Genomic DNA, 57,187 nt, shown 5'->3' with positions numbered 1-57,187 from the left:
ATGTTCCGCAGCAAGTCGTCAACAACGCCGTCCAGACCATCATCCAGAACGTCCGCGACCAGGTTCAGCATCGCAGGGTCGTTGCTCCTCCTGGAATGCTGCGCTTCAGCGGCGAGGAATCGGATTTCGACCGTCGTGATCCGTTCGCCGCAAGGGGTGTCAGCAATCCGTTCGGTGCGCTGGCCTACGCCAAGGCTCCGGCACTTGCAGCGCCGTCCCCGGCGGCCTGGCTTTACGGCGTGAACCTCGTCGGCAGTGGCGACAGTGCGCAATCGACCGGGGTCCAGGTCAGCGTTGCGACGGTGACCGGCGCAGTCGATGTGACCAAGATCGGTATCTTCACTGCAACTGACGCGCTGACCTTCATCGGGACCGGCTCCCACTCGTGGGCGCACACCTTCACGAATGGCGGACTGACCACCGATGGTTCAATTCCATCGACTTCCGGCACCCTGTCGTACATCAACGGCGGTTTCTCGACTGACTTCACCGCGCTCGCAAGCTGGACTCGCAACACGTCCAATCTGCCCCTTGCCGCGACCGCGGACGGCAGCGGCATGGCCTATACCTGGAACGGCCAATACCGGTTCGACTTCCCCTACACGGTGTGGTTCGAGCCCACGGTCGGCGTAACCTATTCGGAGAGCTATACTGCCAATTTCGGCAGCAAGACGGGCGATCTCGACCGAGTTTCACGGTGGCATGCGCGTCGGATTCGAGGCGGACTGGCTGGGCTTTAAGATCCAGCCGTCGATCTCGGGTCAGTACTACAGGATCGTCGATGCGAGCGGTGGTGGCGCCATTGGAGGTGCGGTCCCCGTTGCGGCCGGCATGATTGGTACCAATGGCCTTCGCGGTTCCGCAAAGGTCAACGTGCTCTGGACGCCGCAGCTGGCGTCCTACCTCGAAGTTCATGGCAGCAGCATCAACGTGCCGAACCCGCTTCTGCCTGGAGTTGGCGGACTCGGAACCTCCATCGCGGGTACGCAGGTGGGCCTTCGCTACACCTGGTAGGGGCCTGAGCTCTCGAAGCACCTCAAAGACTTCCTCGTAAGTCTTTGAAAACCAAAGAGAAGGCCGCCCGAAGGGCGGCCTTTGTTCTCAGATCGGCCCTTTCGGTCGCCTACCGGATCGCCGACGCCCCCGCGCTGGTCACCACCACCGGCTTACCGGCCTTGATGACCTGGGTGGACTGGGCAGTCTGGTTGTAATCAGCATTGGTGCGGGCTGCGATCCCGAAGCCGGCCACCATGATGCCAGCCACCAGCGCCACCACCACGATCTTCAGGTGGGTCGCACGATCAGCAGAGTGAATTGAGTGGTTCATCTGAGCCTCCCGACGGGCTTTGCCGCCGTCTATGGCTCCTGTCTTAAGGACCATCTGTTTCCGGATGGTTTCGCGGGTTCCGCAAAATGGTTTCATCTCGCCGCCGGGCTGGTTTCGTCGCTCGGCAGCCGAAGGCGGGGGCCGGCTGGGCGCTCCGGCCCCGCTGGCGCCTGGTGAGCGTCCAGGCTTCCGCTAGCGGATATGTAGATCGGTTAATCCGAAGAGTGCGCCGGCAGCAATCTTTGGAGATGTTGGATCAGTTCTAAGAGTCCTTCTAAGAAGCTTTCAATTAGGGAATTTTCGCGCCCTCCCATAAGCGTGACGTCCGAGCGCATGCCGTCCGGGGACAGGCGGCATGTCGTCGCGAACATGCAGCTTTGGGGTGGCGCGTTGAACAGTCTTGGAATGCTGCGGTCGGCCGTGTTGGCGACCGCGTCCGCTTTGGTGTTGATGCCGCAGGCATCGCTTGCCCAATCGTCCGCGCAGAGTGGCGCGCAGAATCTGCCGGCGGTGACCGTCACCGCGCCCGAAGCCCGCCGCCGCGCAGCCACGACTCCCCAGCGCCGTTTGCCGCGGGGGGCAGAACAGGTCGCCACTCGAAACAGACCGCAGCAACCGCAGCGCAATGTCGGCTTCGTCGAGACGCCGCGCGGTCCGGTGAACGGCTACGTCGCCGGGCGAAGCTCGTCCGGCACCAAGACCAACACGCCGATTATCGAGACGCCGCAATCGGTGTCGGTGATCGGCGCCGAGCAGATCCGTGACCAGAAGCCGAACAAGCTCGACGAGGTGCTGCGCTACACCGCCGGCGTGCGGGCAGGCACTTTCGGTACCGACACCCGCAACGATTGGTGGCTGATCCGCGGCTTCAAGTCCGAGGATATTGGCCTGTTCCTCGACGGCACGCAGCTGTTCTACACGTCCTATGCCAGCTGGAAGCTGCAGACTCCCAACATGGAGCGGGTCGAGGTGCTGCGCGGTCCGTCGGCGGTGCTTTACGGCGGATCAAGCCCGAGCGGCATCGTCAACGTCATCAGCAAGATGCCGCCGGCCGAGCCGATCCGCTACGTCGAGACCGGTGTCAATAATTTCGGCAATGCCTATGTCAGCTTCGACATGGGCGGCCCGGTCGCGACCGGACCCGACAACGGCAAGCTGTTCGCGCGCGTGGTCGGCCAGGTCCAGAACGGCGGCACCCAGGTCAACTTCACGCCGGACAACAATTACTTCATCGCACCGTCGTTTACGTGGAAGCCGGATGCCGACACCACCTTCACGGTGCTGGCCTCGGCCTCGAAGCAGGATACCCGGGGCATAAACTTCCTGCCCTATCAGGGCACGGTGACGTCCGCGCCGTTCGGCAAGATACCCACCAGCTTCTTCGTCGGCGACCCCACCGTCGACAAGTTCACGCGCGAGCAGGAGATGCTGGGCTATCGGTTCGAGCGCAACCTCACCGACGACCTCACGTTCCGTCAGAACGCTCGCTTCGCGCATGTCGACATCAGCTATCGAGGCTACGTCGGCAACGATTGGGCCAACATCAATACGGCGACGCTCAATCGCTACAATTGGTATGCGAAGAACACAGCCAATCAGGCCAATCTCGACAACCAGCTCGAGTATCGCTTCAACACCGGTCCGGTCCGACACACGATGTTGTTCGGTGTTGACCTGAAAGGCTATCAGATCGACGACTACCAGGCCTTCGGGTTCGGTGTGCCCTCGATCAACGTCTTCAATCCGGCCTATGGGGCAGCCGAGGTTTCCTTGCCGAGCGCGCCATTCCGTAACTTCCTCATCACGCAGAAGCAGGCCGGCACATATCTCCAGGACCAGATGAAGCTCGGCAATTTCACCCTGGTGCTGAGCGGCCGCAACGATTGGGTCGAGACGACACAGGAAGCCCGCGACACCGGCGCCATGATCGGCAGCCGCGACGACAGCAAGTTCAGCGGCCGCGCCGGACTGATCTACAATTTCGACAACGGCATCGCGCCCTACGTCTCCTATTCGACGAGCTACAATCCGATCATCGGGCTCAACGCGTCGAACCAGCTGTTCCTGCCGGAGACCGGCAAGCAGGCCGAAATCGGCGTGAAGGTCGCGCCGGTGGGATTCGACGGCTATTTCACGGTCTCGGCTTTCGATCTGGTCCGTCAGAATGTGGCGACCACATTGCCGGGCAGCGTCCCGCTTCTGCAAAATCAGACCGGCGAGGTGACTTCGCGCGGCATCGAGCTGGAAGCGGTGGCCAATGCCACCAAGGAGCTGAAATTCATCGGCTCCTTCACGTCCTACAATCTCTTTGTGAGCAAGGATCTCGATCCGACGCTGATCGGCAAGACGCCGACCAACACGCCTGAACTTCTGGTCTCGGGCTGGGCCGACTACACATTCCGGGACGGACCGCTCGCAGGGTTCGGCTTCGGCGGTGGTGTGCGCTACATCGGCTCGTCCTGGGCGGACACAGCCAATACGCTCGAGGTCCCTGCAGTCGTGCTCGGCGATCTCGCGCTCCACTACGAATGGCAGAACTGGCGTACCGCGCTGAACGTGATCAACCTGACCGACAAGATCTACGTCGCGAGCTGCGCGTCGGCCGCGTCATGTTTCTACGGCGATCGCCGGCGCGTGACCGCCAGCGTTTCCTACAAGTGGTGAGGAGGGGCGAGGGGCGATATCGGTCGGACCGGCCTGATCGCGACGGTCCTTCCGTCCCTGGTTGGACTGTCGCCACTCTTCCCTCAGGAGATAGATGAGCTTCCGGGCTATGCCTTCGGCCCGAAGCTCATCCGAGCGCGGCACGCGCGACGGCCCTCCACGTCGCCGTCGCCGCGCTCGCGGCGGGGCCCCCGGCCGGCTCCGTCCCTACCGCAATGCATGGCTCGTCTGATGGCCTGCGCCTGTGGATAGGTGTCTCCAGCTTGACTTGGACTTGTCTTGGCTCGCGGCTGCGACAGCCCCGGGCCTTCGGGCGTTGCAGCCCGGATAAGGCCAGCCAAGACGTCACCGGCGGGGACAGGGCGAAGGTTCCTGAAGTGGGTCCTATCCCGGGTTGCCTGTGTTGCCGCAGCCGAAAAGCCGGTATTTTTCTCGGGCGATCGACGGCAAGACGCTGCCGTGGCCCGCGCGCCGCAATCGCCGCGCTGCTCCCCTGCAAAACCGGCGGCTGCCCTTGCTGGGCCCTGCGATCTGCTCCATACCAGCGCGGGGTGATTCGGGATTTTCACCGTTCTGGCAGCGGCAAAGGGCCTGAAAAGAGCGTGTCTTGCGCCCATTGGTGCACTGCGCTAAGGCTCAGAATAATTCCAAATCGGACGAATCCGTGGCTGTCCCGAGGCTGCGGGAAAAAGGGCTCGCCAATGAGCGGCATTCTGCAGAACTATCTTCCACTCGTCGTCTTTATAGGAGTAGCGGGCCTGATCGGCCTCGTGCTGCTGATCGCGCCGTTCATCGTGGCGTTCCAGCAGCCGGATCCGGAAAAGCTGTCGGCGTATGAGTGCGGCTTCAACGCCTTCGACGACGCGCGCATGAAGTTCGACGTCCGCTTCTACCTGGTCGCCATCCTCTTCATCATCTTCGACCTCGAGGTGGCGTTCCTGTTTCCCTGGGCGGTGGCGTTCGGCAAGCTTGGCGCGACCGGCTTCTGGTCCATGGTGGTGTTCCTCGCCGTGCTGACGGTCGGGTTCGCCTATGAATGGAAGAAGGGAGCACTGGAATGGGATTGACCCCTGCAGCGTCCACGGGTCCGGTCGTCGCGCCGGCCCCCAAGGGCATCCTGGACCCGTCGACCGGCAAGCCGGTCGGGGCCAATGATCCGTTCTTCCTCGAGGTCAATTCCGAGCTGTCCGACAAGGGCTTCTTCGTTGCCGCGACCGACGACCTCATCACCTGGGCGCGCACCGGCTCGCTGATGTGGATGACCTTCGGTCTCGCCTGCTGCGCGGTCGAGATGATGCAGGTGTCGATGCCGCGCTACGACGTCGAGCGCTTCGGCTTCGCGCCGCGCGCCTCGCCGCGCCAGTCCGACGTGATGATCGTCGCAGGCACGCTGACCAACAAGATGGCGCCCGCGCTGCGCAAGGTCTACGACCAGATGCCCGAGCCGCGCTACGTCATCTCGATGGGCTCCTGCGCCAATGGCGGCGGCTATTATCACTATTCCTACTCGGTCGTGCGCGGCTGCGACCGCATCGTGCCGATCGACATCTACGTGCCGGGCTGCCCGCCCACGGCGGAAGCGCTGCTCTACGGCGTGCTGCTGCTGCAGAAGAAGATCCGGCGTACCGGCACCATCGAACGCTAAGGTTTTACGTCATGGACGACGCCAAGCTCGACGCCCTGGGGCAGACGATCGTTAGCGCGCTTCCGGGCGCCGCCACCGGTCATTCGGTCGCCTTCAACCAGCTGACGGTCGATGTCGAGGCCAGCAGGATCGTCGAGGTGGTCAAGTACCTCCGCGACGACCCCAGCTGCCGCTTCGTCAACTTCACCGACATCACGGCCGCGGACTATCCGTCGCGCGAAAAGCGCTTCGACGTGATCTATCACTTCCTGTCCCCGACCCTGAACGCGCGGATCCGGCTCAAGGCCCAGGCCGACGAGACCACGCAGGTGCCGTCGCTGATCGACGTGTTCCCCGGCGCCGACTGGTTCGAGCGCGAAGCCTACGACCTCTACGGCGTGTTCTTCGTCGGCCATCCCGACATGCGCCGCATCCTCACCGATTACGGCTTCGAGGGGCATCCGCTGCGCAAGGATTTCCCAACCACCGGTTTCGTCGAGGTCCGCTACGACGACCAGGAGAAGCGGGTGGTGTACGAGCCGGTGCGGCTCAACCAGGAATTCCGCAAGTTCGACTTTTTGTCGCCGTGGGAGGGGGCGGATTATCCCGTGCTTCCGGGGGATGAAAAAGCGGGGCCGAAGGTCTGATCATGAACGAGCAACCCGAACAGCTTCGCAACTTCACCATCAATTTTGGACCGCAGCATCCGGCGGCGCACGGCGTTCTGCGTCTTGTGCTCGAACTGGATGGTGAGGTGGTCGCTCGCGTCGACCCGCATATCGGCCTGCTGCACCGCGGCACCGAAAAGCTGATCGAGCAGAAGACCTACCTGCAGGCGATCCCGTACTTCGACCGGCTCGACTACGTCGCGCCGATGAACCAGGAGCACGCCTTCTGCCTCGCCGCCGAGAAGCTGCTCGGCATCGAGGTGCCGCGCCGCGGCCAGCTGATCCGCGTGCTCTATTGCGAGATCGGCCGCATTCTCTCTCACCTTCTCAACGTCACCACGCAGGCGATGGACGTCGGCGCGCTGACCCCGCCGCTGTGGGGCTTCGAGGAGCGCGAGAAGCTGATGGTGTTCTACGAGCGCGCCTCGGGCAGCCGTATGCACGCAGCCTACTTCCGCGTCGGCGGCGTGCATCAGGATCTGCCGCAGAAGCTGGTCGACGACATCGAGGCCTGGTGCGATCCGTTCCTGAAGGTCGTCGACGATCTCGACCGCCTGCTCACCGCCAACCGCATCTTCAAGCAGCGCAACGTCGACATCGGCGTGGTGCCGCTGAAGGAAGCCTGGGAGTGGGGCTTCTCCGGCGTGATGGTGCGCGGCTCGGGCGCGGCCTGGGACCTGCGCAAGTCGCAGCCCTACGAATGCTACGCCGAGATGGATTTCGACATTCCGATCGGCAAGAACGGCGATTGCTACGACCGCTATCTGATCCGCATGGAAGAGATGCGTCAGTCCGTGCGCATCATGAAGCAGTGCATCCAGAAGCTGAACGCGCCTGACGGCAAGGGCCCCGTCGTCGTCGAGGACAACAAGGTGGCGCCGCCGCGGCGCGGCGAGATGAAGCGCTCGATGGAAGCGCTGATCCACCACTTCAAGCTCTACACCGAGGGCGTGCACGTGCCGGCCGGCGAAGTCTACGCCGCGGTCGAGGCGCCCAAGGGCGAGTTCGGCGTCTACCTGATCGCCGACGGCACCAACAAGCCCTACAAGTGCAAGATCCGCGCGCCGGGCTTTGCCCATCTGCAGGCCATGGACCACATCTGCCGCGGCCATCTGCTCGCCGACGTCTCGGCGATCCTCGGCTCGCTCGACATTGTGTTCGGAGAGGTCGATCGTTGATGGGGCAGCAGGCGCCAATCCAGTTCGACCGCGCCTCGGGGGCCCTGGAAGGGGCCAACCTGTGGGAGCGGACGGCTGCCTTGGCGCTGGTGACGGGATCGAAGATCTCCTCGCACTTCTCGCACATGGGCTACATCGCCTGCGCGAACCTGCTGCGCAAGACGCTGCCCGAGCGCAACATCGCGATCAGGCTCAATCCCGACGCCGTGTTCGAATTCCCCTATGGCGACGGCTATTGGAGCAAGTTGCTCAACCGCACCTACAATTACGAGGACGAGCTCGAGCTCTTGTTCGCCGACTCCATCGACGTCGACTACACCTTGCTCGATTGCGGCGCCAATTACGGCTATTGGTCGGTGCTGGTGTCGAGCAAGCCGTTCGGCGCGCACAAGGCGATCGCGATCGAGCCGTCGGGGCAGAACTATCCGAAGCTCGTCAACAACGCCCGCGTCAACGGCAATCGCTTCGAGACGATGAAATGCGCGATCGGCGCCGTCCGCGGCACCGCGCATCTGTCGGGCACCAAGCACGAGGCCTTCAGCATCGCCGGCGATCCCTCGGCGGGCGGTGAGGAGGTGCCGGTCATCTCGCTCGACGATCTGATCGAGGACGGCAAGGTCGCGGCATCAGGCAAATACCTGATCAAGCTCGACGTCGAGGGCGTTGAGATCGAGGCGATCAAGGGCGGCGCCCGGCTGCTCCAGGCCGACAGCGTCATCATGTGCGAGGAGCACGGCAGCGACCGCAATCACTCCGTGTCGCGCTACATCCTCGAACAGACCCCGCTGAAGCTGATCGTGTTCGATCCGCGCAGCAGACGGATGGAGACCGTGACCGAGCTGTCGATCCTCGACCGCATCAAGGTTTCGACCCACGTCGGCTACAACGTTTTCGGCACCGCAAGCGCATTCTGGCAGGACAGGATCGAAGCCCTGAATGCGAAGACCGCGCGCCGTATGCAGTGAGAGATTGAAGAGATGTCCGTTCGTCGATTAGCACCGAAGGAAGTCCAGCCCGCGAGCTTTGCGTTCACGGAGGAGAACCTTGCGTTCGCCAGGCAGCAGATCGCGAAATATCCGGCCGGACGGCAGGCCTCGGCCGTCATCGCCATCCTCTGGCGCGCGCAGGAGCAGAACGAGGGCTGGGTCTCGGAAGCCGCGATCCGCGTCATCGCCGACATGCTCGACATGCCCTATATCCGGGTGCTGGAGGTTGCGACCTTCTACACGATGTTCCAGCTCGCCCCCGTCGGCAAGAAGGCCCACGTCCAGGTCTGCGGCACCACGCCCTGCCGGTTGCGCGGCGCCGAGGATCTGATCCACGTCTGCGAGCACCGCATCCATCACGAGCCGTTCCATCTGTCCAAGGACGGCAATTTCAGCTGGGAAGAGGTGGAGTGCCTGGGCGCCTGCGTGAACGCGCCGATGGTGCTGATCGGCAAGGACACCTATGAGGACCTGACCAAGGAAAGCTTCGGCAAGGTGCTCGACGGCTTCGCCTCGGGCAATCCGCCCAAGCCCGGTCCGCAGAACGGCCGCCAGTTCTCGGCGCCGATCACCGGGCCGACCACATTGAAGGAGATCAGCTGATGCGTGATCTCGTCGCAATCGGAGGGACCGAGGTCGTGAAGAAATGGGGCTTCGTCGCCATGCACGCCGCGATCGCGGCCGCCTTCATGTTCCTGCTGCAGCGTTTCTTCCTGAACGCGTCGCAGGAGACCAGCCTGCTCTGGGCGCTGTTCTTCGCAGTCTGCGCCGCCGGACTTGCCTACAAGCAGTCCACTCGTTGATCGGAAAGCACTGACATGCTCGAGGACAAGGACCGCATCTTCAAGAACCTCTACGGCCTCCACGATTGGGGGCTCGAGGGCGCGCGGCGCCGGGGCGCCTGGGATGGCACCAAGGCCATCATCGACAAGGGTCGCGACTGGATCATCAACGAGATGAAGGCCTCAGGGCTGCGCGGCCGCGGCGGCGCCGGCTTCCCGACCGGCCTGAAATGGTCCTTCATGCCGAAGGAATCCACCGACGGTCGTCCCAGCTATCTCGTCGTCAACGCCGACGAGTCCGAGCCCGGCACCTGCAAGGATCGCGAGATCATGCGGCACGATCCGCATCTCCTGGTCGAGGGCTGCCTGATCGCCAGCTTCGCGATGAACGCGCATGCCTGCTACATCTACGTCCGCGGCGAGTTCATCCGCGAGCGCGAGCGCCTGCAGGCCGCGATCGACCAGGCCTATGAGGCCAAGCTGGTCGGCAAGGACAACGTCAACGGCTGGCCGTTCGACATCTACGTCGCGCACGGCGCCGGCGCCTATATCTGCGGCGAGGAGACCGCGCTGCTCGAAAGCCTCGAAGGCAAGAAGGGCCAGCCGCGCCTGAAGCCGCCGTTCCCGGCCAATGTCGGCCTGTTCGGCTGCCCGACCACCGTCAACAACGTCGAGTCCATCGCGGTTGCGCCGGACATCCTGCGCCGCGGCGCGGCCTGGTTCGCCGGCATCGGCCGTCCGAACAATGTCGGCACCAAGCTGTTCTGCATCTCCGGCCATGTCGAGCGGCCCTGCAACGTCGAAGAGGCCATGGGCATTCCGTTCCGTGAGCTGATCGAGAAGCATTGCGGCGGCATCCGCGGCGGCTGGGACAATCTCAAGGCGGTGATCCCCGGCGGCTCGTCGGTGCGCATGGTGCCGGCCGAGCAGATCATCGACACGCCGATGGATTTCGACTCCTTGAGCAAGCTGCGCTCGGGCCTCGGCACCGCGGCCGTGATCGTGATGGATAAGTCGACCGATCTGATCCGCGCCATCGCCCGCATCTCCTATTTCTACAAGCACGAGAGCTGCGGCCAGTGCACGCCGTGCCGCGAGGGCACGGGCTGGATGTGGCGCGTCTTGACCCGCATGGCCGAAGGCCGCGCCCACAAGCGCGAGATCGACATGCTGCTCGAGGTGACCAAGCAGGTCGAAGGCCACACCATCTGCGCGCTGGGCGATGCGGCGGCATGGCCGATCCAGGGCCTGATCGCGCATTTCCGTCACGAGATCGAAGCGCGCATCGACCAATATTCGCACAGGGCAGACATTGACGATATCGGCGTCCGCGATCCCGTGAACATGGTCGCGGCGGAGTAAGACAAATGACCAAGCTCATCATCGACGGCAAAGAGATCGATGTCCCGCCGGAGTACACGCTGCTTCAGGCGTGCGAGGCGGCCGGCGCCGAGATTCCGCGCTTCTGCTATCACGAGCGGCTGTCGATCGCCGGCAATTGCCGGATGTGCCTCGTCGAGGTGAAGGGCGGCCCGAAGCCGGTCGCGAGCTGCGCCTGGGGCGTGCGCGACTGCCGTCCGGGCCCCAAGGGCGAGCCGCCGGAAATCTCGACGCGTTCGCCGATGGTGAAGAAGGCGCGCGAAGGCGTGATGGAGTTCCTGCTGATCAACCATCCGCTGGACTGTCCGATCTGCGACCAGGGCGGCGAGTGCGACCTGCAGGACCAGGCGATGGGCTATGGTGTCGACACCAGCCGCTTTGCCGAGAACAAGCGCGCCGTCGAGGACAAATATCTCGGTGCGCTGGTCAAGACCTCGATGAACCGCTGCATTCAGTGCACGCGCTGCGTCCGCTTCTCGGCGGAGGTCGCCGGCGCCCCAGAGATGGGCGCCACCGGCCGCGGCGAGGACATGGAGATCACGACCTATCTCGAGCACGCCCTGACCTCGGAATTGCAGGGCAACCTCGTCGACATCTGCCCGGTCGGCGCCTTGACCTCGAAGCCCTATGCCTTCGCGGCGCGTCCGTGGGAGCTCGGCAAGACCCAGTCGATCGACGTCATGGACGGCGTGGGCTCTGCGATCCGCGTCGACACCCGCGGCCGCGAGGTGATGCGCATCCTGCCGCGCATCAACGAGGCCGTGAACGAGGAGTGGATCTCCGACAAGACCCGCCACGTCGTCGACGGCCTGCGCACCCAGCGGCTCGACCGCCCCTATGTCCGCGAAGCCGGCAAGCTGCGCGCTGCCACTTGGCAGGAGGCCTTTGCCGCGATCGCCGCCAAGGCGGCGCGCACCGACGGCAAGCGCATCGGCGCGATCGCCGGCGACCTCGCCGGTGTCGAAGAGATGTTCGCGCTGAAGGACCTGCTCGCGAAGTTCGGCTCCGGCAATCTGGCGGTGCAGGGCGGCGATGCCTTCGATCCCGCGCTCGGCCGTGGCTCCTACATCTTCAACCCGACGCTGGCGGGCGTCGAGCAGGCCGATGCGCTGCTCATCATCGGCGCCAATCCGCGCAAAGAGGCGGCCGTGTTCAACGCCCGCATCCGCAAGCGCTGGCGCGCCGGCGGCTTCAAGGTCGGCGTGATCGGCTCCAAAGCCGATCTCACTTACGACTACGATCATCTCGGCGCGGGCACCGAGACGCTCGGTGAGCTCGCGGCCGGCAAGCATTCCTTCATCGACGTGCTGAAGAGCGCCAAGAATCCGATAATCCTGGTCGGTGCAGGCGCCACCTCGCGTCACGACGGCGCCGCCATCCTCGCGGCCGCTGCCAAGCTCGCGCTCGACGTCGGCGCGCTCAAGGATGGCTGGAACGGCTTCGGCGTGCTGCATGAGACCGCCTCGCGCGTCGGCGCGCTCGACATCGGCTTCTCCGCGACCGGCGGCGGCCTCAACGCCGCGCAGATGACGACCTTCGGCACGCTCGACCTGCTGTTCCTGCTCGGCGCCGACGAGATCAGCGCGCCTGACGGCACCTTCGTCGTCTATATCGGCACCCATGGCGACCGCGGCGCGCACCGCGCCGACGTGATCTTGCCGGCGGCCGCTTACACCGAGAAGTCCGCGATCTATGTCAACACCGAGGGCCGCGTGCAGATGACGGGCCGCGCCGCGTTCCCGCCGGGCGAAGCCCGCGAGGACTGGGCGATCATCCGCGCGCTGTCGGAAGCGCTCGGCAAGAAGCTCGGCTATGACTCGCTTGCGCAGCTGCGCCAGGCGATCTTCAAGGCCGTGCCGCACCTGATCCGTCTCGACCAGATCGAGGCCGGCTCCGCCGACCAGATCAAGAAGCTGGCGGGGAAGGGCGGCTCGCCCGAGAAGGCGCCGTTCAAGCCGCTGGTCGAGGACTTCTATTTGACCAACCCAATCGCGCGTGCGTCCGCCGTGATGGCGGAATGCTCGCGCCTCGCCTCCGGGCACATGCTGACCGCAGCGGAGTGAGCGTGATCTGATGGAATTCTTCGAAAGCGCATTCTGGACCGGTTTCCTCTGGCCGCTGATCATCATGGTCGCGCAGAGCGTGTTGGTGCTCGTCGTCCTCTTGGTGGCGATCGCCTACATCCTGCTCGCCGACCGCAAGATCTGGGCGGCGGTGCAGATCCGGCGCGGCCCGAACGTGGTCGGCCCCTGGGGCCTGCTGCAATCCTTCGCCGACCTGCTCAAGTTCGTGCTCAAGGAGCCGATCATTCCGGCCGGCGCCAACAAGGGCGTGTTCCTGCTGGCGCCGCTGGTGTCATGCGTGCTCGCGCTCGCCGCCTGGGCCGTGATCCCGACCAATCTCGGCTGGGTGATCGCCGACATCAATGTCGGCGTCCTCTTCATCTTCGCGATCTCGTCGCTGTCGATCTACGGCATCATCATGGCCGGCTGGTCGTCGAACTCGAAGTATCCGTTCCTGGCCGCGCTGCGCTCGGCGGCGCAGATGGTCTCGTACGAAGTCTCGATCGGCTTCGTCATCATCACGGTGCTGCTCTGCGCCGGCACGCTGAATCTGTCGGCCGTGGTCGAGGCCCAGCATGCGCGCGGCCTCGCCAGCCTGATCGGGCTGCCGCAGCTCACCATCCTGAACTGGTACGTCTGGCCGCTGTTCCCGATGTTCGTGGTGTTCTACGTTTCGGCGCTGGCGGAAACCAACCGTCCGCCCTTCGACCTCGTCGAAGCCGAATCCGAGCTCGTCGCCGGCTTCATGGTCGAATACGGCTCGACGCCGTATCTGCTGTTCATGCTCGGCGAATATGTCGCGATCGTCACGATGTGCGCGCTGGCGACGATCCTGTTCCTCGGAGGCTGGCTGCCGCCGGTGGACCTGCCGCCCTTCAACTGGGTGCCGGGGATCATCTGGTTCTCGCTGAAACTGTTCTTCATGTTCTTCCTGTTCGCGATGGCGAAGGCGATCGTGCCCCGCTACCGCTACGATCAATTGATGCGCCTCGGCTGGAAGGTGTTCCTGCCGCTGTCGCTGGTGATGGTGATCGTGGTGGCCGGCGTGCTGCATTTCGCCGGCATCGCGCCGAAGTGAGGGCTGTCATGGGTATCAACGTCAACGCCACTGCACGCTCGCTTCTGCTGTCGGAATTCGTCTCGGCGTTCTTCCTCGCCATGCGCTATTTCTTCCAGCCGAAGCCGACGCTGAACTATCCGTTCGAGAAGGGCCCGATCTCGCCGCGCTTTCGCGGCGAGCACGCGCTGCGCCGTTATCCGAACGGCGAAGAGCGCTGCATCGCCTGCAAGCTGTGCGAAGCGGTCTGCCCGGCGCAGGCCATCACCATCGAAGCCGGCCCGCGCCGCAACGACGGCACCCGCCGCACCGTGCGCTACGACATCGACATGGTGAAGTGCATCTATTGCGGCCTCTGCCAGGAGGCCTGTCCTGTGGACGCCATCGTCGAAGGTCCGAACTTCGAGTTCGCGACCGAGACCCGCGAGGAACTGTTCTATGACAAGGCCAAGCTGCTCGCCAACGGCGACCGCTGGGAACGCGAGATCGCGAAAGCGATCGAGCTCGATGCGCCGTACCGGTGAGGTGAGGGCATGATCCATCTCGCCAACCTCTCGTCATTCCGGGGCGCGCGAAGCGCGAGCCCGGAATCTCGCGCCACAACCTCCAGATTCCGGGTTCGCGGGCTTTGCCCGCGCCCCGGAATGACGGGGAATGCCCGATGATCCTTCCCGCGCTGTTCTTCTATCTGTTCGCCGGCGTCTGCGTCGCCTCGGCGGTGATGGTGATTGTCTCGCGCAATCCCGTGCACTCCGTGCTGTACCTGATCCTGGCCTTCGTCAACGCCTCCGGCCTGTTCGTGCTGATGGGCGCCGAATTCCTCGGCATGATGCTGATCGTCGTCTATGTCGGCGCGGTCGCCGTGCTGTTCCTGTTCGTGATCATGATGCTCGACGTCGATTTTCTCGAGCTGCGCGAGGGCTTCATCGAGTACCTGCCGGTCGGCCTGGTGATCGGCGGCATCTTCCTGTTCGAGCTGCTGCTCACCGTCGGCTTCTGGGTCATCAATCCCGGCGTGTCCAAGACGATCACGGCGGCGATCCCGGCCAACGTCTCCAACACCGAGGCGCTCGGGCTCGTGCTCTATACGAAGTACATCCACTACTTCCAGCTCTCGGGCATGGTGCTGCTGGTCGCCATGATCGGCGCCATCGTGCTGACGCTGCGCCACAAGGCGAGCGTGAAGCGGCAGGACATCAACGTGCAGAACGCGCGCACGCCCGAGATGGCGATGGCGATGCGCAAGGTGGCGCCGGGGCAGGGGCTCTCGGATGCCGATGCGGCGGAGTGGGTGAAATGACGATCGGGCTCGGACATTACCTGGCGGTCGGCGCGATCCTGTTCACGCTCGGCATCCTCGGCATCTTCCTGAACCGCAAGAACATCATCGTCATCCTGATGTCGATCGAGCTGATCCTGCTCTCGGTCAATATCAACCTCGTGGCATTCTCGACCTTCCTCGGCGACATCGTCGGCCAGGTCTTCGCGCTGCTGGTGCTCACCGTCGCAGCGGCTGAAGCTGCGATCGGTCTTGCCATCCTGGTGGTCTATTTCCGCAACCGCGGCTCGATCGCGGTTGAGGACGTCAATCTGATGAAGGGCTGAGCTCTCAAATGGTTCAGGCAATCGTTTTCCTGCCTCTCTTGGGCGCCATTTTGGCCGGCCTGATCGCGCTTGTCGGCGCGCATGCCCGCAACCCCTCGGGCGACGAGGTCGAGCATCACGGCGACCACGGACATGGCCACGGCGACGCTCACGCCTCGACGGCCCATGACGCTCACGGCCATGACGCCCACGGCCATGACGACCATGGCCGCGACGATCACGCTCACGGCCCGGCCGAGCCGCCGGCCGCCGGCTCGCGCGCTGCGGAGCTGATCACGACGGGGCTGCTGTTCGTCTCGGCCGCGCTGTCCTGGATGACGCTGGTCGATGTCGGCTTCATGCACCATGACGCCCGCATTCAGCTGCTGCCCTGGATCTTCTCCGGCGATCTCCAGGTCTGGTGGACGCTGCGGGTCGACACGCTCACTGCCGTGATGCTGGTGGTGGTGACCACCGTGTCCTCGCTCGTGCACCTCTATTCCATCGGCTACATGGACGAGGACCCGAACCGGCCGCGCTTCTTCGGCTATCTCAGCCTGTTCACCTTCGCGATGCTGATGCTGGTGACGGCGGACAACCTCGTGCAGCTGTTCTTCGGCTGGGAAGGCGTCGGTCTCGCCAGCTACCTCTTGATCGGCTTCTGGTACCAGAAGCCGTCGGCGAACGCGGCCGCCATCAAGGCTTTCGTGGTCAACCGCGTCGGCGACTTCGGTTTCGCGCTCGGCATCTTCGCCGTCTTCATGTTGGTCGGCTCGACCGATTTCGAGACGATCTTCCATGCCGCCCCGGGCCTGACCGGGAAGGCCATCAACTTCCTCGGCTGGCACGCCGATGCGCTGACCCTGACCTGCCTGTTGCTGTTCATGGGCGCGATGGGCAAGTCGGCGCAATTCCTGCTGCACACCTGGTTGCCGGACGCGATGGAAGGCCCGACCCCCGTGTCGGCGCTGATCCATGCCGCGACCATGGTCACAGCCGGCGTGTTCATGGTGGCGCGCCTGTCGCCGCTGTTCGAGCTCGCCCCGACCGCGCAGGCCGTCGTGATGTTCTTTGGTGCCACCACGGCGTTCTTCGCGGCCACGATCGGCCTCGTCCAGAACGACATCAAGCGCATCGTCGCCTACTCGACCTGCTCGCAGCTCGGCTACATGTTCGTGGCGATGGGAGCGGGGGCCTATTCGGTCGGCATGTTCCATCTGTTCACGCACGCCTTCTTCAAGGCGCTGCTGTTCTTGGGCTCCGGCTCGGTGATCTACGCGATGCACCACGAGCAGGACATCCGCAACATGGGCGGGCTCTGGAAGAAGATCCCCTATACCTATGCGGTGATGGTGGTCGGCACCCTGGCGCTGACCGGCTTCCCGCTCACCGCCGGCTACTTCTCCAAGGACGCCATCATCGAAGCGGCCTACGCCTCGCACAATCCGTTCGGGATGTACGGCTTCCTGATGACGATCGTCGCCGCCGGCCTGACCTCGTTCTACTCCTGGCGCATGATCTTCAAGACCTTCCACGGCGAGCCGCATGACGAGCACCATTACGAGGCCGCGCATGAAGCTCCGCTCTGGATCCTGGTCCCGATCGGCGTGCTCGCGGTCGGCTCGTTCGTCGCAGGGTTCCCGTTCAAGGAGCTGTTCGCCGGTCACGGCGTCGAGGAATTCTTCCGCGAGTCCGTGAAGATGAACCCGCATATCATCGAGGAGATGCACCACATCCCGCAGACCATCGCGTTCCTGCCGACGGTCATGATGGTGCTGGGCTTCCTGGTCTCGTATCTGTTCTACATCCGCCGGCCCTATCTGCCGGTCGAGCTCGCGAACACGCAGCCGATGCTGTACCAGTTCCTGCTCAACAAATGGTACTTCGACGAGCTCTACGACATCATCTTCGTCCGTCCGGCGAAGTGGATCGGCTACCAGCTCTGGAAGAAGGGGGACGGCTTCGTCATCGATGGCTTCGGCCCCGACGGCGTCTCGGCCCGCGTGCTTGATGTCACCCGCAACGTCGTCAAGATCCAGACCGGCTATCTCTATCACTACGCGTTCGCCATGCTGATCGGTGCCGCCGGCCTGATCACCTGGTTCATGTTCGGCTTTGGAGGCCAGTAAATGACAACCTGGCCCATCCTTTCGGTCACGACGTTCCTGCCGCTGGTCGGCGCGCTGATCGTCTATCTCAGCCGCGGCGACGACGAGGCGGCCAAGCGCAACTCGCGCTGGATCGCGCTCTGGACCACGCTGATCACCTTCGCGGTGTCGGTGATCCTGGTCATGCGCTTCGATCCCGCCAATCCCGACTTCCAGTTCGTCGAGAAGGCGAACTGGCTCGCCACCGGCATCACCTACCACATGGGCGTCGACGGCATCTCGCTGCCGTTGGTGATCCTCACCACCGCCGTGATGCCGTTTTGCATCATCGCGAGCTGGAAGGCGATCACCAACCGCGTCCGCGAATACATGATGGCGTTCCTGATCCTGGAAACGCTGATGATCGGCACCTTCTCGGCGCTCGATCTCGTGCTGTTCTACCTGTTCTTCGAGGGCGGCCTGATCCCGATGTTCCTGATCATCGGCGTCTGGGGCGGCCCGCGTCGGGTCTACGCGTCGTTCAAGTTCTTCCTCTACACGCTGCTCGGCTCGGTCCTGATGCTGCTCGCCATCATGGCGCTGTACTGGAACGGCGGCACCACCGACATTCCGACGCTGATGCACACGGCCGTGCCACGGTCGTTGCAGACCTGGGCCTGGCTCGCCTTCTTCGCTTCCTTCGCGGTGAAGATGCCGATGTGGCCGGTGCACACCTGGCTTCCGGACGCGCACGTCGAGGCGCCGACCGCGGGCTCGGTGGTGCTCGCCGCGATCCTGCTGAAGATGGGCGGCTACGGCTTCCTGCGCTTCTCGCTGCCGATGTTCCCGCTTGCCTCGCACGACTTCGCACCGCTGATCTTCACGCTCTCGGCCATCGCCATCATCTACACCTCGCTGGTGGCCTTGATGCAGGAGGACATGAAGAAGCTGATCGCGTACTCGTCGGTGGCGCATATGGGCTTCGTCACCATGGGCATCTTCGCCGGCACCATGCAGGGCGTCGCCGGCGGCGTGTTCCAGATGATCTCGCACGGCATCGTTTCCGGCGCGCTCTTCCTCTGCGTCGGCGTCGTCTATGACCGTCTGCACACCCGCGAGATCGCGGCCTATGGCGGCCTCGTCAACCGGATGCCGCTCTACGCGATGACCTTCATGGTCTTCACCATGGCCAATGTCGGCTTGCCCGGCACCAGCGGCTTCGTCGGCGAGTTCATGACGCTGCTCGGCACCTTCAAGGTCTCGATCCCGACGGCGTTCTTTGCCAGCTTCGGCGTGATCCTGTCGGCGGCCTATGCGCTGTGGCTCTACCGCAAGGTCGTGTTCGGCGCGCTGGCCAAGCCGTCGCTGGCGAGCATGAAGGATCTCACCCTGCGCGAGTGCGTGATTCTGTTCCCGATGATCGCGCTGACCATCCTGTTCGGCGTCTATCCGAAGCCGGTGCTCGACATGTCGGCCGCCTCGGTCCAGCAACTCGTCAACAATTACAACAATGCCGTGACGGCCGTGAAGGCCGCCGCACTGCTCCATTGATCGGGCAGGTCAGGATATCGCCATGAGCTTTGAGACTGCAGGTTATCAACTGGCGCCGGTGCTGCCCGAGATCGTGCTCGCGGTCGGCGCCATGGCTCTGCTGATGCTGGGCGCCTATCGCGGCCAGGGGACGACCAGTGCGATCACCTCGCTGGCGGTGGTGCTGCTGGTCGCGGTCGGCGTGCTCGAATACATGCTGCCCGCCGGCAAGCATGTGACCTTCGGCGGCAGTTTCATCGTCGACGATTTCGCCCGCTTCATGAAGATCCTGGCTTTGATCGGCTCGGCGGTGACGCTCGTGCTGTCGACCGAGTTCCTGTCCGACCCGTCGCGCCGCATCTTCGAATATTCCATTCTGGTGCTGCTCTCGACTCTCGGCATGATGGTGTTGATCTCGGCCGGCGACCTGATCTCGCTCTATCTCGGCCTCGAACTGATGTCGCTGGCGCTCTATGTCGTGGCGGCCTCCAACCGCGACAACGCCAAATCGACTGAAGCCGGCCTGAAGTACTTCGTGCTCGGCGCGCTGTCCTCGGGCATGCTGCTCTACGGCGCCTCGCTGGTCTACGGCTTCACCGGCACGGTCAGCTTCACCGGCATCGCCGCGGCCGCGACGGTCTCGAATGTCGGGCTGGTGTTCGGCCTGGTCTTCCTGCTGGTCGGACTCTGCTTCAAGGTTTCGGCAGTGCCGTTCCACATGTGGACGCCCGACGTCTACGAGGGCGCGCCGACCCCGGTCACCGCCTTCTTCGCCTCGGCGCCGAAGGTTGCCGCGCTCGCCGTGTTCACCCGCGTCACGCTGACCGCTTTCCCGGGCATCGTCTCGCAGTGGCAGCAGATCCTGGTGTTCGTCTCGATCGCCTCGATGGCGCTCGGCTCCTTCGCCGCAATCGGCCAGACCAACATCAAGCGCCTGATGGCCTATTCCTCGATCGGCCACATGGGATTTGCCCTCGTCGGCCTTGCCTCCGGCACGGTCGAGGGCGCCCAGGGCGTCCTGATGTACATCGTGATCTATGTCGCGATGACGCTGGGCTCGTTCTCGATCATCCTCGCCATGCGCCGCAACGGCCAGGCCGTCGAGCAGATCAGCGATTTCGCCGGCCTGTCGCGCACCAATCCGCTGCTCGCCTTCATGTTCGCGATGCTGCTGTTCTCGCTCGCCGGCATTCCGCCGCTCGCCGGCTTCTTCGCCAAATGGTACGTCTTCGTCGCCGCTATCAAGGCGAATTTGTTCACGCTCGCCGTCGTCGGCGTGCTGACCAGCGTGGTCGGCGCCTACTATTATCTCGCCATCGTCAAGACGATGTATTTCGACGAACCGGCCGGACAGGTCGATCCGGTGCGCGTCGAGGTGAAGACGGTGTTGGCGGTTGCCGGCCTGTTCAACATCCTGTTCGCGCTGTTCGCGGGCCCCGTGGTGAGCGTCGCCTCCGCCGCGGCAAAGTCGCTGTTTTAGGATGGCTTTCGCGCTCGGTCCTCGCGCCTCATCCGCGGGCTACAAGCTCGCGGCGTTCGAGCGGACCGGCTCGACCAATACCGAGGCGATCGAGCGCGCCAGAGCCGGCGAACGCGGTCCGATGTGGTTCGTCACGTCAGAGCAGACCGCCGGCCGCGGCCGCCGTCAGCGGCCCTGGATCGCGCCGCGCGGCAATCTCGCCGCCAGCGTCCTCGAAGTCCTGGACGTCGCGCCGGCAATTGCCGCCACCATCGGCTTTGCCGCCGGTCTGGCCGAGGAGGCCGCCCTGGAAAAGGTCAGCCTCGAGGCCGCGCTCCGCCTCGGCGAGGGCCGTCCCCGCTACGCGCTGAAATGGCCCAATGACGTGCTGGCCAACGGCAAGAAACTGGTCGGCATCGGTCTGGAGGCCGAGGCCGTCGGCGACCGCCTCGCCATCGTGGTCGGCATCGGCACCAATGTCGTCGCGGCGCCCGAGGGCACACCGACGCCCGCGGTGTCGCTGGCCGCGCTCGGCGTCCAGATCAGTGCCGAGGAGCTGTTCTCGGCCCTGTCTGATGCCTGGGTCGAGTTCCGCAGCATCTGGGACAATGGAGGCGGCTTTGCCGAGATCCGCAAGCTGTGGCTGGAGCGCGCCGCCGGCCTCGGCGAGAAGGTCGCGATCCATACGGGGACGATGACGCTGGAAGGCATTTTTGACACCATCGACGATACCGGCTGCCTGATCGTCCGAACCGCGGAGGGCCGCCGCGTGCCGGTGGCGGCAGGCGAGGTGTTCTTCGGTTCGGTCCGCTCGGTGGGAGCTGCATGATGGCGAAGCCCGAGGAACTGGTATTTGCGCCGCTCGGCGGTGTCGGCGAGATCGGCATGAACCTGTCGATCTACGGCCTCGGCAACCGCCAGCAGCGCGCCTGGATGGCGGTCGATCTCGGCGTCTCCTTCGGCGACGAGGAGCATCTGCCGGGCATCGACCTGATCATGCCGGACATCTCCTTCCTGGAGAAGGAACGCAAGAACCTGATGGGCCTCGTGCTGACCCACGCCCATGAGGACCATTTCGGCGCCATCATCGACCTCTGGCCGAAGCTGAAATGCCCGATCTATGCGACGCAGTTCAGCGCCGCGCTGTTCGAGGCCAAATGCGCCGCCGAGCGCAACGCGCCGAAGATCCCGGTGACGGTGGTGCCGTCGGGCGGGCGCATCGACGTCGGTCCGTTCAACGTCGAATTCATTCCCGTCGCGCATTCGATTCCCGAGGCGCACGCGCTGGCAATCCACACCTCGGCCGGCACGGTGCTGCACACCGGCGACTGGAAGATCGATCCGACCCCGACGCTCGGGGCTCCCACCGACGAGAAGCGGCTGCGCGAGCTCGGCGAGGAGGGCCTGCTTGCCTTGATCGGCGATTCCACCAACGCGGTGCGCGACGGTCGCTCGCCCTCCGAAGCCGAGGTCGCCCGGACCATCATCGACCTGGTGAAATCGGCCAAGGGCCGCGTCGCCGTGACGACCTTCGCCTCCAACGTCGCGCGCATCAAGGCCGTGGCCGCCGCCGCCAAGGCCGCCGACCGCGAGGTCGTCGTGGTCGGCCGCGCCATGGAGCGCGTGGTGCAGGTGGCGCGCGAGACCGGCTATCTCGACGGCGTGCAGAATTTCCGCTCCCCCGAGGTCTACGGCCACCTTCCCCAGGACAAGGTGCTGGCGCTGTGCACCGGCAGCCAGGGCGAGCCGCGCGCCGCGCTGGCGCGGATCGCCAATGACGACCATCCCGAGATCACGCTCAACCGCGGCGACAGCGTCATCTTCTCCTCGCGCACCATTCCGGGCAACGAGAAGGCCGTCAGCTCGATCATCAACAATCTGGTGCTGCAGGGCGTCGAGATCATCACCGACCGCGATGCCCTGGTTCACGTCTCCGGCCATCCTCGCCGCGACGAATTGCGCGACCTGATCGCCTGGACCAGGCCGCAGCTCCTGATACCCGTCCATGGCGAAGCCCTGCATCTGCACGAGCACGCCAAGCTGGCGCGGGCCGCCGGCGTGCCGCGCGTGCTGGTCTGCCGCAACGGTGACCTCGTCAAGCTCGGCCCCGGCGATCCCGGCATCGTCGGCGAGGTGCCGTCGGGGCGTCTCTACAAGGACGGCACGATCTTGGAGGATTCCAAGTCCCGCGCCGTGGTCGAGCGGCGGCGCATGGCCTTCTCCGGTTGCGCCTTCGTCGCCATTGCCATGACCGAGCAGGGCGAGCTCGCCGACGATCCCGAGGTCGACCTGGTCGGAATCCCCGATAAGAACCGGGCGGGCGAGCCGTTCGACGACATCGTCTTCGACGCCGTGATGTCGACGATCGAGGGCCTGCCGAAGGCGCGCCGCCGCGATGCGGATGCGCTGGCCGAGTCGGTGCGACGCGCCGTCCGGGCCGTCATCAACGAACATTGGGGCAAGAAGCCCCCTGTCTGGTACACGTGCTGACAGTCTAACGGGAGAGAACCATGCTGGGCCGGCTCAACCATGTCGCGATCGCGACCAAGGACGCGGTCAAGGCGGCCAGGATCTACGGTGCCGCGTTCGGCGCCCAGATCTCGGACGCGGTGCCGCTGCCCGAGCACGGCGTCATCACCGTGTTCGCCACGCTGCCCAACACCAAGATCGAGTTCATCGAGCCGCTCGGCGAGGCCTCGCCGATCGCAAAATTCGTCGAGCGCAACCCGGACGGCGGCATCCACCACATCTGCTACGAGGTGGTCGACATCATCGCCTCGCGCGACACGCTGGTGAAGGAGGGGGCAAGGGTGCTCGGTGACGGCGTGCCGAAGATCGGTGCCCATGGCAAGCCGGTGCTGTTCCTGCATCCGAAGGACTTTTCCGGCGCGCTGGTCGAAATCGAGCAGGCGTAAGGCCGTCCCATGGCCATCCAGATATCGACCGCGATCGCGATCTACTTCGTCATCTGGTGGGTCGCGCTGTTCGTGACGCTGCCGTTCGGCGTGCGCAGCCAGCACGAGGACGGCGTCGGCGCGCCCGGCACCGATCCCGGCGCCCCGATCCTGACCCGGATGGGCCGCAAGCTGATCTGGACCACGATCATCTCGGCCATCATCTACGGCCTCGGCATGCTCGCCTATAACGCCGGCTATCTCTCGATCGAGCGCCTGTCGAAGATGATGGGCATGCCGTTTTAGGGGCTCCTGCCGAGCGCGCCGGAAGGCGATAGACTGGGGCGCTCGCAATAACGGTGGAGATAGTTCGTATAGTTGGGGGGACACAAATGACTTTTCAACGCATCGTCGTCGCGCTGCTGGTGCTGATCGTCGCCGGGCTCGGCGCCATCGGCTATGTCGAGTGGAAGATGGCCGCACAGGTGCGGACGCTGAAGGCATTCGTCGAGGGTTACGTCTTCAACGAAGCCGTGATGGCCTGCGAGCAGGCCAAGAGCTCGACACCGTTCAAATGGAACGGCGGCAAGAGCACCTCGGTGATCGGCCTGAACTCGGTCAAGCTCGACAAATACAACGTCAGCGCCAGCTACACGCTGGTGGCGGATCTCGTTTATTGTGATTACGATCCGATCAAGAGAAAGGCCGAGATCGGCTCGAGCTTCCTGGAGCGCGAGTAATTGTTCGGTGTCCTGCGCGAGCGCGGCGCCGAACTGCGCAGCTCCTGACGCGAGTGCGCAGCCTCGTCGCGCTTTTCACGCAAGACCATCAAATCGTTCGGCGTTGGCGGCCCGCGATCATTCCGTAGACGAGCAGCACGATGATCGCGCCAACGACCGCGCCGATCAATCCTGCTCCTTCTTCGGGACGATACCAGCCGAGGGCCTGGCCGAGGTAGGTCGCAACGAATGCGCCCACGATGCCGAGGATGGTCGTCAGGATGAAGCCGGACGGCTCGTTGTCCCCGGGCATGATGAATTTGGCTATGACGCCGGCGACGAAGCCGATGATGATCGTCCAGAGAATGCTCATTTCAAACCTCTTCGAGTTAGGCAGCGGCAGTTAAGCCTGCGGCAGGCGCCCGTCCGGTGTGTACTTGTCGATCGCCGAGGGCAATTCCCGGGATAGCCTTGCGAGGATCTCGTCTTGAGAGAGCCCCGTCTGCTGTTCGAGCTTCTCGAGCACGTCGGCGCCAACGGCAGTTTTCAGCTCAGGCGGCGCAATCTCCTTGTTGGGGCCGGGCTTTACCCAGGAGTCGGCTACCTCGCCCCGGCCATTCTGGTTAAACCTTTCCAGGAGCTCGCCAATTCCTCCATTGAGCAGCCCCCCGATGCCGCCCGCGCCGAGCATGCCGCCCAGGTTGCCCAGCATTCCCCCAAGCGGTTCCTGAGCACTCCCGCCGGCGGGCGCTCCGGCCGCAGACCCTGCGCCTGAACCCTTCAGCAGATCGGCCAGCTTGTCGCGGTTTTGATAGCCAGCTATGGCCAGCATCGCCAGAAGGGCAGTCATGGAAGGCATTCCGCGCGCCATTGGCGTCTCCTTGAGATCCGAGATCCGAGAAGAGCCAAACTGTCTCAACACGCCTGAGTTCCCGAGATCGCACATGATCGGTCGCGGCGAAGCGTCTCTCTGTCGCGAGGGTGAGAACCGACGACGGGGCGGGCTGGCCGGGAAGCGCGGCAGGAGGTAGTAAAATCCCCAACTCGACCCCGGCGGAGCCGGACGATCTCAGGACCAAGCGCCCCGCGAGAACGCAAATGCCGTCATCGGAAGCCGCCGACCGGATCATCGATCTCTACCAGCGCCAGGCCTCGGACTGGATCGAGAAGCGCGCCCAAGGCCGCCTGTTCGAGCGAGCCTGGCTCGACCGCTTTCGAGCGCTGCTGCCTCCTGCCGGCCCGGTCCTCGATTTGGGCTGTGGCTCCGCCATGCCGATCGCTGGATATCTGATCGGTCTTGGTCACCCCGTCGCGGGCGTGGATTCCGCCCCGGCGATGATCGCCGAGTGCCGGCGTCGTTTCCCGCAGCAGGTGTGGACTGTCGACGACATGCGCCAGCTTGCGTTGGGGCGACGGTTCTGCGGCATCCTTGCCTGGGACAGCTTCTTTCATCTGTCCTACGAGGACCAGCGCCGCATGTTCCCGATCTTTCGCGAGCATGCCGCGCCGGGCGCGGCGCTGATGTTCACGAGCGGCCCCGCACACGGCGAGGCGATCGGACAATTCGGCGGCGAGCCGCTGTATCATGCGAGCCTGGATGCCAGCGAATATCGGTCGCTCCTGGGCCGGAACGGCTTCCGCGTCGTGGCGCATGTCGCCGACGATCGCGATTGCGGCGGCCACACCATCTGGCTTGCACAGCGCATCGAGACGCCCGGTTCAGTCGAATGATCGTGGCGATAGGCGCCAGCGCGCTTTGTGGCTATGATGATCCGAAAAGAAGGCCGGCTCAAATCCGACATGGGAGTGAACAGCTGCTCCCGCCGGCATCGTGGGGGAGACCGGCATGAGTTCAGCGCCTCGACCGTTGGCCGATCCGCGGCGGCAGGATTATCGAATTCTCCATGAAGCCGATTTGCGGGATTACATTGCGGAGGTCTTCGATGTCGCGGCCCGGCTGGGCGGCGAGCCGGCGTCCTGGGCGATCACCGAGGTCGGTGACGGCAATCTCAACCTCGTCTTCATCGTCAAGGGCTCGCGTGGCGGCATCGCCGTCAAGCAGGCGCTGCCTTATGTCCGTCTCGTCGGCGAAAGCTGGCCGCTGCCGCTGTCGCGGGCCCATTACGAATATCTGGCGCTGTCGAAGCAGGCCCAGCTCGCGCCCGGCCTCGTGCCGGCTTTGCTGCATCACAACGAGGATCTGGCGCTGACGGTGATGGAGCTGCTCGAGCCCCATATCATCATGCGCAAGGGGCTGGTTGCGGGCACGCGATATCCCGGCTTCGTCGGCGACATCACCACCTTCATGGCGCGAACGCTGTTCTTCACCTCCGACCTCGCGCTGTCCGCGGCCGAGAAGAAGGAGGGCATCGCAGCTTTCGCCGGCAACCACGCGCTGTGCAAGATCACCGAGGATTTGATCTTCACCGATCCCTACCGTATCGCCGAGCAGAACCGCTGGACCGCGCCGTATCTCGATGCCCTTGCCGCTGAGCTGCGCGACGACATGGAGCTGCACGTCGCGATCTCCCGGCAGAAGCTGAAGTTCATGGCAAGCCCGGAAGCGCTGCTGCACGGCGATCTCCACACCGGATCGATCATGGTCACGGAGAGCGAGACGCGGGTGATCGATCCCGAATTCGCATTCTACGGCCCGATGGGCTTCGACCTCGGCGCCGTGCTCGCCAACCTCCTGATGGCCTATTTTGCCTCCGCCGGCCATGAGCGCGCGGCGGGCGGGCGGGCCGCATTCGAGGCCTGGGTCCTGGAGACGGTCGAGCTGGTCTGGAGCGAGTTCGCTCGTAAATTCCTCGAGCTCTGGCGCGCCGGCGCGGCAGGCGACGCCTATCCGGCCTCGCTCTTCGCCGGGGAGAAGGGCGCCGCGCGCCTGGAGGCCGAGCGTCAGGCCTACATGCAACGCCTGTTCGCCGATACGATCGGCTTCGCTGGCGCAAAGATCATCCGCCGCATCTTCGGCCTCGCGCACAACATCGATTTCGAGCTGATCGAGGCGACGAGGACGCGCGCGATCAGCGAGGCGCGCGCGGTGCGGCTGGCGCGCACGATGATGGTGGAGACGCCGACGTTCCAGACGATCGCCGACGTTACGGCGGCCGCGCGAAAACTGCGGGACTGGATGCCGGAATTGTCGGGCTGAAGACGCCCGCGAAGGGCAGTGCTGCAAACTCCGTCATGGGGACGAGCCTTGCGACCAAGCCATCCAGACTGTCGCCGCGGAATGTATCTGGGGTGCTTCCGCCGCCGCCTTGGTGGCGGATAAGGCGCTGCGCAGGCCATGGCGGAAAAGAGCCGGCGGCCGCCAACACACTTGCAAGGGCAAGGGGGCGGCGTCGGGGCAGCCGCCTGATGACGCACCGCGTCAATGCGGATTGCATCGCTGCGGGGATGCAACTCGATCCTCGGGATCTCCGCCGAAGCGCCCCCCGGGAACGGACATTGGTCTCCAGCAAAAACGAAGCTTGCATTCGATGGGCTGCGAATGATCAAATCTCTGATCGGCATCGGCCTGCGTTGTTGGGGGACACATGATGTTCAAGATGATCGCAATCATCGCGGGGATGGGGCTGGCGCTCGCCGCAACGGCGGAGGCCCAGACGCCGCGCAAGGGCGGAACCATCCGCATGACGGCGCCCTACGGCCTCGAGCTTCACCAGCCTCGACATTCACACCACGCAACGCGCCCAGGACGAGATCTACGCCAAGGCGCTGCATCGCTCGCTCTACATCTGGAATTCCGCGGAGGGCAAGCCGGTTCTGGAACTCGCCAAGGAGGATGTGGTCTCCGGTGGCGGCCTGGTTCACACCTTCAAGCTGCGCGACGACGCTTATTTCCACAATGGCCGCAAGATGACCGCCGACGACGTCATCTGGTCCTATAACCGCATCATGGACGGCACCAAGGCCTATCCCGGGGCGCGCTTTGTCCGCGTCATCGAGGGCGCCGCCGCGGTCGAGAAGGGCCAGGCCAAGGAAATCTCCGGCCTGAAGAAGATCGACGATTTCACCATTGAGATGAAGCTGACCGACAAGGTCGATCCGGGCTTCTACTTCTTCACCGCGCTGACTTCGATCTATCCCGCCGACGAGGGTGCCAAGGAGAGCTTCATCCAGAAGCCGATCGGCCTCGGACCGTTCAAATTCGTCGAGCACGTGCCGGGGTCACGCATCGTGCTGGAGCGCTGGGACCGGTTCTACAAGCCAGGCAAGCCCTACGCCGACAAGGTGATCGTGTCGATCATGGCCGAGGCCGCGGCGCGCGACGTCGCCTTCCGCAACAAGGAGATCGACACCTCGGTGCTGGGGCCTGCGCAATACGTCGCCTATCAGTCCGACGCCGCCCTCAAGGGCACCATCGTCGAGGTCGCCGAGGTCTTCACGCGCTACATGGGCATGAATCCGTCGTTCAAGCCGTTCTCCGACAAGCGCGTGCGGCAGGCGATCAATTACGCGATCGATACCGATCTGATCATCAACAAGCTGGTCAAGAACAAGGCCTATCGCGCCACCAGCTGGCTGCCGCTGACCTCGCCGGCCTACGACAAGGCCATGAAGCCTTATCCCTACGACCCCGCCAAGGCCAAGCAGCTGCTCGCCGAGGCCGGCTATCCCCAAGGCTTCGAGTTCGAATGGACCGCCAGCCCGAATGAAAGCTGGGGCCTGCCGATCGTGTCGGCCGTGATCCCGATGCTGGACAAGGTCGGCATCAAGGCCAAGGTCAAGCAGGTCGAGACCGCGGTGCTGGCGGAGGTGGTTCGCACCGGCGACTACCAGGCCTTCATCTATTCCCAGGCCAGCGGACCGGATCCGCTGGCTGCCCTCAAATGCTTCCACTCGTCGACGCCGCAGCCGGCCTGCAACTACATGACCTACAAGAATGCCGATTTCGACAAGATCGTCGATCAGGCAGGGCAGGCCGACGACGTCGCAAAGCGCAGCGAATTGCTGCAAAAGGCCAATGCGCTGCTCTACGAGGAGGCTCCGGTCTGGTTCTTCAACTACAACAAGGCGGTCATGGCGGTGCAGCCTTGGCTCAACGGGATCCAGCTGAACGCGACGGAGCTGACTCATCAGAACGTCGAGGATCTCTGGGTCGACGAGACCTCGCCCGCGAAGTGACATACGCTCGCGCGCTCCCTCCATCGCCTCAGGCGGTGGAGGGAGAGAGGAATAGTGCCGATGCTCTCCTTCCTGACCCGTCGATTGCTGCAAACCGTCCCGACCGCGCTGGCCGTCGTGCTGCTGGTCTTTGTGCTGTTCAGCGTCGTTCCCGGCAGCATCGTCACCTCCATGAGCGACGACAGCGACCCGCAGGTCGAGCTGCGCATGAAGAAGCAGCTCGGGCTCGACGATCCCGTTTATGTGCGTTTCGGCACCTACATTGCCAAGCTGGCGACCGGTGATTTCGGCACCTCGTTCCGGACGCGCGAGCCGGTCACGACCATGATCGCCAAGCGGGCATGGCCGACGCTGCAACTGATCTTCGCGGCGATGGCGTTTGCGATTGTGATCGGCGTTCCCCTGGGCTTCATCGCCGCGCTGAAACCGGGCGGCATCGTCGACACGCTCGCGATGGTCGTGGCGGTGTCGGGTCTTTCCATCGCCAAGTTCTGGCTCGGTCTCGTCCTGATGTACCTGTTCGCGTTGAAGCTCGGCTGGCTGCCGAGCTTCGGCTATGGCGACGGCGGGTTGAAATATCTGCTGCTGCCGGCCGTCACGCTCGGCGTCTCGCCGATGGCGCTGTTCGCCCGGACGACGCGCGCCGCGGTCCTGGAGATCATGACGGCCGATTTCGTCCGCACGGCGCGCTCCAAAGGCATGAGCGAATTCAGGGTCGTGAAGTGGCATGTGATGCGCAATGCGCTCGTCATCATCCTCACCACCGTCGGCCTGCAATTCGGCGGGTTGATGGGGCAGGCGGTCGTGGTCGAGAAATTGTTCTCCTGGCCGGGCATCGGCTCGCTCCTGGTCGACAGCGTGCTGCAGCGGGACATTCCGGCGGTCCAGGGCTCCATCCTCGTGGTGGTGATGGCCTTTCTCGCGATCAATCTGCTGATCGACGTGCTCTACGGCGTGATCGATCCCAGGATCAGATACGCATGAAGCTCCGCCCCAACCTCGTCATCGGTGGCGTCTTGTTCGCGCTGGCGATCCTGGTCGGCCTGCTCGCGCCCTGGCTCGCGCACACCGATCCCGTGATGGACGCCAACCTGATGAACGCGGAGGAGCCGCCGAGCTGGACCTGGTGGTTCGGCACCGACGATCAGGGCCGCGACATCTATTCCCGCGTCGTGTACGGCGCGCGGGTGTCGCTGACGGTCGGCATCGTCTCGCAGCTGATCAACAGCGTCATCGGCGTGGCCCTAGGGCTCAGCGCCGGCTATTTCGGCGGCTGGTGGGACGATTTCGTCAACGCCTTGACCAATCTCATGCTCGCGATCCCTTCGCTGATCTTCGCGCTGGCCATCATGGCGGTGCTCGGCCCCGGCCTCACCAGCCTGTTGATCGCGCTCGGGCTGACCAACTGGTCCTTCACCTGCCGGATCGCGCGGGCCTCGGCGCTGTCGCTGCGGAGCCAGGGCTATGTGCAGGCGGCGACCGTGCTCGGCTACGGCGATCTGCGCATCATGATGACGCAGCTGCTGCCGAACATGCTCGGGCCGATCATCGTCATCGGCACGCTCGGCATGGGCAGCGCGGTGTTGTCCGAGGCCGCATTGTCGTTCCTCGGCCTCGGCGTCCGTCCGCCCTTTCCAAGCTGGGGCAGCATGTTGTCGGAGGCCCGCGAGCAGATCACGACGGCGCCGTGGCTCTCGGTGTTTCCGGGCCTCGCCATCTTCCTCACCGTGCTCGGCCTCAATCTGCTCGGCGACGGCCTGCGCGACATTCTCGATCCGCAATCGCGGAGCCGGCGTACATGACGGGCACGCCGCTGATCGAAGTCGAGAATCTCCGGCTCGATCTCGATGTCGGATCGGGCCGTGTCGCGGCGGCTGAGGACGTTTCATTCCGCATTGATCGCGGCGAGACGTTCGGCCTCGTCGGCGAATCCGGTTGCGGCAAGAGCATCACGGCCCTCGCCCTGATCGGCCTGTTGCGGCCGCCCTTGGCGATCGGCGGCGGCGTCATCCGGTTCGAGGGCAGGGAGATCCAGCATCTTTCCGCAGCCAGGCAGCGGGAGCTGCGCGGCAACCGGATCGCCATGATCTTCCAGGAGCCGATGACGGCGCTGAATCCGGTCTCGCCGGTGGGCCGGCAGATCGCCGAGATGTTCGTGCTGCACAAGGGCAAGAGCTGGCAGGACGCCAACCGGCTGGCGGTCGAGGCGCTGGCGAGCGTCCGCGTGCCCGCGCCCGAGCGGCGGGTGAAGGACTATCCGCACCAGCTGTCCGGCGGCATGCGCCAGCGCGTGATGATCGCCATCGCGCTGGCCTGCGGTCCGACCTGCTGATCGCCGACGAGCCGACCACCGCGCTCGACGTCACCGTGCAGGCGGAGATCATCGAGCTGATGCGGAACCTCTGCGCCGAGCGGGGAACGGCGATCCTGATGATCAGCCACGATCTCGGCCTCGTCGCCAATGTCTGCCGCCGCGTCGCGGTGATGTATGCCGGCCGCATCGTCGAGGAGCGCGGCTCGGCCGATATCTTTCGGGCGCCCTCGCATCCCTACACGCAAGGCCTGGTCGACTCGCTGCCGCGGCTCGGCAGCCGCGCCGCGCTCGGCCGCGCCAGGCTCCAGGAAATCGCCGGCGTCGTTCCCGCCATCACGAACTTCCCCGATGGCTGCCGGTTCAATCCGCGCTGCGCGCATGCGACCGAGATCTGCCGGACGGTCGTGCCGGAGACGGATTTGCTGGCGGCGGGCGGGCTGGTGAGGTGTCATCACCATGCATGAGCCGGTGAACATGCCGGGTGAGCAGCGGCCGGACGACGATCTCATTCTCAGCGTCGAGGATCTCGCGGTTCATTTTCAACTGGGCGGCGGCCTGCTGGGCCGCGGCCGCCGGCTGCTTCGTGCCGTGGACGGTGTCGACCTCAAGCTGAAGCGCGGCGAATGCCTCGGCCTCGTCGGCGAGTCCGGCTCGGGCAAGTCGACGGTTGCCTTGTCGATCCTCGGCCTGCTGACGCCGACGCGCGGCCGCATCGTGCTGGACGGGGAGGTCGTCAGGACCAGGCAATCCGGCGACCGCAAGGCGCTGGCGCGCACCGTCCAGATGGTGTTTCAGGATCCCTACGCCTCGCTCAATCCGCGCCAGACCGTCCGCCGCACGCTGGAAGATCCGCTGCGGGTGCACGGCGTGACCGCCAAAAGCGAGATCGAGGACCGCGTCGCGACCATGCTGCGGCATGTCGGCCTGCGGCCCGAGCAGGCCGGCCGCTACCCGCATGAGTTCTCCGGCGGCCAGCGCCAGCGCATCGGCATCGCCCGCGCCCTGATCCTCAATCCCAAGATCGTCATCTGCGACGAGCCGGTGTCGGCGCTTGACGTCTCGATCCGCGCCCAGATCATCAATCTGCTGCTGGAGCTGAAGGAGACGCTCGGCCTGTCCTACGTCATGATCAGCCACGATCTCGGCGTCGTCGAGCACATGAGCGACCGCGTCGCCGTGATGTATCTCGGCCGCATCGTCGAGAACGGCCATTGGCGCGAGATCTTCGAGCGGCCGGCGCACCCCTACACGCAGGCGCTGATCGCCGCCATCCCCGATCCGCTGCGCCATGCCCCATTGGCTACGACCGGCGGCGACCTGCCCAACCCGCTCAATCCCCCGAATGGATGCGCCTTCAGCCCGCGCTGCCGTCATGCCGAGGCGGTGTGCTTGATCGAGCCGGGGCCGCACCTGGAGACGCGGGCCGATGGGCACGCGGTGCGGTGCTGGCGCAGCGAGGAGATTGCGAGGCGGGCGGAGTCCGTCTCAATCTAATGCGGCCTCCTCACGGGAGAGGCAGCGCTTGGGTATCCCTGCTTCCACACCGTCATTGCGAGGAGCCCTCGCGACGAAGCAATCCAGGCTGCCGCTGCGGAAAGACTGGATTGCTTCGCTGCGCTCGCAATGACGGGATCGGCGCGGCGAGCGCGCTTCTATCCTCGTCGTCCTAAAGCATGATGAAGTGAGCTTGCGATTTTCTGCTGCTTCCCCGTCGCCTCAACTTCCGACGCCGCCAACCAGGCGCGGGCGCCGGGCATGCCGCATCTCGGTCGGCAGGGCGCGGAGCCATGCCCGAAAACTCGATCTCCGGACAATCCGCAGTGCCCTCGGGGGCAATCAGCCAATCGCCGAGGCCTGCGTTCTCGCTGAGTCGGTCGCAGCGATAGCCCGGATGGTGGCTCACGCCGCGGGCGATCAAGAGGTCGACCTTGCCCTCGACCAATTCATGCAGGCCGGCGGGCTGCAGCACCCGCAAGCCGATCTCCGCATGCGTGCTGCGGAACGCCGCCAGATCGAGGCGGCGCAGGTCGAAGCTGCCATGGACGCCCAATTGAAGCTGCACGGCGCCTGCCGGCTTCAATTGCGAGGTCGCCTCCGCAATGTGGCGAAAACCTTCGGAGACGCCTGGCAGGTAGGCCTGACCGGCCGCGGTGAGGATGAGCTGCTTGTGCAGCCGCTCGAACAGCTGCACGCCGAGGCGCGCCTCCAGCGCCTTCACCTGCTGCCCCACGGCAGCAGGCGTCACGTGGAGCTCGTGCGCGGCCAGCTTGAAGCTGAGATGCCGCGCGGCGGCTTCGAAGGCGCGGAGCGCGTTGAGTGGGGGAAGGGCGTAGGTCATCGCGCCGCACTTTGACACCGATGGCGGGCGGCCTTGCAATAGATTTTCTTGCGCTGAACAGCAGGAATGATGCTTTGCGCGGCCGCGAGTCCGGCGGGTAGGGTCGGCCCGTAATCCGGAGAAACGCCATGCCCCCAGCTCACCTCGTCAGCCACAATCCTGCAACGGTCAACGCGCCGCTCGGCGGCTACAGCATGGGACTTGAGCTGAGGCAGCATCGCCGCCTGCTGTTCGTCAGCGGCCAGGTCCCTGAAAGCTCCGACGGCAGCGTGCCGGAGGGTTTCGAGGCGCAATGCGAGCAGGCCTGGCGCAACGTCAAGGAAGTGCTCGCCGCGGCCGGCCTCGGCGTCGAGCATCTGGTCAAGGTCACGACGTTCCTGACCGACCGCAATCAGGTCGTGACCAATCGCATCATTCGGCGAGCGATGCTCGGGGAGCACCAACCCGCGCTGACGGTCGTGATCGTCGAAACCGTCGATAGCAAATGGCTGCTGGAGATCGAGGCGATCGCCGCGGAATGAGACCGGGCCTTGCCGGCCTTGCAATGAAACGAACCGAAATGGGTGTCCAATGACCGAGATCGTCCATCCCTTCTACGAGGCGCATCGAAGCGCCATGGAGGCCGCCATGCGCGACCGCATCGACCTTGCCGGAACGATGTTGCGCGAGCGCGGGCACCTGTCCGATACCGGCGGACTCAGCCGGGAGGTGATGGACGAATTCGAGATCGTGCTCACCCAGATGCCCTATGTCGGCGGCGCGGCAAGCCGCATGAGCGATTTCTTCATGCGTCTGACGGGCTTCATGGCCATCAGCCGGGTGCTGCGACGGCACGGCGTGCCGGTGCCCGTGATCGGCGAGATCGAGCGGGACACCTACAAGGCGCAATTGCTCGGGGTGCCCGAAGCCGAGCGCCTCGCCGCGGGCCGCCATTTCATGTCGCCGGAAAACCAGGCGTTGATGCGCGAGCAGGCGGCAAGAAGCGTCACTGAGAGCCATCAGGAGCAGTTTCCGGAAGATTTCGTCTACGAATTCGTCGAGCCGGGTCCGCAGGACAGGTTCGAATTCGGCATCAACTACAAGGCCTGCGGCTTCTGCAAGCTCGCGGCACGCCACGGCGACAAGGACATCCTGCCGAACATCTGCGGGCTCGATTTCGACGCCTATGCGACGCGAGGCATCCGCCTCGAACGGACACAGACGCTGGCGGGCGGTGCGAGCCACTGCGATTTTCGATTTTCGCGATTAGACCGCGCCCGCTGAACCGCGATAGAGCGGAATGGCTTTAGGTCGAGTCGATTGCCACGGGCTCGGTGCAACCTCTCCCGCTTGCGGGAGAGGTCGGCGCGTCCGGGCGATGCGAAGCATCGTCCCGCGCGCCGGGTGAGGGCTTTCTCCTCTTGGGGATTGTCCCATTGCGGAAGCAGCCCTCTCCCCAACCCTCTCCCGCAAGCGGGCGAGGGAGCACACCTCCGTCGTTGCGCGATCAAGCCTCATTTCGCCGCGCTTTAGGTGATCCCGAATCGCCGTTCTGCCGCCACGTCATTGCGAGCGCAGCGAAGGCACCGGCCTTGCGAAGCCGGCTGCCGATGGTGACATCATGCCCCTGTTTTGCCCGACGCGTCAAATCGCTTCGCTAAATCCGCAATTGCGCGTTAAGGCAAGCCATTGATTCCGCTGGCCTCGGCTACTGTGCATGGGGTTGTTTTCGCACTTTTTGCTTGGGCAGTCGTCTACTCCGCCGCTTTTTTCCCTCAAGCGCTGCGCGTAGACGTTGATGACCAGCGCCGCCAGAGGATCAGGCCGCGGATCAGGATCTTCAGGAAGCTGTCGATGTTGACGTGGTCGAGGCCGTTGTTGAGAACACCGAGCACGAAAAGCCCGACGATGGTGTTGCCGATGCCGCCGCGGCCGCCGAACAGGCTGGTGCCGCCGACCACCACGGCGGCGATGGAGTCGAGCAGATAGGTGTCGAACTCGTTCTGCTGCGCGCTGCCGAAATGGGCGACGCCCAGCATGCCGCCGATGCCGGAGCAGACCGCCGAGATCACCATCACGGCGCCGAGGATGAGCTTGACGTTGAGGCCGGAATATTCGGCCGCCTCGCGGTTGCCCCCGACCATGTAGACGTAGCGGCCGAAGCGCGTGTAGGTCAGCACCAGGTGACCGAGCAGCAGCATGACGGCGGCGACGACGACGATCCAGGGAATGCCGCCGATCGATCCGGAGCCGAGCGTGGTGACGAGGCTCGGCACCTTGTAGGCGATCTGGCCGCGAACCAGCAGCGCCGAGATGCCGGCGGCGATCTGCATCATCGCCAGGGTCATGATGAAGGAGGGGATGCCGATCACGGTCAGCCCCAGCGCGTTGACGAGGCCGAGCAGGGCGCAGAGCAGAATCGACAGGATGATCGCGACCGCGCCGGGCAGCGGCACGTTGGCGATGTTGACGTAGGATTCCTGCAGCGTGAAATAGGCGACGGCGATGCCGGTGACGTTGGCGATGGCGGCGATCGACAGATCGATCTCGGCGCAGAGGATCACGAAGGTCAGGCCTACGGCGATGATGCCGGTGACCGACACCTGCGTCAGGATGTTGCCGAGATTGTCCAGCGTCGCGAAGGAGGGACTGGCGAAGGCGAAGAAGGCGGTCAGGAAGATCAGCGTCAAGAAGGGTGCGATGTTGCGCATCTGGGAGCGCAGGAAGGGCGCAAGGCCCCGCGGCCGCCGTCCTGTCGCCAAGGCCGTCTCGCTGCTCATGTGCTTCTCCGTCACGCCGCTTCCAGCAGGCGGTCCTTGCTGACCGGCTCGTTCTTGAATTCCCGCACCAATGCGCCGCGCTTGAGCACGAGGATGCGGTCGGCCAGCGACAGCACCGTTTCCGGCTCGGTCGACAGCACGATGATCGCCAGCCCCTTGGCGCGGAGGTCGCGGACGATGTTGATGACGTCGTTCTTGGCGCCGACGTCCATGCCGCGGGTCGGCTCGCACAGCACCAGGAGTTTCGGCGGATAGGTCAGCCATTTCGCCAGCGCAACCTTCTGCTGGTTGCCGCCGGAGAGCATGCCGAGGTCGAGACCGACCACCGGCGGCCTGATCTGGAGCTGCTCGACCTGACGCTTGGCGATGTCGCGCTCCTGCGCCGGCTTGAGCAGCAGCGCGGAGATGCGATCGAGGATGCTGATCGAGATGTTCTTGTAGACCGGCTCCTGATGAAACAGCATGTCGCGCCGGCTCTCCGGCACCAGCGCCACGCCGGCGCGCCGCGCCGCCGCCGTGCTGGCGAAGGTTTTCGGCGTGCCGCCGACGACAAGCGTGCCGGTGTCCGGCTTCAGCTTGCCGAACAGGATGCGCGACAACTCCTGCTGGCCGCAGCCCATGAAGCCATAGATGCCGAGCACCTCGCCGGCGCGCGCCTCGAACGAGACGTCCTTCAGGCTGCGGGACAGCGAGAGCTGATCGACCTTGAGAACGACCTGGCTGTCGCTTGGCCGCGGCAGCATCAAATCGTCGGTGTAGCTGTGCTCGAGCGCTTCGCCGCCGCGGCCGATCATGGCCTCGATCAGCGCGCCCTTGCTGGTTGCTGCGCTCGCGGTCTCCGCGACCTTCCGCCCGTTGCGGAACACGGTCACCGTGTCGGAAACGAGCAGGATGTCCTCGATGAAATGCGAGATGAAGACGATTGCAGTGCCTTGCTGGCGCAGCCGCCTGAGCGTTGCGAACAGTCGCTCGACCTCGGGCGGGGAGAGCGCGGAGGTCGGCTCGTCCAGGATGACGATGCGGGCGCTGGAGAACAGCACGCGCGCGATCTCGATCAGCTGCTGCAGCCCGATCGGCAGGTCGCCCAGCCGCGACATCGGATCGACGTCGATGCCGAAGCGGGCAAGCTGCTCGCCGGCCTCGCGGGCCATCCGCCGCCATTGCACGAGGCCGAGGGCGTTGGTCGGCTGGTTGCCGAGAAAGACGTTCTCGGCCACCGTGAGGTCGGGTGCGACAGAGAGCTCCTGGTGCACCATGGCGATGCCGGCCGCATGCGCATCGCGGGCCGAGCGGAAATGCGTCTCCGCCCCGTCGATCAGGAAGCGGCCGGAGAATTCGGTGTGCACGCCGGCGATGATCTTCATCAGCGTGCTTTTTCCGGCGCCGTTCTCGCCGACCAGACCGTGGATCTCGCCGGGATGGAGCGCGAAATCGACACCACGAAGTGCCTCGACGCCGCCGAAGCTCTTCGTGATGCCCTGCAGTTCAAGGATGGGCGAACGACCCTCGGACATGAAGGTTCAGATCAGGAAGTGATCCTGCATCCACTGCATCCCGGCAGCGTTGGCCTTGGTCACGACCGGGCCGTCGGTGACGACGTTCTTGGGAATGCCCTGTCCGCTTTTCTCGCCACCGACCACAGCCGAGACGCCGGCGACGATGGCGCCGCCGTGGATGCGGCAGGAGGGATTGCGGACGGTCGCGAACATGCGGCCTTCGCTGACCGCCTGGATCGCCGGCGGCATGGCATCGACGCCGCCGATCAGGATGTTGGTGCGGCCGCGCGCCTTCATGATGTTGGCGGCGGCAAGCGCCATGTCGTCGTTGTGGAAGAATGCCGCGTCGATCTGCGGATACTTGGTCAGATAGGTTTCCCACAGCCGCGCCGTCTTGGAGACGTCCCAGTCGGCGGGCTGGGTGTCGAGGACCTCGATGCCCGGGAATTGCTTGACGACCGAATTGAAGCCCTTGGCGCGTCCTTGCGCGCCGGTATGCCCGAGCGCGCCCTGCGTCATGATGATCTTGCCCTTGCCGCCCATCGCGTTGCAGAGGGCCTGGGTCACCGAAGCGCCCATGAACTCGTTGTCGGGAGCGAGGAAGGAATGCACGTTGATCTGGTCGAGCGGGGCGATCAGCGTGTCCATGTCGATCACCGGCGTGCCGGCGTCGATCATCTTCTGCACCGGCTGGGTGAGGGTGCCGATGCCGAAGGCCTGGATCGCGACGAAGTCCCATTTCTGCGAAGCCATGTTGTCGATCGCCGCCCGCTGCTTCACCGCGTCGAGCTGGCCGTCGAACCAGGTGACCTCGACGTTGAACAGCTTGCCCCAGAATTCGGCGGCCTGCTTGCCCTGCGCGCACCAGGTCGCCTGCAGGCCGGCGTTGGAGAATGCCGCCTTCAGCGGCTTCTCGCTTCGCCCGGCCGCGGCGGCCAATGCGGGGTTCATGCCCATGCTGCCGAGGAGGGCAGCTCCGGCGCCGGCGGTCGCGGCCGCCTGAAGAAGATCGCGCCTCGTCGTCGAGAAATCTTTCGTCCCGGACATCGCTCGCTCCCATAAAATTTTAACGTCGGCGCGTCATTGGTAGCGCTACCGATCTCCGAAAGTGTCTCACAAGAGTTGGCGCCACTCAATCCGCAATCACTCGCACCGTTGCAGCGAGCCGCGTTGGTGCAGCGCAAAGAGAACGAGTCAGGCGGTTGCGCCGGCGAATGCGTCGATCTCGACGAGCAGCTGGTCCCAAGCGCGGGCAATCTCGATTGACCATTGATCGCCGAGCAAGGTCGCGCAGCGTATCCCTGATGATGGCGAAGAACGCGATGAACAGCTCACGCGGCGTGCCATAGCCATCGTGCGAGGCGACCTCGCAGGCGATCAGCCGGAAATGCCCGCGACGCTGACCGGCGAAATCGAGGATCGCCTCGATCGCCAGCGCGAGCATCGACCCCGTCACGAGGTCGCGGCCCTCGAGACGAAACAGCGCCTGTGTCTCGGGATGCTCGTCGAACAGGCGTCGGTAGACGAGGGGCGTGAGATCTTCGCAGCGCGAGGCCGCCAGGTCGAAGCTGATATCGATCGGATTGGGCGAAGCATTCATCCGCGCTTCAGCCCCTTGCCAACAAAACTTGCGGACAAAAAAAGAGCGGGGCCCTGGCCCCGCTCAAAAATTGTGTCGACCCTATTATCCCCGATTCTAAGATTTGCTCTTGATTGGCGGGGCGACGCTGCATTTTGCGCGTCAGGGGCTCCTCCCGAGACTTGGACCACCAGACTTCGACCTCGCGGCCAGCCTGAGCGAGAGGGATGCTAGATCAACTTTTTCTCACTTGTCATCATTTTCGGCAACGAATGTTCAAAATTCGATCAGTAGACGAAATGATCGGGCGTCACGGCGTGCAAGTATATGACAAATAAAAGAAATCTGTGGAGGGCGGATCCGTTTGACCTGCCTCAAAAGGCCTCCTCCGGTCCGATGCCGGGTTATCCAGGCCACGGTTTCCGAGAAATTTGCGCTGGGGCAAAAAGGGAGGCGGAACTGGCCTCGACTTGGGGCTGGGTGCGGTGTTTAGTTAGCAGGCGAACGAACGGTTCGGCGGATGCGCGCTCGGCTACGAAAATTCCTGCCTCTGGTCCTGGTCGCCCTGGCGATGCAGGTGCTGGCGCCGATTGCCGCGTGCTGGGCGACAAGCTTGGCCATTGCCGATCCGCTGTCTGCCGCTGTCATCTGCCATAGTGCGAGCGAGCAGGGCGGCCTGAACGATCAGAATGGCGTGCCGACCGCGCATGCGGGCGCCTGCGCCCTGTGCTGCCTGGCCCAGGCCAACGCCTCGCTCGATTCGGCGACGCCCGCGGCATTCTCGATTCCCGTCCGCCATGCCGAGCGGGTGGTGTGGCATCCGGCCGATCCGTTCGCCATCGCCGCCCCAGAGGGCTCGAGTGCCCAGGCGCGCGCCCCGCCTCAATTTTCCTGACGTAGCGACAAACCGAACCGTTGGCGCGCCATTGCTGTGCCGACGGCGTGCTCAATGGACCGGCCGACGTGCCGGATGTCAGGAATCTAGGAAATGTTACGCATTCGTGCGATCGGGCGCGCGGGCTTGCCCGTGCTTATCGGACTGGCGTCCCCGATCGGCTCAGACGCGCTGGCCCAGCCAGCCTCGGAAGCGATCCCCGCGGTGACGGTCGAAGCGCCGCAGAGGTCCCGTCCCAAACCCATCATCCGGCCGTCGCGACTGCGCGCCAGTGCGATGGCCAACACAGCGAGGCCGGCCGCGCGGAACGCGACCGATGGCGCCCAGGGGCAAAACAACATGAGGAGCGCCGGCGACATGCGGGCTGGCCTCAATCAATCGCCGGCCGGACAGACCGCGACGACCATCGATCGCAGCCAGTTCGACACTCGCCCGGCGTTCTCGGTCAGCGACGTCCTGCGGGACAGTCCGGGCATTTCGATCAAGCAGGGCAATGGTCCCCGGGATTTCGGCATCTCGATTCGAGGCTCCAATGCCCGCAACGGTTTCGCCATCCGCAATCTTGTGATCTTCGACGATGGCTTCCCGGTGACGCAGCCGGACGGCTTGTCGCGCAGCGACCTGATCGATCCGCACGCCTATGGCGCGATCGACGTGATACAGGGGGCCCTCGTCGGCGCTCTACGGCAATTACGCGACCGGCGGCGCGCTCAATTTTCGGACGCGCCCGGGCGGCACGATCGACGGCGTCGAATATGGCGTGGACGGCGGCAGCTATGGCTATCTCAACAATTACCTGGCGGCCGGCAAGAAGGTCGGGAATTTCGAGGGCTCGCTGTTCGCGAGCGACGTGCGGGGTGACGGCTACATCGGCAATAGCTGGTTCAATACGCAGACCGTCAACTTCCTCGGCACGCTCCAGGCGACGCCGGACGACCGCTTCACGGTCAAGATCATCAACAACGATCTCAGCGCGCGACTACCGATCCGACAATCGCTGAACCAGTATTATCTCAACCCGTTCCAGCAGGGATGTGCGACCGGTGCCAGCGCCGCGCCGGGATGCGGCACGGTCAGGCTGTTCAACAACGGCTTCAACGCAACAGCCGGGACCGACACGGAGACGGCCCTGCAGGCGGGGCTCGGCCGCAACGATCGCCGAACCATTGTCGGCGGCCGGTGGGAGCACGATTTCGACAACACCATGACGTGGCGCAATCAGTTCGTCTTCGACGACCGAAACATCAGCCAGCCGACCGGTACGACGAGTTCGATCGGAGATTTTCCGTCATACAATTACATGAGCGACCTGACCAAGCGCGGCGAGCTTCTTGGCCTGGAGTCGACCACGTTCTTCGGTGCGTTCTACAATACCCTGACGGCGTCGAGTGACACGCGGAACGTGAAGCCAGGGGGCAACGCGACGCTCGGCAGGCTCTCGAGCAATCTCTTCAGTGAAACGACCAATTATGGCGTGCGTGCCAGGCAAGAGGTCAGGCTGACGACCTCGCTGACGGCGATCGCCGGCGTCGGCTGGGAGACCACCCTGCTGAAGGGGACGAACACGGCCTACGCGCATGCAGGTCCCACCGGTGTCACCACAACGACCCTCACGACGGCGGACCGGCAGTTCCAAAATGCTGCGCCGGAGTTGGCACTCCTCTACAATCTCAACAACGAGTGGCTGTTCCGCGGACGGGTCGCGACGGGATACGGCACGCCGCAGGTTTCGAATCTGTTCGTTCTTCCGACCGGCGTGTCAGGCAACAACACCCAGCTTCAGGCGCAGAGGAATCTCGGCTACGATCTCGGTTTCGACTGGACCCCGAACAACACGCTCAAGCTCAGTGCGACCGGCTTCTACGAGTTCTTCCGAAACGAGATCGTCAGTCAGGCGACGCCTGCCGGCTCACCCAACACGACTTACACGTTCAACGCGCCGCGATCGGAGCACCGCGGAATCGAGCTTGCCGCCGACTGGAAGTTCTATCCGGGCTGGCGCTTCATGGCGGCGTATACCTATCTCGACGAGGTCTATACCGAATATGTCGAGAACATCGCCAACGGCGCGGTGTTCAGCTTCAACCGCGCCGGCAACAGGATCCCCGGAATATCGCCCAACGAACTGACGGCCCGAATTGGCTACGACGAGTTCGCCGGGCCGCTGGCAGGCCTCGGTGGTTTCGTCGAGGTCCAGTGGAAAGACTCCTTCTACATGGACAACGCAAACCTGCTGAAGGCGCCGGGCTATGAGCTGGTCAACGTGAACGTTCACTACAAGGCCGACCTGATGTCCGACACCTTCAGATCCCTGAACTTGTTTCTCGAGGTCAGAAACGTGTTCGATCGCACCTACATCGCCTCCGCCAACAACATCGCCAACACCGTCACCGGCGCAGGCCTTCAAAATCCTGCGAGCGTGCTGGCAAACACGACGGGATCGATCTATGCGGGCTCGCCGCGCACATTCGTTGCGGGTATGAAGGTGGCATTCAGATGATCCGAACTCTCTCAGCGAACAGGGCCATGATCCGAACTGGCCTGATCACCATCGTCGCTCTCGCATTCACGCACGGTCCGACGCTGGCGCAGATGCGAGCTCCGCCCGCGTCTGAAGCGGCCTGTGAGCAGCCGACGCTGCGCTGTGCGACCAAGGCGACGCCGGCCTTCGGTCCGGATGGGACCTTGTGGCTGGTCTGGATGGCGGGAGGGCAGGTCTCTGTCGCAAGCTCACAGGATGAGGGGCGCAGTTTTTCGGCGCCCACGCAGGTCACGACGAAGCGGTTGAATCTCGATTGGGGGCCGGACGCGCGGCCGAAGATCGTGGTCGATCGCAAGGGCGGCATCGTGCTCGCCTTCTCGACCTTCAGGGACGAGGCCTTCAACGGAGAAGTGCTCACCACGCGCTCGGCCGACGGCGGAAAGAGCTTTGCGGAGCCGAAGCCCATCACCGCCAACCCCGAGAGCCAGCGGTTCGAGGCGCTGGCGCTCGATCAGGATGGAACGGTCTTTGCGGCCTGGCTCGACAAGCGCAATCGTGTCCCTGCAAAAGAGGCGGGGCGGAAGTACGAGGGCGCGGCGCTGTTCTTTGCCGCCTCGCGCGACGGCGGCGCCAGTTACACCGAGGCTGGTCTCGCGCGCGACGGCACCTGCGAGTGCTGCCGTTTGGGGCTGGCATTCGCCGCGCCCGGGCGGCCGGCCGTGATCTTCAGGAACATTTTCGACGGCGGCGTGCGCGATCATGCGGTGATGACCTTCACCGACGTTGCAACGCCCGGTGAAATCCGCCGGATCAGCACCGACGATTGGCAGATCAACGCCTGCCCGCATCACGGGCCGAGCCTCACGGTGGCGCCGAACGGGACCTATCATGTGGTCTGGTACACGAACGGGAAGGCGCGAAAGGGGTTGTTCTATGCGCATTCCCGCGACGAAGGTCGCACCTTCTCCACGCCCATGGCGCTGGGGCAGCCGGGCCGCAATCCGACGCGGCCCTTCGTGCTGGCAGGTCCTGTGGGGACGGTGATGGTCTGGAAGGAGTTCGACGGCGAGAAGACTTCGGTACAGATGACGATCTCCCGCGATGATGGCGAGACCTGGTCGCCGCCGAAGACGATATCGAGCACAAGCGACACCTCCGATCACCCCTTGCTCGTCTCTAACGGCAAGAAGACCTACCTGTCGTGGATGACGAAGGCGGACGGCTATCGGCTGACAGCTATCGAGGACAAGCCATGAGATTTCGATTTGCAGGCATTGCGAGCCTTGCCGTTCTGATCGCGTCAGCGGCGGCGCTGGACGCATCTCCCGCCCTGAAGCCGTTCGAACGCGGCACCTGGCAAGGCGTCCTGAAGGGGCACGCCGGCCGCCCCGTGCTCGTGCATTTCTGGGGCGTGACCTGTGGCCCCTGCAAGATCGAGCTTCCGCTGCTGGGGCAGTTCGCCAAGGATCATCCTGACGTCGACGTCGTCACTGTCAGCGCCGATCTCGTGCCAAACCTGCCGGCGGCGACGCAAGCGATGCTGGACAAGGCGGGTCTGTCGTCGACCGAGAACTTCATCTTCAACGACGGCTTCGTCGAGCGCCTGCGGTTTGAGATCGACCCGACGTGGCAAGGCGACATCCCCAGGACCATGCTCATCTCTCCGGAAGGAACCATCACGACGATCGAAGGCTCGGCCGAGATGGCCGATCTCGAAAAATGGTCGTCGCAACAACGCTCCAAACACTGAACCTCAAATCTGCAAAGGGAATACCGACATGAAGACAATCTCGAAAAACGTGCTGCTCGCCGCGTTCGCTCTCGCGATCTCCGCAGCGCCGGCAATCGCCGACGACGTCAAGGCCGGCGATCTCGTCATCTCGCAGGCGTGGAGCCGTGCGACCCCGGGCGGCGCAAAGGTCGCCGGCGGCTATCTCGTCATCGAGAACAAGGGGACGGCGCCGGACAGGCTGGTCGGCGTCTCCGCCGATATCGCCGGCAAGTCCGAGATCCACGAGATGGCGATGGACAACGGCGTGATGAAGATGCGCGCGCTCGAGAAGGGATTGGTGGTCGAGCCCGGCAAGACGGTGAAGCTCGCGCCCGGCGGCAATCATTTGATGCTCCAGGAGCTGAAGGGCCCGTTCAAGCAGGGCGACAAGGTGCCGGTGACGCTGCAATTCGAGAAAGCCGGCAAGGTCGCCGTCTCCCTCGAGGTCCAGGGCGTCGGCGCGCAGGCCCCCGGCGATGCCGGGCATTCAGGTCACATGGACATGAAGAAGATGCCGGATCATTCGGGAATGAAGATGAAATAGGCTGATCCGGTCTCTCGAAAGGCCTGATATTCCGAGGCGATCCTGACTGTTCCAGTTTGCCGCGCTCGCCGCCTCGCCGGCGGCGGCGCACGTGTCCCTCGACACCAGGCAAGCGGAGGTGGGCGCGTTCCACAAGCTGTTCGTCCGATTGCGGAGGGCTCGCACACTGTCAGACGCTAGATCGAGATCCCGGTCGAGGGGCCGGGCCTCGTTCAAGGGCAAGCCGCCGTGCCGGGCGTGAAGCTTTGTCCTTCCTGATGCGTTTGCAGTTCGAGCTGAACCTGAAGTCCGACGGAAAAATGACAGGAATTCCGTTGCCTTAGCGGCTTTTCCTCATTCCCGGTCTTGTATTTTCGCCCTCAATCCGGTTTCACTGCAGCCGATCACTGATTCCCAGAGTATTGCCATGCGGTTGTCGCGGTTCTTTCTGCCCATCCTAAAGGAAAATCCGAAAGAGGCGGAGATCGTCTCGCATCGGCTGATGCTGCGCGCCGGCATGATCCGGCAGGAGGCGGCCGGCATCTACGCCTGGCTGCCGCTCGGCTTCCGCGTGCTGAAGAAGATCGAACAGATCGTGCGCGAGGAGCAGGACCGCTCCGGCGCGATCGAGGTTTTGATGCCGACGCTCCAGCTGGCCGATCTCTGGCGCGAAAGCGGCCGTTACGACGCCTATGGCCCGGAGATGCTGCGCATCGCCGATCGCCACAAGCGCGAGCTGCTGTACGGGCCGACCAACGAGGAAATGATCACCGAGATCTTCCGCGCCTATGTGAAGTCCTACAAGAACCTCCCGCTCAATCTCTATCATATCCAATGGAAATTCCGCGACGAGCAGCGTCCGCGTTTCGGCGTGATGCGCGGCCGCGAGTTCTTGATGAAGGACGCCTATTCGTTCGACCTCAACGAGGCCGCGGCGCGCGTCGCCTACAACAAGATGTTCGTCGCCTATTTGCGCACCTTCGCGCGGATGGGCCTGAAGGCGATCCCGATGCGGGCCGAGACCGGGCCGATCGGCGGCGACCTCAGCCACGAGTTCATCGTGCTAGCGGAGACCGGCGAATCCGGCGTCTTCATCAATCGCGATGTACTGGACCTGCCGGTGCCGGGCGAGGATGTCGACTACGAGAGCGACCTGACGCCGATCATCAAGCAATGGACCTCGCTCTACGCCGCGACCGAAGACGTCCACGACGCCGCGCGCTTCGAGCAGGAGGTGCCGGCGGACAAGCGGGTCAACACCCGCGGCATCGAGGTCGGGCAGATCTTTTACTTCGGCACCAAATATTCCGAGCCGATGAAGGCGCTGGTGGCAGGGCCCGACGGTGTCGACGTGCCGATCCATGGCGGGTCCTATGGCGTCGGCGTCTCGCGCCTGCTCGGTGCCATCATCGAGGCCTGCCATGACGATGCCGGCATCAAATGGCCGGAGGCGGTGGCGCCGTTCCGCGTCTCGATCCTCAACCTCAAGCAGGGCGATGCCGCCGTCGATGCGGCCTGCGAGAAGCTGTATGCCGAGCTCACGGCCAAGGGTGTCGACGTGCTCTACGACGACACCGACCAGCGCGCGGGCGCCAAGTTCGCCGGCGCCGACCTGATCGGCATCCCCTGGCAGATCATGATCGGGCCGAAGGGCCTCGCCGACGGCAAGGTCGAGATCAAGCGGCGAAGTGACGGGTCCCGCGAGACCATGTCGCCTGCGGACGCGGTCGCAAGACTTGTGGGCTGATCGGGCTGGTCGGCTGAATATTGTTCATCGCGCGATCTGGCGGCCGCCAATCCGGCCACAATTGACCCCGAATCATGGGATTATCGAGCGATGGATGAGACCATGACCGAAACCGTGCAGACCGCGCCTTTTGCGCCATTCGAGTGGATGCTGTCGGCGCGCTATTTGCGGGCGCGCCGCAAGGAGGGATTCATCTCGGTCATCGCCGGGTTCTCCTTTCTCGGCATCATGCTGGGCGTGGCGACGCTGATCATCGTCATGGCGGTGATGAACGGCTTCCGCAAGGAGCTGCTCGACAAGATCCTCGGGCTCAACGGCCACATCCTGGTGCAGCCGCTGGAATCGCCGCTGACCGACTGGAAGGACGTTGCCGACCGCCTCAGCCAGGTCGGAGGCATCCGGCTCGCCGCGCCCGTGGTGGACGGCCAGGCGCTGGCGTCGTCGCCATGGAACGCCTCGGGCGTCCTGGTGCGCGGCATCCGCTCCGACGACCTCAACAACCTCACCTCGATCGCCAAGAACATCAAGCAGGGCTCGCTCGAAGGCTTCGACGAAGGGCAGGGCGTGGCGATCGGCCGGCGCCTCGCCGACCAGCTGTCGCTGCATGCCGGCGACAGCATCACGCTGGTGGCGCCGAAGGGCGCGGTGACCCCGATGGGCACGACGCCGCGCATCAAGCCGTACAAGATCGTCGCGGTGTTCGAGATCGGCATGTCCGAATACGACCTCGGCTTCGTGTTCATGCCGCTGACCGAAGCGCAGGCCTATTTCAACCGCAGCAACGACGTCACCTCGATCGAGGTGTTCACCACCAATCCCGACAGGATCGACGCCTTCCGCAAGGCGGTGACGGAGGCCGCGGGACGTCCGGTGTTCCTGGTCGATTGGCGGCAGCGCAACTCGACCTTCTTCAACGCGCTCCAGGTCGAGCGCAACGTGATGTTTCTGATCCTGACCATGATCGTGCTGGTCGCCGCTCTGAACATCGTGTCAGGCCTGATCATGCTGGTGAAGGACAAGGGCAGCGACATCGCGATCCTGCGCACGATGGGCGCCTCGCAGGGCTCGATCATGCGGATCTTCCTGATCACGGGCGCCTCGATCGGCGTGGTCGGCACGCTGGTCGGCTTCTTCGTCGGCCTCGTGATCTGCCTCAACATCGAATCGATCAGGCAATTCCTGTCCTGGCTGACCTCGACCGAGCTGTTCTCGCCTGAGCTGTATTTCCTGTCGAAGCTGCCTGCCGAAATCGACATCGGCGAGACCACGGCCGTCGTCATCATGGCGCTGACGCTGTCGTTCCTGGCGACGCTGTATCCGTCGTGGCGCGCCGCGCGCCTCGATCCCGTCGAAGCGCTGCGGTACGAGTGAGGGGCTGATGGAGCAGCAGGGGGCTGACGATGTACCGGTCATTTATCTCCACGAGATAAAGCGGCAGTACTTGCAGGGCGAGGTGCCGCTGACGATCTTGGACGGCGCCAAGCTGGCGCTGTGGGCCGGTCAATCGGTCGCGCTGGTGGCACCGTCGGGCTCCGGCAAGTCGACGCTGCTGCACATCGCAGGGCTGCTCGAGGCACCGGATTCCGGTGAGGTCTATGTCAACGGCGCGCCGACCTCGCAGCTGCCCGACATCGAACGCACCCAGCTGCGCCGCACCGATATCGGCTTCGTCTACCAGTCGCATCGGCTGTTGCCGGAGTTCTCCGCGCTCGAGAACGTCATGCTGCCGCAGATGATCCGCGGCCTGAAGAAGTCCGAGAGCGTCATCCGCGCCAAGGAGATCCTCGGCTATCTCGGCCTCGGCGACCGCATCACCCATCGCCCCGCCGAGTTGTCGGGCGGCGAGCAGCAGCGCGTCGCGATCGCGCGCGCGGTGGCCAACGCGCCGCGGGTGTTGTTCGCGGACGAGCCGACCGGCAACCTCGATCCGCACACCGCCGACCACGTGTTCCAGGCCCTGATGCAGCTGGTGAAGGCGACCAAGGTGTCGATGCTGATCGCCACCCACAACATGGAGCTCGCCGGCCGCATGGACCGGCGCGTCTCGCTGTCGAACGGCCAGGTCATCGAGCTCGACTAGCAAAATCTGCGAAAACAACCCCATGCACAGTAGCCAAGTGCCTGACGGGACTTGGGAAAAAATGGGCGGCGGCGCTGCCCGCGCCCTTAGGCCTCAAGGCCGGATCACGGTCAATTTGAATGGCCCGCCATTGGCAGCGGCGTGCGCCACGGCCTCCTTGGCGTGGTCGAGGTCGAAGGAAGTTGTCTCGTACTCCTCAAGTCTGAGCAGTCCTGCACGCACCAGCGCGATCAGGCGGCTCGCGGCATCGGGCGGGTACATCCAGACGCCGTGAATGCTGATGCAGTTGCGCATGATCCAGGGGTAGGGCAGCTCGAGGCCCGCGCCGCCGGCCATGCCGACGCCGCCCATCAGCGCGACGCGCCCATAGGGGCGCACCGTCATGATCGCGGCCCGCACGACGGTCGGGCTGACCGAGGGCGGCATGATGTCGAGCACGCAATCGATCGGCGAGGGCGCCGCGCGCTTCATCGCTTCGCGGTCGTGATCTTCATGGCCAGTGAGCTTGACCGGTTGCACGCGGCTGCCGAAGCGGCGGACGAGGTCGGCGAGGATCTTTTCGTTGCGGCCCGGCGTGACCACGCTGGCCGCGCCCATCGCGAGGGCCACCGAGACGGCGGCGCTGCCGAAATTACCGGTGGCGCCACTCACCAGCACGGTCTCGCCGGGCTGAAGGTTTGCGGCAAGAAAGCCGCCATAGGGCACCAGCAGCGTTCCCAGCGCGCACCATTGCGTCGCGTCCTCCGACGCGATCGGCCCGAGGGGTTTGACGTTCTCCGTCGGCACGCGCATTTGCTCGGCAAACGAGCCGTGGCGAAAATGCTGTTGCAGCCGCATGCCGCCGGCCCCGGCAGCGGTGAGCCCTTGCAGCGCGATGTCGGGCACCACCGCGTCGTCGCGCGAACGCACTGTCGGATCGCAGAACACCCAGTCGCCAACGTTGAGCCTGGTTGCGTCCGGGCCGATTGCGCGCACCCGGCCGATGCCGCCGGGGCCCGGGATGATCGGCAGGTCGAGTGCGTAATTGCGCGTCCCGTCGAAGACTTCGTTCATGTAGGACAAGACGCGCGTGGCGACGACATCGACGATGATCTCGCCGGTGCCGAGCACCGGTTCGGGGACATTCTCGATCGCGAGCGGCGAACCGAAGGATTTGAGCACGGCAGCTTTCATGATGTTCACCTCGAAGTCGGATGAAGCCGATATGCGCCGCCTTGGAAGAGCCATGAAGGCCTGGTATTATCCTAGTATTCCAGAGACCCTCCATCCGTGGGAGCGACAGCCATGGCCGACCCACGCCGCGTCGAGTTCGGCGATTTTCTCAGGTCCCGCCGCGAAAGGCTGTCGCCGAAGACTGTCGGACTTCCGGCAGGCCGCCGCCGGCGTACCGCGGGGCTGCGCCGCGAGGAGGTCGCGCAGCTCGCCGGCATCGGCGTCGACTGGTACATCCGCCTCGAGCAGGGCCGCACCGTCAGCCCGTCCGTCACCACCATCGACGCGCTGGCCCGTGCGCTCCGTCTCAGCAAGACCGAGCACGCGCACCTGAAGGCATTGGCGCGCGACGGCGCCAGAGGTGCGTTCACGCGCGAGATCGTGCCGGCGCCGATCCGGCGCATGATCGCAAGCCTGCAACAGCCGGCCTATGTCACCGGGCGGCGATGGGACGTGCTGGCCTGGAACGAGGCCGCCGAGGATATCTTCGCCTTCGGTCAATTGCCCGAGCAGGATCGCAATACGCTGCTGCTGGTGCTGACGAACAAGAAGACGCGAAAGTTCTACGGCGCGAGCTGGACCGACGTCGCCAAGAGCATGGTCGCGATGTTTCGCGCCACCCACGATGTCTGGGCCGGCGATCCCGCCTTTGCGGAGCTGCTGACGCGGCTGCGCGAGGGGAGCCCGGAATTCGTCAAATGGTGGGAAGCCCACGACATCCGCAGCACGATGTCCGGCCTCAAGACCATCAACCACCCGACCAGGGGCCCGCTCCGGTTCGAGCACACCAGCTTCCAGGCCAACGACGACCCCGCGCTGAAACTGGTGATCTACACGCCGGTCGAGGGTGGCGATTGATCGGCAGGCTTCAGCCGGAACCTTAACGCCTTCATGAGGTTATCAGGACGCGTGGGGCGCCGACCTCTCGCTGGCGTCGTCGTGGGCCGGAAGCGGATGTCGCGAGGTTGCCTTGAGCTCTATTCGGTGAAACGAGCAAGTGTCGGGGAGTCAGATGACAACGGCGGCCGGGGGGACCTCGACCGATCGCAATGCCGTCCTGGCTGCACTTGGCGACTACATCCGAGAGATAAACAATCCCGACGATCTCGCCTACGCCGCGGCTGAGCTGCTCGGCCGGAGTCCGAATGTCAGCCGGGCAGGCTATGGCACGGTCGATACATCGGCCGAGACCATCACCATCGTTCGTGATTGGAACGCGCCGGGCATTTCGAGCCTCGCTGGCGTGCTGCAATTCCGCGACTACGGCAGCTACATCGAAGATCTGAAGCGGGGCGAGACCGTCGTCTGCGCCGATGCGAAAAAGATCCTCGCGTCGGCGACCGCGCCGCAGCGCTCGAAGCCATCTCTGCGCGCGCCCTCGTCAATATGCCGATCTCCGAGCCCGACGGGGTCGTGGCGTTGCTGTACCTCAATAACGCCGCGCCGCGCGAATGGAATCCTGACGAGCTGGAACTCATCCGCGACGTCGCCGAGCGCACGCGCACCGCGGTCGAGCGTCGCCGTGCGGAGACGGCGGTGCGGGAGAACGAGGCCCGGCTGCTGTTCCTGGACGCGCTCAACAAAGAGACGGCCAAGACCCGAGATGCCGATGGTGTGATGGCGGTGACGACCAGGATGCTCGGCGAGCATCTCAGCGTTTCCAATTGCGCCTACGCCGACATGGATCCCGATCAGGATGGCTTCACCATTCGCGGCGATTGGGCCGCGCCCGGCGCGATGCACATCCTTGGGCACTACAGCCTGGCCAATTTCGGCCGGAAGGCGGTGCGAGAGCTTGGGGCCGGCAGACCTCTCATCATCAACGACAATTTGAAGGAGATCGCGCCCGAGGAAGCTGCCGCGTTCCAGAATATCGGGATCGGTTCGACGATCTGCATGCCCCTCGTCAAGGAAGGCCGGCTCACTGCCCTGATGGCCATTCATCACCGTGGCCCGCATCGCTGGACGTCGCGCGAACTCGCCTTGCTCTCGGAGGTGACTGAACGATCCTGGGCGCATATCGAGCGTGTCCGCTCGGAGCAAACAGCGCGGGAAGCTGCCGAACGGCTGGTCCTCGCGAACAAGGCGGCCGGCATCGGCACGTGGGACTACGACCCGGTCAGCGACGTCTTGCGATGGGACAGCCGTTGCAAGGAGGTGTTCGGGCTCTCGCCGGACGCCGAGGTCAGCTATGAGGGATCGTTCCTGAAGGGTATCCATCCCGACGACAGGCAGCGTGCTCACGAAGCCGTCTCGGCGGCGCTGAATTCTCATGCTCCGACGAGCTACAACATCCAATACCGAACCGTCGGCATCGAGGACGGTATCGAGCGCTGGATCGCCGCGACGGGGCAGGCCTTCTTCGCCAACGGCCAGGCTGTTCGCTTCATCGGGACGGTGCTGGACATCTCCGCGCAAAAGAAAACCGAGCGTCACCTGAGGATATTGAACGACACGGGTGCGTCGGTGGCCCGCGAACGCGACCTCGATAAGATCGTGCAGATCGTGACGGATGCCGGCGTCGAGCTGACGGGCGCGCAGTTCGGGGCCTTCTTCTACAACGTCGTGACGGCCGATGGCGGCAGCTACATGCTTTATTCGCTGTCGGGCGTGCCGCGATCAGCTTTCGAGAGCTTCCCGATGCCGCGCAACACGGCCGTGTTCGAGCCGACGTTCAAGGGCAGGGGGGGTGGTGCGGTCCGACGACATCCTGCAGGACCCGCGCTATGGCAAGAATGCGCCGCGGAGGGGCATGCCCGATGGCCATCTCCCGGTTCGGTCCTATCTGGCGGTGCCGGTAATCTCGCGAACGGGCGAAGTCCTGGGCGGGCTTTTCTTCGGCCACGCCGAGAGCGGCAAATTCCAGGCCGAGCATGAGGCCGCGCTGCTCGGAATTGCCGGTCATGCCGCCACCGCGATCGACAACGCCCAGCTTCTGACCCGGCTCGAGGCGCTCAACGTCGAGCTGGAGCAGCGTGTCGCCGACGAGATCGCCGAACGCATGAAGGCCGAGGAGCAATTGCGGCAATCCCAGAAGATGGAAGCCGTCGGGCAGCTGACCGGCGGGATCGCGCACGACTTCAACAACATGCTGGCCGTGATTCTCGGCAGCTTGAATCTCGCCAAGCGACGGCTCGGCAAGGGCGAGGTCAACATCGATCGCTTTCTCGAGGGCGCCATCGACGGCGCGAACCGCGCGGCCACCTTGACGCAGAGGCTGCTCGCGTTCTCGCGCCAGCAGCCTCTGGCGCCGGAAGTCGTGGACATCAACAAGATGGTCGGGGGGATGAGCGAGCTGCTCGAACGCTCGCTCGGAGAGCTTATTCGCCTCGAGACCGTGCTGGCGGCCGGCCTTTGGCGCGTCAAGGCGGATCCGGCCCAGCTGGAAAGCGCCATTATCAATCTCGCGGTCAATGCGCGCGATGCCATGCCGAAGGGCGGCCGGCTGACGCTGGAGACCAGCAACGCCTCGATCGACCGCAAATATGCCCGCGAATATGCGTTGTCGCCCGGTCAATACGTCCTCGTTGCGGTCACGGACAATGGCACCGGAATTCCCGCCGACGTGCTGGGAAAGGTGTTCGATCCGTTCTTCACGACCAAGGTCGTGGGCAAGGGCACCGGTCTCGGCCTCAGTCAGGTCTACGGCTTCGTGCGACAGTCGGGCGGGCACGTGAGATCTACTCGGAAGTCGATGTCGGCACGACGGTGAAGATCTATCTTCCGCGCTTCGCAGGCGAGGAGGCTGCCTCGACTTCGTCGCAAGGCGCGGCACATCCTGGTGCAAGCCATCAGGGCGAGACCATCCTCGTCGTCGAGGACGATGAGCGGGTCCGCGGCGTCTCATCCGAAAGCCTGCGCGAGCTTGGCTATACGGTCGTCGAAGCCGCCAGCGCCAAGGAAGCGATCAGGACGATCGAAGAAGGTTTCGTTCCGGATCTGCTGTTTACCGACGTTGTCATGCCCGACATGACCGGCGCCGAACTTGCTGCCGAACTGTCGAAGCGACGCTCGGATCTGAAGGTGCTGTTCACCACCGGTTATACGCGCAACGCCATCGTCCACAACGGCATGCTCGATGCCGGCAAGCATCTGCTCTCCAAGCCCTTCGCCATCGAAGACCTGGCGGCCAAGGTTCGCAGTCTGCTCGACGAGGGTTGAAGAAATATCAGAGCCGAGAGATCGCAACATGGTCCGACCGTGCTTGCATTCGCATGCGCGCTTGCGCTCGACACGAATGCAAATGTGGGCGAGTGCGAGCGAAAATGTGGCGACAATGAGGAGCTGTCGCGTCCGCACATTTTCAATTCGCCATCACGCGAATGTGCGCGCGGCGTTGTTACGCGAGTGCGCAGCCTATGCCTCGTAGCGAACATTAGAACCACCGAAAAACACTTGTTTCAAAGGGTTTCGGACGCGCGCTGATAAATCTTCATTAATGAAGCGCGGCCCTTTGGCGCAAACTGTGGCGTCGCGGTTACAGCAATTCCGTCGATCGCTGATATGACGACGGCACGGCCCGGGGGCCTTCTGAAGAAACTGGAACGGGAATCAAATGAGAAAGAATTTGTTGCTTGCTGCTGTGAGCCTGGTTGCGCTGAGCGCGGCGGCGCCGGCGCTGGCTGCCGACCTCGCGGCGCGGCCTTTACACCAAGGCGCCTGCGATGGTCGCCGCGATCTATGACTGGAGCGGCTTCTACATCGGTATCAACGGCGGCGGCGGTTCGGCGCATTCGACCTGGGATCAGACCGCTCCCTTCATCGGCGGCGAAGGCTCGCACGACGCGACCGGTGGCACGGTCGGTGGCCAGATCGGCTACCGCTGGCAGGCCGGCCAGTGGGTGTTCGGCGTGGAAGGTCAGGGCAACTGGGCCGACTTCACGGGCGACAACGTCAGCGCTTTCCTTGCGCAGCGTAACCGCACCAAGATCGACTCGTTCGGTCTGATCACCGGTCAGGTCGGCTACGCCTGGAACAACGTCCTGCTCTACGTCAAGGGCGGTGCGGCTGTGGTGGGCGCCCAGTACGACGTGTTCAGCACGGCTTCGGGCGCGCTGCTCGCCTCGAACGACCAGACCCGTTGGGGTGGCACGGTCGGTGCCGGCCTCGAATTCGGCTTTGCGCCGAACTGGTCGGTTGGCGTCGAGTACAACCACATCTTCCTGTCGGACAAGGACGTCACCTTCGCGGGTCTGCAGACGGACCGCATCAAGCAGGACGTCGACATGGGCCTCGTCCGCCTGAACTACAAGTTCGGCGGCCCGATGCTCGGCCGTTACTGAGACCGATCGCTCTCCTGAGAGCGGTCGTCGAAAGCCCTGGCCTTTTGGCCGGGGCTTTTTTATTGCGTCATTTCATCGAGTTAACCATGGACCTTGGCGATTGTCCGACGCGCTTGACTCCTCAGAACAAAATGAGAACAATGTTCTTCATACGTTCTAGAAAGGGAGCGAGACATGTTCAGGGTTTTCGTCGAAGAGGCCGCCGCACTGGCGTCGATCACGCTGTTCGTCGGGATGATCGCGATCTGGGCTCAGGTGATACCGCAGCTCTGATAACGCCGCTTGAGGGCGGGAGCCCGTTGGCCCTTGGGGAAAAGCAGGACGACGCGGCCAATTGGCCGTTCGGGCGTGGACTCTGAAGCCGCGGCACCTCACCATTGCGAGGCGAGTCGGCAGAAGAGGGCAGATGCAGGTGCATGATGCCTTGAGGAGCCGGCGACCGCTCCATTCCATCTGCAAGAGGCCGTCACGCGACCATGCCGAGCGCCGGATTTGTCCACCTTCACGTTCACTCGGCCTATTCGCTGCTCAAGGGCTCGATCAAGATCGCCAAGCTCGCCGAGCTTGCCAAGAAGGACCACCAGCCGGCCCTGGCGCTGACCGACACCGACAACATGTTCGGCGCGCTGGAGTTCTCCGACAAGATGGCGAGCTCCGGCATCCAGCCGATCGTCGGCTGCGAGCTGGCGATCGATTTCGGCGATCAGGATCCGAATGCGCGCAACGCGATGGGGCCGTCGCGCGTGGTGCTGCTGGCCGCGCAGGAGCGCGGCTATCGCAGCCTGATGCGGCTGAACTCGCGCGCGTTCCTGGAGACGCCCGACACCCATGCCTCCCACATCAAGTTCGACTGGCTCGAGGGCGAGACGGAGGGCCTGATCGCGCTGACGGGCGGACCGGACGGGCCGATCTCGCTGGCGCTCGCCGGCGGTCATGCCGAGCTCGCGGCCTTGCGGTGCGAGCGTCTGGCCGGCCTGTTCGGCGATCGCCTCTACATCGAATTGCAGCGTCACAACACCGAGAAGGAGCGGCGCGTCGAAAGCGGCTTGATCGACATCGCCTACGCCAAGGGCCTGCCCCTGGTCGCGACCAACGAGCCTTATTTCGCGACGACCGACGATTACGAGGCGCATGACGCGCTGCTCTGCATCGCCGGCGGGCGGCTGATCGCCGAGACCGAGCGCGAGCAGCTCACGCCCGATCATCGCTTCAAGACGCGCGCCGAGATGGCGGTGCTGTTCGCCGACATTCCCGAGGCGCTGGCCTCGACGGTGGAGATCGCAGAGCGCTGCTGCTTCCGCCCGATGACGCGCAAGCCGATCCTGCCGCTCTTCACCGTCGGCGCCGCGCAGAGCTCGGACGCTGCCGCAGTCGAGGCGGCGGAATTGAAGCGCCAGGCCGAGGAGGGGCTCGCCAAGCGGCTCAGCGTCCACGGCCTGTCGCAAGGCACCAGCGAAGAGGACTACAACAAGCGCCTGGCGTTCGAGCTCGACGTCATCATGCGCATGAAGTACGCGGGCTACTTCCTGATCGTGTCCGACTTCATCAAATGGGCGAAGAGCCAAGGCATT

General features: G+C 64.5%; 45 protein-coding genes and 9 pseudogenes (2 of these 54 cut by a window edge). 45 read left to right on the top strand and 9 right to left on the bottom strand.

Annotated features, from left to right (window positions below; translation table 11 throughout):
• Window positions 1–740 carry the 3' portion of a hypothetical protein gene (locus ACETMP_RS08240; protein WP_375160558.1) on the top strand. Its footprint begins 94 nt before the window's first position, so only the last 740 of its 834 coding nucleotides appear in the window; its start codon lies beyond the left edge, outside the window; its stop codon occupies window positions 738–740.
• Window positions 703–1,014 (top strand): hypothetical protein, encoded by a 312-nt coding sequence (locus ACETMP_RS08235; protein ID WP_375160557.1) that lies wholly within the window; start codon window positions 703–705, stop codon window positions 1,012–1,014. The genes ACETMP_RS08240 and ACETMP_RS08235 overlap by 38 nt, the downstream gene beginning before the upstream one ends.
• A 109-nt stretch (window positions 1,015–1,123) precedes the next feature.
• Here the strand turns inward: ACETMP_RS08235 and ACETMP_RS08230 are convergent, their stop codons facing one another.
• Window positions 1,124–1,327 (bottom strand): hypothetical protein, encoded by a 204-nt coding sequence (locus ACETMP_RS08230; protein ID WP_375160556.1) that lies wholly within the window; start codon window positions 1,325–1,327, stop codon window positions 1,124–1,126.
• 405 nt (window positions 1,328–1,732) lie between these two features.
• Between ACETMP_RS08230 and ACETMP_RS08225 the strand changes: the two genes are divergently transcribed.
• The 22 genes and pseudogenes from ACETMP_RS08225 to ACETMP_RS08120 all read left to right on the top strand — a co-directional run bounded on the left by ACETMP_RS08225 (window position 1,733) and on the right by ACETMP_RS08120 (window position 24,023).
• On the top strand, window positions 1,733–3,991 hold the full coding sequence (locus ACETMP_RS08225; protein ID WP_375160555.1) for a TonB-dependent siderophore receptor: 2,259 nt from the start codon (window positions 1,733–1,735) through the stop codon (window positions 3,989–3,991).
• 701 nt (window positions 3,992–4,692) lie between these two features.
• The gene (locus ACETMP_RS08220) at window positions 4,693–5,058 is read left to right on the top strand and encodes an NADH-quinone oxidoreductase subunit A (RefSeq protein ID WP_008136158.1); all 366 of its coding nucleotides are present in this window, start codon (window positions 4,693–4,695) and stop codon (window positions 5,056–5,058) included.
• Window positions 5,049–5,636: an NADH-quinone oxidoreductase subunit B family protein gene (locus ACETMP_RS08215; RefSeq protein ID WP_167772036.1), complete on the top strand. Its 588-nt coding sequence runs from the start codon at window positions 5,049–5,051 to the stop codon at window positions 5,634–5,636. Before ACETMP_RS08220 ends, ACETMP_RS08215 begins: the two co-directional genes overlap by 10 nt.
• Window positions 5,637–5,647: 11 nt before the next feature.
• Entirely contained in the window at window positions 5,648–6,262 is a 615-nt protein-coding gene (locus ACETMP_RS08210) for an NADH-quinone oxidoreductase subunit C (protein WP_375160554.1), read from the top strand.
• A 2-nt stretch (window positions 6,263–6,264) separates the two neighbouring features.
• Window positions 6,265–7,461 (top strand): NADH-quinone oxidoreductase subunit D, encoded by a 1,197-nt coding sequence (locus ACETMP_RS08205; RefSeq protein WP_375160553.1) that lies wholly within the window; start codon window positions 6,265–6,267, stop codon window positions 7,459–7,461.
• A complete protein-coding gene (locus tag ACETMP_RS08200) occupies window positions 7,461–8,426 on the top strand; it encodes an FkbM family methyltransferase (protein WP_028136067.1) in 966 nt (321 codons plus the stop codon). The genes ACETMP_RS08205 and ACETMP_RS08200 overlap by 1 nt, the downstream gene beginning before the upstream one ends.
• 12 nt (window positions 8,427–8,438) lie before the next feature.
• A complete protein-coding gene (gene nuoE, locus ACETMP_RS08195) occupies window positions 8,439–9,050 on the top strand; it encodes an NADH-quinone oxidoreductase subunit NuoE (protein WP_375160552.1) in 612 nt (203 codons plus the stop codon).
• Window positions 9,050–9,250, top strand: coding sequence for a hypothetical protein (locus ACETMP_RS08190; RefSeq protein ID WP_028136069.1), 201 nt, complete (start codon window positions 9,050–9,052; stop codon window positions 9,248–9,250). The genes nuoE and ACETMP_RS08190 overlap by 1 nt, the downstream gene beginning before the upstream one ends.
• A 15-nt stretch (window positions 9,251–9,265) precedes the next feature.
• Window positions 9,266–10,591, top strand: a complete 1,326-nt coding sequence (gene nuoF / locus ACETMP_RS08185; protein ID WP_028136070.1) for an NADH-quinone oxidoreductase subunit NuoF — start codon at window positions 9,266–9,268, stop codon at window positions 10,589–10,591.
• A gap of 5 nt (window positions 10,592–10,596) precedes the next feature.
• Window positions 10,597–12,672 carry an NADH-quinone oxidoreductase subunit NuoG gene (gene nuoG / locus ACETMP_RS08180; protein WP_028136071.1) on the top strand — a complete coding sequence of 692 codons (2,076 nt, stop codon included), beginning with the start codon at window positions 10,597–10,599 and terminating at the stop codon, window positions 12,670–12,672.
• Window positions 12,673–12,682: 10 nt separating this feature from the next.
• Window positions 12,683–13,750, top strand: a complete 1,068-nt coding sequence (nuoH, locus tag ACETMP_RS08175; protein ID WP_131868155.1) for an NADH-quinone oxidoreductase subunit NuoH — start codon at window positions 12,683–12,685, stop codon at window positions 13,748–13,750.
• An 8-nt stretch (window positions 13,751–13,758) separates the two neighbouring features.
• Entirely contained in the window at window positions 13,759–14,253 is a 495-nt protein-coding gene (gene nuoI, locus ACETMP_RS08170) for an NADH-quinone oxidoreductase subunit NuoI (protein WP_191093171.1), read from the top strand.
• A gap of 137 nt (window positions 14,254–14,390) precedes the next feature.
• Window positions 14,391–15,029 carry an NADH-quinone oxidoreductase subunit J gene (locus ACETMP_RS08165; RefSeq protein ID WP_061027048.1) on the top strand — a complete coding sequence of 213 codons (639 nt, stop codon included), beginning with the start codon at window positions 14,391–14,393 and terminating at the stop codon, window positions 15,027–15,029.
• Complete coding sequence (gene nuoK / locus ACETMP_RS08160) at window positions 15,026–15,334, top strand: NADH-quinone oxidoreductase subunit NuoK (RefSeq protein WP_008547737.1); 309 nt, start codon at window positions 15,026–15,028, stop codon at window positions 15,332–15,334. The genes ACETMP_RS08165 and nuoK overlap by 4 nt, the downstream gene beginning before the upstream one ends.
• An 8-nt stretch (window positions 15,335–15,342) precedes the next feature.
• Entirely contained in the window at window positions 15,343–17,442 is a 2,100-nt protein-coding gene (gene nuoL, locus ACETMP_RS08155) for an NADH-quinone oxidoreductase subunit L (RefSeq protein ID WP_375160551.1), read from the top strand.
• On the top strand, window positions 17,443–18,951 hold the full coding sequence (locus ACETMP_RS08150) for an NADH-quinone oxidoreductase subunit M (RefSeq protein WP_375160550.1): 1,509 nt from the start codon (window positions 17,443–17,445) through the stop codon (window positions 18,949–18,951). It abuts the gene before it with no gap.
• Window positions 18,952–18,973: 22 nt separating this feature from the next.
• Window positions 18,974–20,410 carry an NADH-quinone oxidoreductase subunit NuoN gene (gene nuoN, locus ACETMP_RS08145; protein ID WP_375160549.1) on the top strand — a complete coding sequence of 479 codons (1,437 nt, stop codon included), beginning with the start codon at window positions 18,974–18,976 and terminating at the stop codon, window positions 20,408–20,410.
• A 1-nt stretch (window position 20,411) separates the two neighbouring features.
• Window positions 20,412–21,218 (top strand): biotin--[acetyl-CoA-carboxylase] ligase, encoded by an 807-nt coding sequence (locus tag ACETMP_RS08140; protein ID WP_375160548.1) that lies wholly within the window; start codon window positions 20,412–20,414, stop codon window positions 21,216–21,218.
• Window positions 21,218–22,887, top strand: a pseudogene (locus tag ACETMP_RS08135) (ribonuclease J). The gene ACETMP_RS08140 and the pseudogene ACETMP_RS08135 overlap by 1 nt, the downstream one beginning before the upstream one ends.
• Before the next feature lie 12 nt (window positions 22,888–22,899).
• A complete protein-coding gene (gene mce / locus ACETMP_RS08130) occupies window positions 22,900–23,304 on the top strand; it encodes a methylmalonyl-CoA epimerase (protein WP_375160547.1) in 405 nt (134 codons plus the stop codon).
• A 9-nt stretch (window positions 23,305–23,313) separates the two neighbouring features.
• Complete coding sequence (locus tag ACETMP_RS08125) at window positions 23,314–23,589, top strand: DUF1467 family protein (protein ID WP_375160546.1); 276 nt, start codon at window positions 23,314–23,316, stop codon at window positions 23,587–23,589.
• Window positions 23,590–23,675: 86 nt separating this feature from the next.
• Window positions 23,676–24,023: a hypothetical protein gene (locus tag ACETMP_RS08120; protein ID WP_375160545.1), complete on the top strand. Its 348-nt coding sequence runs from the start codon at window positions 23,676–23,678 to the stop codon at window positions 24,021–24,023.
• Window positions 24,024–24,111: 88 nt separating this feature from the next.
• On the opposite strand, the gene ACETMP_RS08115 is transcribed toward ACETMP_RS08120, so the two are convergent.
• Entirely contained in the window at window positions 24,112–24,375 is a 264-nt protein-coding gene (locus ACETMP_RS08115) for a GlsB/YeaQ/YmgE family stress response membrane protein (protein WP_257180018.1), read from the bottom strand.
• A gap of 30 nt (window positions 24,376–24,405) precedes the next feature.
• The gene (locus tag ACETMP_RS08110; protein ID WP_375160544.1) at window positions 24,406–24,873 is read right to left on the bottom strand and encodes a YidB family protein; all 468 of its coding nucleotides are present in this window, start codon (window positions 24,871–24,873) and stop codon (window positions 24,406–24,408) included.
• A 227-nt stretch (window positions 24,874–25,100) separates the two neighbouring features.
• Between ACETMP_RS08110 and ACETMP_RS08105 the strand changes: the two genes are divergently transcribed.
• The 7 genes and pseudogenes from ACETMP_RS08105 (at window position 25,101) to ACETMP_RS08075 (ending at window position 32,946) form a co-directional block, all read left to right on the top strand.
• On the top strand, window positions 25,101–25,733 hold the full coding sequence (locus tag ACETMP_RS08105; protein ID WP_375160543.1) for a class I SAM-dependent DNA methyltransferase: 633 nt from the start codon (window positions 25,101–25,103) through the stop codon (window positions 25,731–25,733).
• Between the two features lie 115 nt (window positions 25,734–25,848).
• A complete protein-coding gene (gene mtnK / locus ACETMP_RS08100) occupies window positions 25,849–27,159 on the top strand; it encodes an S-methyl-5-thioribose kinase (protein ID WP_375160542.1) in 1,311 nt (436 codons plus the stop codon).
• A gap of 388 nt (window positions 27,160–27,547) precedes the next feature.
• Window positions 27,548–29,138 (top strand): annotated as a pseudogene (locus ACETMP_RS08095) (ABC transporter substrate-binding protein).
• A gap of 60 nt (window positions 29,139–29,198) precedes the next feature.
• Window positions 29,199–30,122, top strand: coding sequence for an ABC transporter permease (locus ACETMP_RS08090; RefSeq protein ID WP_375161863.1), 924 nt, complete (start codon window positions 29,199–29,201; stop codon window positions 30,120–30,122).
• Entirely contained in the window at window positions 30,119–30,940 is an 822-nt protein-coding gene (locus tag ACETMP_RS08085) for an ABC transporter permease (protein ID WP_257180014.1), read from the top strand. The genes ACETMP_RS08090 and ACETMP_RS08085 overlap by 4 nt, the downstream gene beginning before the upstream one ends.
• A pseudogene (locus tag ACETMP_RS08080) lies at window positions 30,937–31,916 on the top strand (ABC transporter ATP-binding protein). Before ACETMP_RS08085 ends, ACETMP_RS08080 begins: the two are co-directional and overlap by 4 nt.
• Complete coding sequence (locus tag ACETMP_RS08075; RefSeq protein ID WP_375160541.1) at window positions 31,909–32,946, top strand: ABC transporter ATP-binding protein; 1,038 nt, start codon at window positions 31,909–31,911, stop codon at window positions 32,944–32,946. The pseudogene ACETMP_RS08080 and the gene ACETMP_RS08075 overlap by 8 nt, the downstream one beginning before the upstream one ends.
• 222 nt (window positions 32,947–33,168) lie before the next feature.
• Here the strand turns inward: ACETMP_RS08075 and ACETMP_RS08070 are convergent.
• Window positions 33,169–33,790 (bottom strand): annotated as a pseudogene (locus ACETMP_RS08070) (LysR family transcriptional regulator).
• A gap of 128 nt (window positions 33,791–33,918) precedes the next feature.
• Between ACETMP_RS08070 and ACETMP_RS08065 the strand changes: the two are divergent.
• Window positions 33,919–34,311 carry a RidA family protein gene (locus ACETMP_RS08065; RefSeq protein ID WP_028136088.1) on the top strand — a complete coding sequence of 131 codons (393 nt, stop codon included), beginning with the start codon at window positions 33,919–33,921 and terminating at the stop codon, window positions 34,309–34,311.
• A 49-nt stretch (window positions 34,312–34,360) separates the two neighbouring features.
• Window positions 34,361–35,053 (top strand): L-2-amino-thiazoline-4-carboxylic acid hydrolase, encoded by a 693-nt coding sequence (locus tag ACETMP_RS08060; protein ID WP_375160540.1) that lies wholly within the window; start codon window positions 34,361–34,363, stop codon window positions 35,051–35,053.
• A gap of 360 nt (window positions 35,054–35,413) precedes the next feature.
• On the opposite strand, the pseudogene ACETMP_RS08055 reads toward ACETMP_RS08060, so the two are convergent.
• From ACETMP_RS08055 to ACETMP_RS08040, 4 genes and pseudogenes are all read right to left on the bottom strand, one after another.
• Window positions 35,414–36,549, bottom strand: a pseudogene (locus ACETMP_RS08055) (ABC transporter permease).
• Between the two features lie 11 nt (window positions 36,550–36,560).
• On the bottom strand, window positions 36,561–38,063 hold the full coding sequence (locus ACETMP_RS08050; RefSeq protein WP_375160539.1) for a sugar ABC transporter ATP-binding protein: 1,503 nt from the start codon (window positions 38,061–38,063) through the stop codon (window positions 36,561–36,563).
• Window positions 38,064–38,069: 6 nt separating this feature from the next.
• Entirely contained in the window at window positions 38,070–39,092 is a 1,023-nt protein-coding gene (locus ACETMP_RS08045; protein WP_375160538.1) for a sugar ABC transporter substrate-binding protein, read from the bottom strand.
• A gap of 147 nt (window positions 39,093–39,239) precedes the next feature.
• Window positions 39,240–39,645 (bottom strand): annotated as a pseudogene (locus tag ACETMP_RS08040) (globin).
• 499 nt (window positions 39,646–40,144) lie between these two features.
• Here ACETMP_RS08040 and ACETMP_RS08035 point away from each other — a divergent pair.
• The 8 genes and pseudogenes from ACETMP_RS08035 to ACETMP_RS08000 all read left to right on the top strand — a co-directional run bounded on the left by ACETMP_RS08035 (window position 40,145) and on the right by ACETMP_RS08000 (window position 49,122).
• Entirely contained in the window at window positions 40,145–40,519 is a 375-nt protein-coding gene (locus tag ACETMP_RS08035) for a DUF2946 family protein (protein WP_375160537.1), read from the top strand.
• Between the two features lie 339 nt (window positions 40,520–40,858).
• Window positions 40,859–43,019: pseudogene (locus tag ACETMP_RS08030) on the top strand (TonB-dependent receptor family protein).
• Between the two features lie 26 nt (window positions 43,020–43,045).
• Window positions 43,046–44,257 (top strand): sialidase family protein, encoded by a 1,212-nt coding sequence (locus ACETMP_RS08025; protein ID WP_375160536.1) that lies wholly within the window; start codon window positions 43,046–43,048, stop codon window positions 44,255–44,257.
• Window positions 44,254–44,751 carry a TlpA disulfide reductase family protein gene (locus tag ACETMP_RS08020; protein ID WP_028136096.1) on the top strand — a complete coding sequence of 166 codons (498 nt, stop codon included), beginning with the start codon at window positions 44,254–44,256 and terminating at the stop codon, window positions 44,749–44,751. The genes ACETMP_RS08025 and ACETMP_RS08020 overlap by 4 nt, the downstream gene beginning before the upstream one ends.
• Window positions 44,752–44,779: 28 nt before the next feature.
• On the top strand, window positions 44,780–45,316 hold the full coding sequence (locus ACETMP_RS08015; protein WP_375160535.1) for a copper chaperone PCu(A)C: 537 nt from the start codon (window positions 44,780–44,782) through the stop codon (window positions 45,314–45,316).
• 406 nt (window positions 45,317–45,722) lie between these two features.
• Window positions 45,723–47,042, top strand: a complete 1,320-nt coding sequence (proS, locus tag ACETMP_RS08010; RefSeq protein ID WP_375160534.1) for a proline--tRNA ligase — start codon at window positions 45,723–45,725, stop codon at window positions 47,040–47,042.
• 90 nt (window positions 47,043–47,132) lie between these two features.
• Complete coding sequence (locus tag ACETMP_RS08005) at window positions 47,133–48,413, top strand: lipoprotein-releasing ABC transporter permease subunit (protein ID WP_257179998.1); 1,281 nt, start codon at window positions 47,133–47,135, stop codon at window positions 48,411–48,413.
• Window positions 48,414–48,420: 7 nt separating this feature from the next.
• Complete coding sequence (locus tag ACETMP_RS08000) at window positions 48,421–49,122, top strand: ABC transporter ATP-binding protein (RefSeq protein WP_375160533.1); 702 nt, start codon at window positions 48,421–48,423, stop codon at window positions 49,120–49,122.
• Window positions 49,123–49,215: 93 nt separating this feature from the next.
• Here the strand turns inward: ACETMP_RS08000 and ACETMP_RS07995 are convergent, their stop codons facing one another.
• On the bottom strand, window positions 49,216–50,295 hold the full coding sequence (locus tag ACETMP_RS07995; RefSeq protein WP_375160532.1) for a zinc-binding dehydrogenase: 1,080 nt from the start codon (window positions 50,293–50,295) through the stop codon (window positions 49,216–49,218).
• Between the two features lie 111 nt (window positions 50,296–50,406).
• Here ACETMP_RS07995 and ACETMP_RS07990 point away from each other — a divergent pair, with 111 nt between their 5' ends.
• The 4 genes and pseudogenes from ACETMP_RS07990 to dnaE form a co-directional block, all read left to right on the top strand.
• Complete coding sequence (locus tag ACETMP_RS07990) at window positions 50,407–51,192, top strand: helix-turn-helix transcriptional regulator (RefSeq protein ID WP_375160531.1); 786 nt, start codon at window positions 50,407–50,409, stop codon at window positions 51,190–51,192.
• Window positions 51,193–51,346: 154 nt separating this feature from the next.
• A pseudogene (locus tag ACETMP_RS07985) lies at window positions 51,347–54,495 on the top strand (GAF domain-containing protein).
• A 394-nt stretch (window positions 54,496–54,889) separates the two neighbouring features.
• Window positions 54,890–55,616 (top strand): annotated as a pseudogene (locus tag ACETMP_RS07980) (outer membrane protein).
• Window positions 55,617–56,092: 476 nt separating this feature from the next.
• Window positions 56,093–57,187: the 5' portion of a DNA polymerase III subunit alpha gene (gene dnaE, locus ACETMP_RS07975; protein WP_375160530.1), read on the top strand. It continues 2,409 nt past the right edge of the window; only the first 1,095 of its 3,504 coding nucleotides appear in the window; the start codon lies at window positions 56,093–56,095; its stop codon lies off the right edge, out of view.

It is taken from the genome of Bradyrhizobium dasycarpum (assembly GCF_042019905.1).
Taxonomy (GTDB): Bacteria; Pseudomonadota; Alphaproteobacteria; order Rhizobiales; family Xanthobacteraceae; genus Bradyrhizobium; species Bradyrhizobium japonicum_B.
This window is presented reverse-complemented; position numbering and strand designations above follow the sequence as displayed.

Coding starts and splice junctions, on each gene's coding strand:
- ACETMP_RS07990 (WP_375160531.1), top strand. CDS start 50,407: ATGGCCGACCCACGCCGCGTCGAGTTCGGCGATTTTCTCAGGTCCCGC.
- ACETMP_RS08020 (WP_028136096.1), top strand. CDS start 44,254: ATGAGATTTCGATTTGCAGGCATTGCGAGCCTTGCCGTTCTGATCGCG.
- ACETMP_RS08235 (WP_375160557.1), top strand. CDS start 703: ATGCGCGTCGGATTCGAGGCGGACTGGCTGGGCTTTAAGATCCAGCCG.
- ACETMP_RS08140 (WP_375160548.1), top strand. CDS start 20,412: ATGGCTTTCGCGCTCGGTCCTCGCGCCTCATCCGCGGGCTACAAGCTC.
- ACETMP_RS08165 (WP_061027048.1), top strand. CDS start 14,391: ATGATCCTTCCCGCGCTGTTCTTCTATCTGTTCGCCGGCGTCTGCGTC.
- ACETMP_RS08105 (WP_375160543.1), top strand. CDS start 25,101: ATGCCGTCATCGGAAGCCGCCGACCGGATCATCGATCTCTACCAGCGC.
- ACETMP_RS08115 (WP_257180018.1), bottom strand. CDS start 24,375: ATGAGCATTCTCTGGACGATCATCATCGGCTTCGTCGCCGGCGTCATA.
- ACETMP_RS08120 (WP_375160545.1), top strand. CDS start 23,676: ATGACTTTTCAACGCATCGTCGTCGCGCTGCTGGTGCTGATCGTCGCC.
- nuoH (WP_131868155.1), top strand. CDS start 12,683: ATGGAATTCTTCGAAAGCGCATTCTGGACCGGTTTCCTCTGGCCGCTG.
- nuoN (WP_375160549.1), top strand. CDS start 18,974: ATGAGCTTTGAGACTGCAGGTTATCAACTGGCGCCGGTGCTGCCCGAG.
- nuoF (WP_028136070.1), top strand. CDS start 9,266: ATGCTCGAGGACAAGGACCGCATCTTCAAGAACCTCTACGGCCTCCAC.
- ACETMP_RS08125 (WP_375160546.1), top strand. CDS start 23,314: ATGGCCATCCAGATATCGACCGCGATCGCGATCTACTTCGTCATCTGG.
- ACETMP_RS08050 (WP_375160539.1), bottom strand. CDS start 38,063: ATGTCCGAGGGTCGTTCGCCCATCCTTGAACTGCAGGGCATCACGAAG.
- ACETMP_RS08000 (WP_375160533.1), top strand. CDS start 48,421: ATGGAGCAGCAGGGGGCTGACGATGTACCGGTCATTTATCTCCACGAG.
- ACETMP_RS08190 (WP_028136069.1), top strand. CDS start 9,050: ATGCGTGATCTCGTCGCAATCGGAGGGACCGAGGTCGTGAAGAAATGG.
- ACETMP_RS08005 (WP_257179998.1), top strand. CDS start 47,133: ATGGATGAGACCATGACCGAAACCGTGCAGACCGCGCCTTTTGCGCCA.
- mtnK (WP_375160542.1), top strand. CDS start 25,849: ATGAGTTCAGCGCCTCGACCGTTGGCCGATCCGCGGCGGCAGGATTAT.
- ACETMP_RS08205 (WP_375160553.1), top strand. CDS start 6,265: ATGAACGAGCAACCCGAACAGCTTCGCAACTTCACCATCAATTTTGGA.
- ACETMP_RS08110 (WP_375160544.1), bottom strand. CDS start 24,873: ATGGCGCGCGGAATGCCTTCCATGACTGCCCTTCTGGCGATGCTGGCC.
- ACETMP_RS08230 (WP_375160556.1), bottom strand. CDS start 1,327: ATGAACCACTCAATTCACTCTGCTGATCGTGCGACCCACCTGAAGATC.
- ACETMP_RS08200 (WP_028136067.1), top strand. CDS start 7,461: ATGGGGCAGCAGGCGCCAATCCAGTTCGACCGCGCCTCGGGGGCCCTG.
- ACETMP_RS08075 (WP_375160541.1), top strand. CDS start 31,909: ATGCATGAGCCGGTGAACATGCCGGGTGAGCAGCGGCCGGACGACGAT.
- ACETMP_RS08015 (WP_375160535.1), top strand. CDS start 44,780: ATGAAGACAATCTCGAAAAACGTGCTGCTCGCCGCGTTCGCTCTCGCG.
- ACETMP_RS08025 (WP_375160536.1), top strand. CDS start 43,046: ATGATCCGAACTGGCCTGATCACCATCGTCGCTCTCGCATTCACGCAC.
- ACETMP_RS08150 (WP_375160550.1), top strand. CDS start 17,443: ATGACAACCTGGCCCATCCTTTCGGTCACGACGTTCCTGCCGCTGGTC.
- nuoE (WP_375160552.1), top strand. CDS start 8,439: ATGTCCGTTCGTCGATTAGCACCGAAGGAAGTCCAGCCCGCGAGCTTT.
- ACETMP_RS08215 (WP_167772036.1), top strand. CDS start 5,049: ATGGGATTGACCCCTGCAGCGTCCACGGGTCCGGTCGTCGCGCCGGCC.
- ACETMP_RS08035 (WP_375160537.1), top strand. CDS start 40,145: ATGCGCGCTCGGCTACGAAAATTCCTGCCTCTGGTCCTGGTCGCCCTG.
- mce (WP_375160547.1), top strand. CDS start 22,900: ATGCTGGGCCGGCTCAACCATGTCGCGATCGCGACCAAGGACGCGGTC.
- ACETMP_RS07995 (WP_375160532.1), bottom strand. CDS start 50,295: ATGAAAGCTGCCGTGCTCAAATCCTTCGGTTCGCCGCTCGCGATCGAG.
- ACETMP_RS08065 (WP_028136088.1), top strand. CDS start 33,919: ATGCCCCCAGCTCACCTCGTCAGCCACAATCCTGCAACGGTCAACGCG.
- ACETMP_RS08210 (WP_375160554.1), top strand. CDS start 5,648: ATGGACGACGCCAAGCTCGACGCCCTGGGGCAGACGATCGTTAGCGCG.
- ACETMP_RS08045 (WP_375160538.1), bottom strand. CDS start 39,092: ATGTCCGGGACGAAAGATTTCTCGACGACGAGGCGCGATCTTCTTCAG.
- ACETMP_RS08085 (WP_257180014.1), top strand. CDS start 30,119: ATGAAGCTCCGCCCCAACCTCGTCATCGGTGGCGTCTTGTTCGCGCTG.
- ACETMP_RS08225 (WP_375160555.1), top strand. CDS start 1,733: ATGCTGCGGTCGGCCGTGTTGGCGACCGCGTCCGCTTTGGTGTTGATG.
- nuoK (WP_008547737.1), top strand. CDS start 15,026: ATGACGATCGGGCTCGGACATTACCTGGCGGTCGGCGCGATCCTGTTC.
- ACETMP_RS08060 (WP_375160540.1), top strand. CDS start 34,361: ATGACCGAGATCGTCCATCCCTTCTACGAGGCGCATCGAAGCGCCATG.
- nuoL (WP_375160551.1), top strand. CDS start 15,343: ATGGTTCAGGCAATCGTTTTCCTGCCTCTCTTGGGCGCCATTTTGGCC.
- nuoG (WP_028136071.1), top strand. CDS start 10,597: ATGACCAAGCTCATCATCGACGGCAAAGAGATCGATGTCCCGCCGGAG.
- proS (WP_375160534.1), top strand. CDS start 45,723: ATGCGGTTGTCGCGGTTCTTTCTGCCCATCCTAAAGGAAAATCCGAAA.
- ACETMP_RS08090 (WP_375161863.1), top strand. CDS start 29,199: ATGCTCTCCTTCCTGACCCGTCGATTGCTGCAAACCGTCCCGACCGCG.
- ACETMP_RS08220 (WP_008136158.1), top strand. CDS start 4,693: ATGAGCGGCATTCTGCAGAACTATCTTCCACTCGTCGTCTTTATAGGA.
- nuoI (WP_191093171.1), top strand. CDS start 13,759: ATGGGTATCAACGTCAACGCCACTGCACGCTCGCTTCTGCTGTCGGAA.